Source organism: Amycolatopsis sp. NPDC058340, assembly GCF_042723975.1.
GTDB lineage: Bacteria > Actinomycetota > Actinomycetes > Mycobacteriales > Pseudonocardiaceae > Amycolatopsis.
This window is the reverse complement of record NZ_JBHXIB010000024.1, coordinates 57,224-114,894: the sequence shown is the minus strand read 5'-3', so window position 1 is coordinate 114,894 and position 57,671 is coordinate 57,224. Positions and strand designations below refer to the sequence as shown.

At 69.5% G+C, this 57,671-nt stretch carries 46 protein-coding genes (2 of these 46 running past the window's edge); 20 read left to right on the top strand and 26 right to left on the bottom strand.

The features are described 5' to 3' along the window. The 6 genes in view from ACFWIW_RS25205 to ACFWIW_RS25180 are tightly spaced (at most 4 nt apart) and all read right to left on the bottom strand, a layout consistent with a single transcriptional unit that may run on beyond the window. Nucleotides 1-140: the start of an MCE family protein gene (locus ACFWIW_RS25205; protein ID WP_378370695.1), read on the bottom strand. 865 nt of this gene lie to the left of the window's left edge; the window shows 140 of its 1,005 coding nt (coding positions 1-140); its start codon is at nucleotides 138-140; the stop codon falls past the left edge of the window. Further along, a complete protein-coding gene (locus ACFWIW_RS25200; protein ID WP_378370694.1) occupies nucleotides 140-1,150 on the bottom strand; it encodes an MCE family protein in 1,011 nt (336 codons plus the stop codon). Before ACFWIW_RS25200 ends, ACFWIW_RS25205 begins: the two co-directional genes overlap by 1 nt. Then, nucleotides 1,147-2,160, bottom strand: coding sequence for an MCE family protein (locus tag ACFWIW_RS25195; protein WP_378370693.1), 1,014 nt, complete (start codon nucleotides 2,158-2,160; stop codon nucleotides 1,147-1,149). Before ACFWIW_RS25195 ends, ACFWIW_RS25200 begins: the two co-directional genes overlap by 4 nt. After that, entirely contained in the window at nucleotides 2,157-3,398 is a 1,242-nt protein-coding gene (locus ACFWIW_RS25190; protein ID WP_378370692.1) for an MCE family protein, read from the bottom strand. Before ACFWIW_RS25190 ends, ACFWIW_RS25195 begins: the two co-directional genes overlap by 4 nt. Next, nucleotides 3,395-4,234 carry an MlaE family ABC transporter permease gene (locus ACFWIW_RS25185; RefSeq protein ID WP_378370691.1) on the bottom strand — a complete coding sequence of 280 codons (840 nt, stop codon included), beginning with the start codon at nucleotides 4,232-4,234 and terminating at the stop codon, nucleotides 3,395-3,397. Before ACFWIW_RS25185 ends, ACFWIW_RS25190 begins: the two co-directional genes overlap by 4 nt. Nucleotides 4,235-4,238: 4 nt before the next feature. After that, nucleotides 4,239-5,042, bottom strand: coding sequence for an MlaE family ABC transporter permease (locus ACFWIW_RS25180; RefSeq protein ID WP_378370690.1), 804 nt, complete (start codon nucleotides 5,040-5,042; stop codon nucleotides 4,239-4,241). 426 nt (nucleotides 5,043-5,468) lie between these two features. On the opposite strand from ACFWIW_RS25180, the gene ACFWIW_RS25175 reads away from it, so the two are divergent. Together ACFWIW_RS25175 and ACFWIW_RS25170 are read left to right on the top strand one after the other, a co-directional pair. Beyond that, the gene (locus ACFWIW_RS25175) at nucleotides 5,469-6,413 is read left to right on the top strand and encodes an ATP-binding cassette domain-containing protein (RefSeq protein ID WP_378370689.1); all 945 of its coding nucleotides are present in this window, start codon (nucleotides 5,469-5,471) and stop codon (nucleotides 6,411-6,413) included. After that, entirely contained in the window at nucleotides 6,410-7,264 is an 855-nt protein-coding gene (locus ACFWIW_RS25170) for an ABC transporter permease (RefSeq protein ID WP_378370688.1), read from the top strand. Before ACFWIW_RS25175 ends, ACFWIW_RS25170 begins: the two co-directional genes overlap by 4 nt. Before the next feature lie 98 nt (nucleotides 7,265-7,362). Here ACFWIW_RS25170 and ACFWIW_RS25165 read toward each other — a convergent pair whose 3' ends face one another. The 5 genes from ACFWIW_RS25165 to ACFWIW_RS25145 are packed head-to-tail and all read right to left on the bottom strand — an operon-like array spanning nucleotide 7,363 to nucleotide 19,937. Next, nucleotides 7,363-8,493, bottom strand: coding sequence for a glycosyltransferase (locus ACFWIW_RS25165; protein WP_378370706.1), 1,131 nt, complete (start codon nucleotides 8,491-8,493; stop codon nucleotides 7,363-7,365). Then, a complete protein-coding gene (locus tag ACFWIW_RS25160; RefSeq protein WP_240592960.1) occupies nucleotides 8,490-9,275 on the bottom strand; it encodes an alpha/beta fold hydrolase in 786 nt (261 codons plus the stop codon). Before ACFWIW_RS25160 ends, ACFWIW_RS25165 begins: the two co-directional genes overlap by 4 nt. Before the next feature lie 4 nt (nucleotides 9,276-9,279). Beyond that, nucleotides 9,280-9,579 (bottom strand): phosphopantetheine-binding protein, encoded by a 300-nt coding sequence (locus tag ACFWIW_RS25155; protein WP_378370687.1) that lies wholly within the window; start codon nucleotides 9,577-9,579, stop codon nucleotides 9,280-9,282. 15 nt (nucleotides 9,580-9,594) lie between these two features. Next, nucleotides 9,595-13,623, bottom strand: coding sequence for a beta-ketoacyl synthase N-terminal-like domain-containing protein (locus ACFWIW_RS25150; RefSeq protein ID WP_378370686.1), 4,029 nt, complete (start codon nucleotides 13,621-13,623; stop codon nucleotides 9,595-9,597). Further along, nucleotides 13,617-19,937: an SDR family NAD(P)-dependent oxidoreductase gene (locus ACFWIW_RS25145; protein WP_378370685.1), complete on the bottom strand. Its 6,321-nt coding sequence runs from the start codon at nucleotides 19,935-19,937 to the stop codon at nucleotides 13,617-13,619. The genes ACFWIW_RS25150 and ACFWIW_RS25145 overlap by 7 nt, the downstream gene beginning before the upstream one ends. 303 nt (nucleotides 19,938-20,240) lie before the next feature. On the opposite strand from ACFWIW_RS25145, the gene ACFWIW_RS25140 reads away from it, so the two are divergent. Both ACFWIW_RS25140 and ACFWIW_RS25135 read left to right on the top strand, forming a co-directional pair. Continuing rightward, on the top strand, nucleotides 20,241-21,041 hold the full coding sequence (locus tag ACFWIW_RS25140) for an SDR family oxidoreductase (protein ID WP_378370684.1): 801 nt from the start codon (nucleotides 20,241-20,243) through the stop codon (nucleotides 21,039-21,041). Nucleotides 21,042-21,043: 2 nt separating this feature from the next. Next, the gene (locus tag ACFWIW_RS25135) at nucleotides 21,044-22,009 is read left to right on the top strand and encodes an aldo/keto reductase (protein ID WP_378370683.1); all 966 of its coding nucleotides are present in this window, start codon (nucleotides 21,044-21,046) and stop codon (nucleotides 22,007-22,009) included. Between the two features lie 265 nt (nucleotides 22,010-22,274). Here the strand turns inward: ACFWIW_RS25135 and ACFWIW_RS25130 are convergent, their stop codons facing one another. Both ACFWIW_RS25130 and ACFWIW_RS25125 read right to left on the bottom strand, forming a co-directional pair. Continuing rightward, the gene (locus ACFWIW_RS25130) at nucleotides 22,275-24,851 is read right to left on the bottom strand and encodes an exo 1,3/1,4-beta-D-glucan glucohydrolase (protein ID WP_378370705.1); all 2,577 of its coding nucleotides are present in this window, start codon (nucleotides 24,849-24,851) and stop codon (nucleotides 22,275-22,277) included. A 159-nt stretch (nucleotides 24,852-25,010) separates the two neighbouring features. Further along, on the bottom strand, nucleotides 25,011-25,226 hold the full coding sequence (locus ACFWIW_RS25125; protein ID WP_378370682.1) for a hypothetical protein: 216 nt from the start codon (nucleotides 25,224-25,226) through the stop codon (nucleotides 25,011-25,013). Between the two features lie 142 nt (nucleotides 25,227-25,368). Between ACFWIW_RS25125 and ACFWIW_RS25120 the strand changes: the two genes are divergently transcribed. Next, nucleotides 25,369-26,175, top strand: coding sequence for an NmrA family NAD(P)-binding protein (locus ACFWIW_RS25120; protein WP_378370681.1), 807 nt, complete (start codon nucleotides 25,369-25,371; stop codon nucleotides 26,173-26,175). Here ACFWIW_RS25120 and ACFWIW_RS25115 read toward each other — a convergent pair. Further along, nucleotides 26,165-27,115 carry an Lrp/AsnC family transcriptional regulator gene (locus ACFWIW_RS25115; protein WP_378370680.1) on the bottom strand — a complete coding sequence of 317 codons (951 nt, stop codon included), beginning with the start codon at nucleotides 27,113-27,115 and terminating at the stop codon, nucleotides 26,165-26,167. The genes ACFWIW_RS25120 and ACFWIW_RS25115 overlap by 11 nt on opposite strands. A 67-nt stretch (nucleotides 27,116-27,182) precedes the next feature. Between ACFWIW_RS25115 and ACFWIW_RS25110 the strand changes: the two genes are divergently transcribed. After that, the gene (locus tag ACFWIW_RS25110) at nucleotides 27,183-28,469 is read left to right on the top strand and encodes an MFS transporter (RefSeq protein WP_378370679.1); all 1,287 of its coding nucleotides are present in this window, start codon (nucleotides 27,183-27,185) and stop codon (nucleotides 28,467-28,469) included. 350 nt (nucleotides 28,470-28,819) lie between these two features. Here the strand turns inward: ACFWIW_RS25110 and ACFWIW_RS25105 are convergent, their stop codons facing one another. Further along, nucleotides 28,820-29,296 carry an RrF2 family transcriptional regulator gene (locus ACFWIW_RS25105; RefSeq protein WP_378370704.1) on the bottom strand — a complete coding sequence of 159 codons (477 nt, stop codon included), beginning with the start codon at nucleotides 29,294-29,296 and terminating at the stop codon, nucleotides 28,820-28,822. Between the two features lie 113 nt (nucleotides 29,297-29,409). On the opposite strand from ACFWIW_RS25105, the gene ACFWIW_RS25100 reads away from it, so the two are divergent. Further along, nucleotides 29,410-30,141: an SDR family oxidoreductase gene (locus ACFWIW_RS25100; protein ID WP_378370678.1), complete on the top strand. Its 732-nt coding sequence runs from the start codon at nucleotides 29,410-29,412 to the stop codon at nucleotides 30,139-30,141. Between the two features lie 91 nt (nucleotides 30,142-30,232). Here ACFWIW_RS25100 and glpD read toward each other — a convergent pair whose 3' ends face one another. From glpD to ACFWIW_RS25085, 3 genes are read right to left on the bottom strand one after another with little or no spacing between them, the layout of a single operon-like run. Beyond that, on the bottom strand, nucleotides 30,233-31,945 hold the full coding sequence (glpD, locus tag ACFWIW_RS25095; RefSeq protein ID WP_219151115.1) for a glycerol-3-phosphate dehydrogenase: 1,713 nt from the start codon (nucleotides 31,943-31,945) through the stop codon (nucleotides 30,233-30,235). A 5-nt stretch (nucleotides 31,946-31,950) separates the two neighbouring features. Further along, nucleotides 31,951-33,468 (bottom strand): glycerol kinase GlpK, encoded by a 1,518-nt coding sequence (gene glpK / locus ACFWIW_RS25090; RefSeq protein ID WP_378370677.1) that lies wholly within the window; start codon nucleotides 33,466-33,468, stop codon nucleotides 31,951-31,953. Nucleotides 33,469-33,479: 11 nt separating this feature from the next. Continuing rightward, complete coding sequence (locus tag ACFWIW_RS25085; RefSeq protein WP_360091790.1) at nucleotides 33,480-34,301, bottom strand: MIP/aquaporin family protein; 822 nt, start codon at nucleotides 34,299-34,301, stop codon at nucleotides 33,480-33,482. A 151-nt stretch (nucleotides 34,302-34,452) separates the two neighbouring features. Between ACFWIW_RS25085 and ACFWIW_RS25080 the strand changes: the two genes are divergently transcribed. The 5 genes from ACFWIW_RS25080 (at nucleotide 34,453) to ACFWIW_RS25060 (ending at nucleotide 40,396) form a co-directional block, all read left to right on the top strand. Next, nucleotides 34,453-35,220, top strand: coding sequence for an IclR family transcriptional regulator (locus ACFWIW_RS25080; protein WP_016335197.1), 768 nt, complete (start codon nucleotides 34,453-34,455; stop codon nucleotides 35,218-35,220). Between the two features lie 13 nt (nucleotides 35,221-35,233). Continuing rightward, nucleotides 35,234-37,186 carry a glycerol kinase GlpK gene (gene glpK / locus ACFWIW_RS25075; protein WP_378370676.1) on the top strand — a complete coding sequence of 651 codons (1,953 nt, stop codon included), beginning with the start codon at nucleotides 35,234-35,236 and terminating at the stop codon, nucleotides 37,184-37,186. 175 nt (nucleotides 37,187-37,361) lie between these two features. Next, nucleotides 37,362-37,631, top strand: a complete 270-nt coding sequence (locus tag ACFWIW_RS25070; protein WP_378370675.1) for a hypothetical protein — start codon at nucleotides 37,362-37,364, stop codon at nucleotides 37,629-37,631. A gap of 231 nt (nucleotides 37,632-37,862) precedes the next feature. Beyond that, a complete protein-coding gene (locus ACFWIW_RS25065; RefSeq protein WP_378370674.1) occupies nucleotides 37,863-39,410 on the top strand; it encodes a purple acid phosphatase family protein in 1,548 nt (515 codons plus the stop codon). Nucleotides 39,411-39,589: 179 nt separating this feature from the next. Further along, nucleotides 39,590-40,396 carry a serine hydrolase gene (locus ACFWIW_RS25060; RefSeq protein WP_378370673.1) on the top strand — a complete coding sequence of 269 codons (807 nt, stop codon included), beginning with the start codon at nucleotides 39,590-39,592 and terminating at the stop codon, nucleotides 40,394-40,396. Here ACFWIW_RS25060 and ACFWIW_RS25055 read toward each other — a convergent pair. Continuing rightward, on the bottom strand, nucleotides 40,353-40,988 hold the full coding sequence (locus tag ACFWIW_RS25055; protein ID WP_378370672.1) for a MerR family transcriptional regulator: 636 nt from the start codon (nucleotides 40,986-40,988) through the stop codon (nucleotides 40,353-40,355). The two genes, ACFWIW_RS25060 and ACFWIW_RS25055, sit on opposite strands and share 44 nt — an antisense overlap. 344 nt (nucleotides 40,989-41,332) lie before the next feature. Here ACFWIW_RS25055 and ACFWIW_RS25050 point away from each other — a divergent pair, with 344 nt between their 5' ends. From ACFWIW_RS25050 to ACFWIW_RS25030, 5 genes are all read left to right on the top strand, one after another. Continuing rightward, nucleotides 41,333-42,196, top strand: coding sequence for an alkaline phosphatase family protein (locus tag ACFWIW_RS25050; RefSeq protein WP_378370671.1), 864 nt, complete (start codon nucleotides 41,333-41,335; stop codon nucleotides 42,194-42,196). A 67-nt stretch (nucleotides 42,197-42,263) separates the two neighbouring features. Next, nucleotides 42,264-43,523, top strand: a complete 1,260-nt coding sequence (locus tag ACFWIW_RS25045) for an MFS transporter (RefSeq protein ID WP_378370703.1) — start codon at nucleotides 42,264-42,266, stop codon at nucleotides 43,521-43,523. Continuing rightward, complete coding sequence (locus ACFWIW_RS25040) at nucleotides 43,520-44,509, top strand: TolB family protein (protein ID WP_378370670.1); 990 nt, start codon at nucleotides 43,520-43,522, stop codon at nucleotides 44,507-44,509. Before ACFWIW_RS25045 ends, ACFWIW_RS25040 begins: the two co-directional genes overlap by 4 nt. Before the next feature lie 94 nt (nucleotides 44,510-44,603). Continuing rightward, a complete protein-coding gene (locus ACFWIW_RS25035) occupies nucleotides 44,604-45,152 on the top strand; it encodes a cysteine hydrolase family protein (RefSeq protein ID WP_378370669.1) in 549 nt (182 codons plus the stop codon). A 12-nt stretch (nucleotides 45,153-45,164) separates the two neighbouring features. Next, a complete protein-coding gene (locus ACFWIW_RS25030) occupies nucleotides 45,165-45,665 on the top strand; it encodes a VanZ family protein (protein ID WP_378370668.1) in 501 nt (166 codons plus the stop codon). Here the strand turns inward: ACFWIW_RS25030 and ACFWIW_RS25025 are convergent. The 4 genes from ACFWIW_RS25025 to ACFWIW_RS25010 all read right to left on the bottom strand — a co-directional run bounded on the left by ACFWIW_RS25025 (nucleotide 45,629) and on the right by ACFWIW_RS25010 (nucleotide 50,924). Beyond that, nucleotides 45,629-47,320 (bottom strand): flavin monoamine oxidase family protein, encoded by a 1,692-nt coding sequence (locus tag ACFWIW_RS25025; protein WP_378370667.1) that lies wholly within the window; start codon nucleotides 47,318-47,320, stop codon nucleotides 45,629-45,631. The two genes, ACFWIW_RS25030 and ACFWIW_RS25025, sit on opposite strands and share 37 nt — an antisense overlap. After that, the gene (locus tag ACFWIW_RS25020; protein WP_378370666.1) at nucleotides 47,317-48,072 is read right to left on the bottom strand and encodes a carbon-nitrogen hydrolase family protein; all 756 of its coding nucleotides are present in this window, start codon (nucleotides 48,070-48,072) and stop codon (nucleotides 47,317-47,319) included. The genes ACFWIW_RS25025 and ACFWIW_RS25020 overlap by 4 nt, the downstream gene beginning before the upstream one ends. A 118-nt stretch (nucleotides 48,073-48,190) precedes the next feature. Further along, nucleotides 48,191-50,227, bottom strand: coding sequence for an acyltransferase family protein (locus ACFWIW_RS25015; protein WP_378370665.1), 2,037 nt, complete (start codon nucleotides 50,225-50,227; stop codon nucleotides 48,191-48,193). A 133-nt stretch (nucleotides 50,228-50,360) separates the two neighbouring features. Next, nucleotides 50,361-50,924 carry a DinB family protein gene (locus tag ACFWIW_RS25010; RefSeq protein WP_378370664.1) on the bottom strand — a complete coding sequence of 188 codons (564 nt, stop codon included), beginning with the start codon at nucleotides 50,922-50,924 and terminating at the stop codon, nucleotides 50,361-50,363. A gap of 92 nt (nucleotides 50,925-51,016) precedes the next feature. Here ACFWIW_RS25010 and ACFWIW_RS25005 point away from each other — a divergent pair, with 92 nt between their 5' ends. After that, nucleotides 51,017-51,964, top strand: coding sequence for a helix-turn-helix transcriptional regulator (locus ACFWIW_RS25005; RefSeq protein WP_378370663.1), 948 nt, complete (start codon nucleotides 51,017-51,019; stop codon nucleotides 51,962-51,964). A 129-nt stretch (nucleotides 51,965-52,093) separates the two neighbouring features. Here the strand turns inward: ACFWIW_RS25005 and ACFWIW_RS25000 are convergent, their stop codons facing one another. Beyond that, nucleotides 52,094-53,911 (bottom strand): flavin-containing monooxygenase, encoded by a 1,818-nt coding sequence (locus tag ACFWIW_RS25000; protein ID WP_378370662.1) that lies wholly within the window; start codon nucleotides 53,909-53,911, stop codon nucleotides 52,094-52,096. Between the two features lie 157 nt (nucleotides 53,912-54,068). Here ACFWIW_RS25000 and ACFWIW_RS24995 point away from each other — a divergent pair, with 157 nt between their 5' ends. Both ACFWIW_RS24995 and ACFWIW_RS24990 read left to right on the top strand, forming a co-directional pair. Then, on the top strand, nucleotides 54,069-55,271 hold the full coding sequence (locus ACFWIW_RS24995) for a transcriptional regulator (RefSeq protein ID WP_378370661.1): 1,203 nt from the start codon (nucleotides 54,069-54,071) through the stop codon (nucleotides 55,269-55,271). A 44-nt stretch (nucleotides 55,272-55,315) separates the two neighbouring features. After that, nucleotides 55,316-56,563 carry a cation:proton antiporter gene (locus ACFWIW_RS24990; RefSeq protein ID WP_378370660.1) on the top strand — a complete coding sequence of 416 codons (1,248 nt, stop codon included), beginning with the start codon at nucleotides 55,316-55,318 and terminating at the stop codon, nucleotides 56,561-56,563. A gap of 398 nt (nucleotides 56,564-56,961) precedes the next feature. On the opposite strand, the gene ACFWIW_RS24985 is transcribed toward ACFWIW_RS24990, so the two are convergent. Beyond that, nucleotides 56,962-57,471: an SRPBCC family protein gene (locus tag ACFWIW_RS24985; protein WP_378370659.1), complete on the bottom strand. Its 510-nt coding sequence runs from the start codon at nucleotides 57,469-57,471 to the stop codon at nucleotides 56,962-56,964. A gap of 85 nt (nucleotides 57,472-57,556) precedes the next feature. Then, on the bottom strand, nucleotides 57,557-57,671 hold the final stretch of the coding sequence (locus tag ACFWIW_RS24980) for a hypothetical protein (RefSeq protein WP_378370658.1). The gene runs 344 nt beyond the window's last position; the window shows 115 of its 459 coding nt (coding positions 345-459); its start codon lies off the right edge, out of view; the stop codon is at nucleotides 57,557-57,559.

Sequence of the window (57,671 nt, the reverse complement as noted above, 5' to 3'; positions counted from 1 at the left end):
ACGCGGTCGGCCTGCCTGGTCAGCAGCGGCCACGCGGCCGTCACCAGCAGACCCGCGACGACGGCGACCGCGAGCCGCCGCAGCCAGGCCCGCCGTCGCGCGTGGGCGCCGAGATCGGTCAGCGTGAAGTGGCGTCCCATCAGCGTCCCCCTTGCCTCGAAGGCATGCAGCTGCCCGGCGTGCCGCCGGTCGGGACGAGCCCGCAGATGTAGGTGTCGATCCACCGGCCGTTGCCGACCGCGTTGCCGAGCAGCCGGTAGAAGGGGCCGGCCAGCCGCAGGCTCTCGTTGAGCTTGTCCTGATTGCGCAGCAGCACGGTGGCGACGCGGTCGAGCTGGTCGAGCGCGGGACCGAGGGTCTTCTGGTTGTCCGCGACCAGTCCCTTGAGCTGGATCGACAGGTTCTTCACCCCGCTGAACAGTTTCGCGATGGCGTCCTTGCGCGCGTTCAGCTCCGTGAGCAGCGTGTTGCCGTCGCGGATCAGCGCCTCGATCTGCTGCGAGCGGTCACCGAGCGTCTTGGACACCTTGTTCGTGTTCGCGAACAGCTTCACCAGCTCCTGATCCCGGGAAGCGAGCGTCTTGGACAGCGCGGTGATGCCGTCGAAAGCGGTCCGGACGTCCTGCGGGGTGGAAGCACCGAGGGTTTCCGACAGCGTGCCGAACGCCTTCGCCAGCTGATCGGTGTCGATCGCGCCCACCGTGTTCGCGAGGTCGTTGAAGACGGTCGTGACGTCGTACGGGGAACTCGTGCGCTGCACCGGGATCGGCTCGTCCGGGTCCAGTTCCGCGTTGCCGACCGGATCGAGGACCAGATTCTTCTGCCCCAGCAGGGTTTTGATCTTGATCGCCGCGGTGGTGCGGTTCCCGACCCAGGTGTCCTTGACCCGGAACAGGACCTTGACCTTGGCGCCGTCCAGCAGGACGTCGGAGACCTCCCCGACCTTCACCCCGGCGACGCGGACCTCGTCGTTGCGTTTGAGCCCGGCCGCTTCGGTGAACTCCGCCGCGTACGTGGTGCCGCCGCCGATCAGCGGGAGATCGTCGGAGAAGAACACCGCCGACCCCGTGATCGTCATCAGCAGGGCCGTGATGGCGCCGACGACGATGGGGTTGCGGCTGCGGAAGGGTTTGATCCTCGGCGCTTTCATCGGCACCGTCCCTGGGTCAGCGGGATACCGACCGGCGGGCCGCCGGGCGCGGGCGGCGCGTCCGATTTCACCGAGCACAGGTAGAAGTTGAACCACGAACCGTACGAGACCATCGCGCCCATGCGGTCCAGCTTCTTGGGGAGATTCGCCAGGAACTGCTCGAACACCGGGGTGTTGTCGGCGAGGTTCTTCGACAGGTCCCCGAGCGTGTTGATGCTGTCCTTCAACGGCGCGCGGCCGTCCTGGAGCAGATCGGCGGTGGCCGTGGTGAGCTCGCCGAGCCCGCCGATCGCCTGCCCGATCGGTTTCGCGTCGCCGGCGAGTCCGGAGACCAGCTGCGCGGTGACGTCCACGAGCTTGTCGAACTGGTCGCCCTGCGAGTTGAGCGTGTCGAGCACCGTGTTGAGGTTCCCGATCACCTGGCCGATCACCTGGTCCTTGCCGGCCAGGGTGTTCGTGAGCGACGCGGTGTGCTCGATGAGGCTGTCGATGGTGCTCCCCTCGCCCTGCAGCACCTGGACGATCTCGAACGACAGCTGGTTGACGTCGCTCGGCGAAAGCGCCTGGAACAGCGGTTTGAACCCGTTGAACAACGCGGTGAGATCCAGCGCCGGATGGGTCCGCTCCGGCGGGATCAGCGCGCCTTCCTCCAGCACGGCAGGCCCGTCGGGGCCCGGGTCGATCGACAGGTAGCGCTGGCCGACGAGGTTGCGGTACCTGATGGTGACCGTGGCGCCGGAGGTGAGACGGCGCTTGTTCTCGATCGAGAACCGCACGTCCGCCAGCCGCCGCTCGACCACCCCGACCGAATCCACCTGGCCGATGCGGACACCGGACATCCGGACCTCGTCGCCGGGGTTGACCGAGGTGGCGTCGGTGAACCTCGCGGTGTAGCCGACCGTCGTGCCGACCCCGGAGTTGGCGATGGTGATCGCCAGGATCCCGGTCGCCACCGCGGTGATCACGAAGAAGATCAGGCCCTTGATCGCCGGGCCCGCGACACTCCTCATCGGACGGTCACCTCCGTACCGCGTAACGCCGGGCCCACGAGCACGCTGCTCCAGTCCGGGACCTCGGCCGGCTTCATCCCGAGCGACGGCGCCAGGATCTCGGCGACCAGCCCCCGCTCCCCCTTCGAATTGGCCGGACCGAGGTCCCCATCGGCGGCGAACGCGACCGCCGAGGCGATCTCGCCCCCTCCCCGGCCCCCTCCCCCGCCATAGCAGCGCGGCCCGCCCTTCTGGTCGAACCGCGGATCGTCCCGGCCCGGCACGTACTTGTCGCGCGGGTCGTGGACGGACAGCGTCACGTGCAGCCCGGGTTCACCGGTGCCCTTGCCCAAGGCCTTCTCCATCACCGGTTTGAGCCGGTTGACCGCGTCGAACAGGCAGGGGAATTGGGGTGAGTACCGGGACAGCAGTTCCAGGGTCGGCCTGCTCTTCACACTGACACCGATGATGTTGTCCTTGTTCTGCACCAGGAATTTGTTCAGATCGCCGCTCGCGGTGGTGACGCTCGTGTACAGCTTGTCGAGGTCCGCGCGAGTGTCCACAATGGTCTTCGCGGTCGTGGAGAGATCCGAGAGGGCCTTGAGAATGTCCGGCGCCGCGCCGGTGTACAGGTCCGCCACGTCGGCGAGACCGCTGACGTCGGCCTTGAACTGCGGCATCAACGGGTTCACCTGGTTGAGCAGGTCGTTGAGCTGGACGATGCTGTCCCCCAAGGACTTCCCTCGGTTGTCGAGCGCGAGTGAGATCGCGCCCAGTGAACTGTTCAGCTTCTGCGGCTGCACGGCCCGCAGCAGGGGCAGCAGGTCGCCGAGGACGCGTTCCAGTTCGATCGCGTTGGCCGACCTGTCCTGACCGATGACGTCGCCGTCCCGCAGCGATCCACCGGCGGGCCGCTCCGGGAGCACGAGGTTGACGTAACGCTCGCCGAACACGGTCTTCGGCAGCAGCCTCGCCGAGACGTTGCGCGGCAGCTGATCGATCTTCGCCGGGTCGATCGCCAGATCGATCTCCGCGCCGTCCGCGGTACCCCGGACGGCCCTGACCTCGCCGAACGGCACGCCACGGACCTTGACCTCGGCGGGCGGGGCCAGCTGGTTGCCGACCCGGTCGGTCTTGAGCGTGACCAGCTCCGCCCGCTCGAAGTCCTTGTTGAAGATGGCGACGGCGAGCCAGCCGAGCAGCACCAGGATGACGAGGAAGATCACCCCGGCCGCCTGTGTCCGTGCCCGCGCGCTCATCCGGACACCTTCACCGTCGTGGTCGCGCCCCAGATCGCCAGGCTGAGAAAGAGATCGAGGACGCTGATCAGCACGATCGACGTCCGCACGGCACGACCGACCGCGACCCCGACCCCGGCCGGGCCACCCGCGGCCCGATAACCGTAGAAGCAGTGCGTGAGGATGACGCCGACACTGAACACGAGCACCTTGCCGAACGACCACAACACGTCTTCAGGAGGCAAGAACAGGGAGAAGTAGTGGTCGTAGGTCCCGCCGGACTGTCCGAAGAAGACCACCGTCGTCACCCGCGAGCCAAGGTACGAGATCAGCAGGCCGATCACGTAGAGCGGGATGATCGCGATGAAACCGGCCACGATCCGGGTGGTGACGAGGTACGGCATGCTGCGCACGGCCATCACTTCGAGCGCGTCGATCTCCTCCGAGATCCGCATGGCGCCCAGTTGCGCGGTGAACCCGGCGCCGACCGTCGCGGACAACGCGAGCCCCGCCGAGAGCGGCGCGATCTCGCGGGTGTTGAAGTACGCGGTGAGGAAGCCGGTCATCGCGGAGATGTTGATCTGGTTCAGTGCGCTGAAACCCTGCAACCCCACCGTGATCCCGGTGAACACGCACAGGCCGACCATCACGCCGACGGTGCCGCCGATCACCGCGAGCGCCCCGCTGCCGAAGGTCACCTCGGCGAGCAGGCGCACCACTTCGCGGAAGTAGCGGGTGACGGCCATCGGGATCGCCGCGAGCGCGCGGATGTAGAACAGCAACTGGTCGCCCAGCTCGAAAAGACTGTTGCCGGGGCGTTTGAACGCCTCGCGGGCCCGGTCGGGGACGCTGGTCACGGGATCAGGTTCCCTTCGCCGGGACGAGCTGCAGGTACAGCGCGGTCAGGATCGTGTTGACGAAGAACAGGAGCAGGAACGTGATCACCACCGACTGGTTGACGACGTCACCGACGCCTTTGGGACCGCCACGGGGATTCAGCCCCCGGTAGGCCGCGACGACACCGGCGAGGAAACCGAAGATGAACGCCTTGATCGAGCTGATCACGAGGTCGGGCAGCTGGGCCAGCGCGTTGAAACTCGCGAGGTACGCGCCCGGGGTGCCGCCCTGCACGATGACGTTGAAGAAGTAGCCGCCGAGCACGCCGACGACGCTGACCAAACCGTTCAGCAGTACCGAAACGGCGATGGCGGCCTGCACACGGGGCACGATCAGCCGGTGGATCGGCGAGACGCCGAGTACCTCCATCGCGTCGATCTCCTCGCGGATGGAGCGGGCGCCCAGATCGGCGCAGATCGCCGACCCGCCCGCTCCCGCGATGATCAACGTGGTCACGATCGGGCTTGCCTGCTGCACCACCGCGAGGACGCTCGCCGCGCCGTTGAACTGCTGCGCGCCGATCTGGCTCGTGAGCGAACCCAGCTGCAGCGAGATGACCGCGCCGAACGGGATCGACACGAGGATCGCGGGGGTGATCGACACACTCGCGATGAACCAGAACTGCTGGATGAACTCGCGGACCTGCACCGGACGGCGGAACATCGCGAGGACGACGTCGATCCCCATGGCGCACATGCGGCCGAATTCGCGAAGCCCGGCGGCGGCCTTCTCCGGCGCGCGGGCGAGCAGGGCGACTGGATTGGCCATCGTCAGGCTCCGCATCCGTGGACGGAAGCCGGGGAAAGCGCCTCCGGTCCCGGCTCCGCCGAGAACAGGAAGGCGCGCGGAACGCGCCCGGTCATCACTGACATTCGGGCTTCCTCACTTCTACTTCTCCGGCCGAACGGCCAACTCGTGCAGCACGCTACTGGCGGAAGATCAGGGAGACAAGTAATTCGATAATGGAGTGCCAGGGAGGAGCCAAGGTTGTTATGGGCGTAACTGTTTTGCCTTGTGTCTCGTGAGTGGTAATGACGGTTCTAACCGTCCTTGCCACTCACGAGACCCAGCACTTTCCGCACCTGTTCGCTTTTGTCACCCCCGTCAGCCGCCGCGGCCGCGGAATTGTCACGCACACCCTGAGTCCTCTCGCTTTCATTGCGGCCGCACCGAAAACACCGCTACGTTCGGCGGATGGAGCAGGCTGCCATCGAGGTGACCGGCCTCGCCAAGCACTACGGTGAAGTGACGGCCCTCGCCGGCGTCAGTCTCCGGGTCGGCCGCGGCACCGTGCTCGCGGTGCTCGGCCACAACGGCGCGGGCAAGACGACACTGATCGACATTCTCAGCACCCGCGTCAAACCGACCGGCGGAAGCGCGAAGGTGTGCGGTTTCGACGTCGTGCGCGCCGGCCATCACGTCCGGCGGCGGATCGGCGTCACCGGCCAGTTCGCGGCGGTCGACGACGCGCTTTCCGGCCGCGGCAACCTCGAACTCGTCGCCAGGCTGCTGGGCGCGAACCGGCGACAGGCCAAGGCCCGCGCGGCCGAACTGCTCGCCATGTTCGGCCTCGACGACGCGGCGGACCGGCCCGCGCGGACGTACTCCGGCGGGATGCGACGACGGCTCGATCTGGCCGCGGGCCTGGTCGGCTCTCCCGACGTCCTCTTCCTCGACGAACCGACCACCGGGCTCGATCCGCTCAGCCGGGCGGGGCTCTGGGACGGCGTCGAACGGCTCGCCGCGCGCGGCACCACCGTCGTGCTCACCACGCAGTACCTCGAGGAGGCGGACAGACTGGCGGATCACGTCATCGTGCTGGGGCTCGGGCACGTCACGGTTTCCGGGCGGCCGTCGGAGCTGAAGGCACGGCTCGGGGAAAGGACCGCGACGCTGACCTTCGGCACCGACCTGGCCGCCCGCCGGGCGCTGGGCGCGCTGAACCGGCTCGGCATGGGCTGTACGACGTCGGCCTCCGGGCTGGTGATCGGTGTCGCGCTGTCCGGGCCCGCCGACATCACGGTGCTGGTCCGCGCACTCGACGCGGCGGGCGCACCGATGAAGGACCTCACCGTCGCCGAGCCGACCCTCGACGACGTCTACCTTTCACTGCACCGGAATCCGGCGGCCGCGCCATGACCGAGGCACGGCACCGCGCGCCGTCGCAACCGGTGCTGACCAATCCGGCGACCTGGCCGCCGAGCACTTTCGCCACCCAGGTCCGGGTGCTCGCGGTCCGCTCATTGAAGACGGCGTTCGGCGACCGTCGTCTGGTGTTCTTCGGTCTGCTCCAACCGATCGTGCTGCTCCTGCTGTTCAGCCAGGTCTTCAACGGGGTCAGCACGCTGCCCGGCGTCGCGGCGTATCAGGGATACGTGAACTTCCTCGTCCCGGCGACACTGGTGAACATCGCGATGACCACGGCGATGAGTTCGGGCGCCGGCCTGCTCGCGGAGATCTACAGCGGATTCACCGGACGTCTCCGGTGCATGCCCATCAGCCTTTCCGCCGTCCTGGTGGCACGCACCATCTCGGATTCCGCCCGGCTCGCCGTGCAACTGCTCGTGACCGCGCTCGCCAGCGTGGTACTGCTGGGTTTCCGGCCGACCGGCGGCGTTTTCGGCATCACCGCGGCGCTGCTGCTCACGCTCGTCGTCGGCTGGTGCCTGAGCTGGATCTTCGTCGCCATCACGACCTGGCTGCGCAAGGCCGAAACCCTGCAGATGGCGTCGTTCGTGGTCATGTTCCCGCTGATGTTCTCCTCCAGCGCGTACATGCCCCTGGAGACGATGCCGTCCTGGCTGCGGGTGGTCTCGGCGCTCAACCCGCTCACCTACGCGATCGACGCGACCAGGGCGCTCGCTCTCGGGCGTCCGTCGGGCTGGTCGATCCCGGTGTCGCTGGCGATCGCCGCCGTGGCCGCGGCGGCCGGCGGGTGGATCGCGGCCCGGACCTTCCGGACGCCACGGGACGTCACCCCGATGACCTGAAACTCCGCACTCGCGTGATCAGGGGCGTATCTCGCGTGATTGGAGGCGTAACTCGCGAGTTACGGCTCCAAACACGCGAGTTCGGAGTTTCAGGTCGGTCAACGCGGCAGGGACTCCAGGTGGTCCGCGGCGGCCACGACTCCCCCGGCCGCCGCGAACGAGGCCCGCACCCGTGCGGCCGCCGCGGCGTAGGCGGGCTCGGTCAGCACTTCGGTGACCGTGCGGCGGATGTCGGGCGCCTTCGCGCGGTCGAAACGCAGCCGCAGCCCGGCGCCCGCCGTCTCGACCTGTTGCGCCAGCATGGACTGGTCGTCCCGGATCGGCGCGATCACCAGCGGCAGCCCGGAAGCCAGGGTCTCGCTGACGGTGTTGTGCCCGCCGTGACAGATCACGGCCGCGGCTTTCCGCACCACTTCCGCCTGCGGGATCCGCTTGACGACCAGTACTTCGTCGCTGAGCAGTTCGCCGGTCGGGTCGACGACGAGACCCTGGACGTCCGGCATCCCGGCGAGGGCGTCGGCGCATTCGGACAGGAACCGGCGGCCGAGGGCGGCGTTGGCGGTGCCGAGGGTGGCGATGACGAGCGGGCGGCCGTCGAGCCGGTCCCACGAGAAACCCACCGGCGGCGCGGGAGCCAGCGCGGGGCCGACGAACCGGACCGCGCCGACGTCGGCGATCGGGCCCGTCAGGGACACGGTGGTGAACGCCAGGATGAGCTCCGGCGAGAACCGCAGGTCGCCGCACGAAACCCGGTGCCGAGCGCGGAGGCCCTCCTGCAGTCCGTCGACCCAGGCGGCGATCTTCGGCATGGCGCCCAGCGGATCGCCGAGTTCGGTGGACGTCGACGCCGACGTAACCCACGGCAACGAACGGCGGCTCGCCACGAGCGCGCCCGCGAAAGCCTGCTGATCGGCGAGCACGACGTCGGGCCGGAACGCCTCCACCGCCTTCTCGACCCCGGGGACCATCGCGTCCGCGAGCGGAACCAGGTACTGCTCCCACAGGTACTTCAGCGCCGCGAACCCGCGCAGGCCTTCGGGACGCCGCTCGACGGCGAACTCCAGCGCGTCCCCCGCCGCGTACACCCGGCCCGCCCGCGTCAGTTCGGACGTCGTGGGCTCCGGACCGCACCAGGCGACGTCGTGGCCGCGGCCCACCAGCTCGGCGGCCACCGCGCGCAACGGCGCGACATGACCGGTGAGCGGCGGGACGACCAGCAGGTACTTCATCCGCGCGGCCTCCCGTGCCGGTCGATCCACTTCAGCAGCAGCTCCCGGACCTCGCGGTGCTGCTCGACGAGCACCGAATGCCCTTGGCCCTCGAACACGTGCAGCTCGCCGCGGGGCAGCAACGAGGTCAGCGCGGTGAGATCGTCGGCCTGATAGCCGTGACTGCCCAAAATGGACAGTACGGGGCAGCCGATCCCGGCCACCTGGTCCAGGGTCAGCAAGGGTCCGAGCGGGACCTCCTCGGCCATCGACGTGGACATGATCCGCTCGGCCGCCATTCTCGCCAGCCGCCGGTGATGCGCGCTGTAGTTGGCCTCGATCCAATCGAAGCTCTCCTCCACCTTCAAGAACCGCACGGTGTGTTCGAGGATCTGCGACATCTTGCCCGCCCACAGTTCGGTGGCGGGCTCCGATTCGATGCACACGATGCTGCGCACCCGTTCCGGTTTCGCCACGGCGTAGCTGTAGGCGAGCGTGCCGCCGAAACTGTTCCCGACCAGGTGCACGGGCCGGTCGAGGTCGAGCTGGTCGAGCAGGTCGTCGAGGTCGGCGACGAAATCCGCGATCGTGTACCCGCGTTCGGGCCGTTCGGTCTTGCCGTGCCCGCGCAGGTCGTAGCTGATCACGTCCACCCCGGCGGCGGCGACCGGCGGGGCCAGCGTGAGGTAGAAGCTCGCCAGGCTGTCGGTGCCCATCCCGTGCAGGAACACGACGGTCTCCGTGCCCCCGCCGGGTACGAGCTGCACGTTGGTGCGCAGCCCGTTGACGGTCATGGTCGGCACCGGCTCAGCCCCGTTCGCCGAGGCGGGCGGCCACGTAGTCGGCGATGTCGCCGACGCGGAGCCCGATCACGTCGTCGAGGTCCTTCTCCGCCAGGAACTCCGCGAGGTTGACGTCCTCGCCGTAGAACTCGGCGAGGATGCTCGCGAAGGTCACCAGGTCGATGCTCTCCAGTCCGAGATCCTCGTGGAAGGTGGTCCGCGGGGTGATCTCGATGCCGAGGACGTCGGTGTCCCCGACCAGTTCCTTCAGCAACTCGGCCACGGTGCCGAAGACCGACGCCGGGCTCTGCTGTTCGATGGTCATGCTCTGCTCCTTTTGCTACCCGCGGTTCCAGGCCACCACGTGCCCGGGGATTCCGGCGAATTCCGCCCCGATACCGATCTCCTCGGCCAGCCCGGCCAGCTCGCCTTCGGCCCGGACCGCGATCCGGGGTGGCGTCGCGGTCTCTTCCCTGACCAGCGCGACCGCGACTTCGCCTGCCGACGCGACGGCCACGGCCAGCGGCGGCACGACCCGGCCGTGCAGCCCGGTGACCCTCGTCCCGTCGGCGCTCACGCGGAGTTCCGCCGGGTAGACGCCGTCCAGGCCGAGTTTCGCGCGGACCGCGTCCTTGATCGCGATCCGCTCCAGCAGCCAGCCGCGCTGCCGTCGCGGCGCGCAGGCGGCGAACTCGGCGCGTTCCTCCGCGCCGAGGTAGATGCCGGCGTAGATGTCCCTTGCGGCGGGGCTCGGCCACCGGTCGGTGACCACCGTCCAGCCGCCGTGGTGGTCCTCGGAAAGCCGGTGCCGGTCCGGGAAGGCGTAGACCCGGTGGGCGGGCCGGTCGCACGGGAACCGGATGTCCCGCCACTGTTCGATCCGGGCCAGCACGGCGCCGCCCCGCACCAGTTCCGCGTCCATCTCCAGTACGTCCGGCCGCGGCAGCCGGACCCGGACCACGCAGCGCAGCTTGGTACCCGGCGCCGGTTCCGGTCCGTACCAGGTGATCCGGCCCATCGAGGTCGGGAACGCCAGCAGCGCGTCCGCCTTGGTCGCCATCAGCCAGCAGCCCAGCAGCTGGCCGACGTTGTCCAGCAGCGCGCCGGGCGCGGACGGCACGACGAGGTCGCCGCGGATATGCCGCTCGCCCAGTCCGATGAGCTTGTCGAGCCCTTGGTACGCGGGGCCGTGGAACATCTCGCGGCGGGTGTAGATCTCGGCGGCGCTCAACGGCGGCGCCGTTTCCGGTCCCGGCGGCGGAGACGGCCGTGGAGCCGTGGGATAACGCTGCGCCAGGTGGACGTCCATACTGGCGTGCGGTCCGATTTGGACACTGATCCGGTCGCCTTCGCGGGTCATCGAAAGCGGCACCCGCACCGCCGGGGCGGCGATCAGCCACCGGGAGAACGCCGCGTTGCTCACGCCCGTCGCGACCGTGCCCGGCCAGGCCCGTTCCGCTTCCCGGCAGGCCAGGTCCACCAGCGTCGTCGCGGGCACGGTGGGCCGGAAGTCCGCCTCCTCCGGCCAGTTCTCGCGCTGGCGGAAGAACCGGTGATCGACCAGATACGGCATCGTCGCGACCGATACGTCCACAGTGGACTCGACGGTTCGCCGTGCCGCCGCGTTGACCACACTCGCCGCGGCCTGCCGGGTCTCCGCGAGCAGCGCGGTGAATTCCGCGACGATCGCGTCCGGGATGCCGCCGGCCAGTTCGGGCACGTCACCGGCACCCGCGAACATGCCCTTGGCGTCGCCTTCGACCGCGAGCAACGTGCCCGCCGTGTCGATCCGGGTCCGGTGCGGCTCCAGCGCGTCGAACGCGGGCCGTCCGCCCTCCACCCAGACCGCGGTGGCGACCCGGCGCAGCTGGGCCAGGCCCGCCCTCGTTCCGGAGGAGGCGGGAATGACCAGGTGCGGCCGCGAGCCCAGCGTGTCCGACACGAACGAACCGAGCTGCCCTGCGCCCGCCTGCACGAAGACCCGCGCGCCGTCGGCGTAGAGCGCGTCGACGAGTTCCCGGAACCGGACCTTGCGCACCAGATGGGCCAGGTACAGCTCGCGGACCTCCACCGGATCGGCGGGATACGGCCGGGCCGTGGTCGCCGACCAGACCGGAACCCGCGGCGGCTTCAGGTCCAGTTCGGCCGCGAGCCGGGTGAACGGGCCGAGCCTGGACCGCATCAGCGGGGTGTGGAACCCGGACCGGAACGGCAGGGTCCTGGCGACGACGCCGTGCTGGGTGCACAGTTTCGCCAGCCGGGCCGCCGCGGCCGGGTCACCACAGACGATCGTCTGCCGCGGCGCGTTCTCGTGGGAGATCATCAGCTCCGGTTCGGCCGCGAGCAGTGCCTCCGCCCGCTCCGCGGAACAGCCGAGCACGAGGAACTCGGCGTCCGGCAGCGTGAATCCCTGCGGCCAGTACCGGTTCAGCATGTCCTCTGTGGACTGCCCGGGGTACATCCCGGCGGCCTGCATCGCGGTCCATTCGCCGACACTGTGCCCGGCGAGCAGATCCGGTTTGATGGCGAGCCGCCGGAGCGCGGCGTCGAGCAGCAGCCCGACCTGGGACACACTCGACGCGCGCGCGAGCACACTCGCCGTCGACCATTCCGGCCGGTCCAGGCCGAAATGCCGGGCGACGTCGGCACAACGCGGTTCCGCGTCCGCTTCCAGTCCCGGGTAGACGAACGCGGTCTTCGCCCCGGCCTGGTCCAGCAAGGGCGCCGTCGTGCACCAGATGTCGTTGGGCCCGTGCCAGGAACCACCTTCGGCCGCCACCTTCGCCAGCACCCGCCGCGCGACTTCGAGCCGCTTTCCGGTCGGCCCGACGATCCCGATCCGGCACGGGCCATGCCCGCCGGACTCCGGATCCGGGCGATCGAGCAGGGCGCGTAGTTCGTCCGGGGTGGACGCCGCGAGCAGCAGGACCCGCTCGGGCTCCCCGGACACCTTAGCCCGCCTCGGCCGTGAAGGCGCCGGGTCGGCCTCCTCCAGCACCACGTGCGCGTTGACGCCGCCGAACCCGAAGGCGTTGACCGCCGCCCGGCGAGGAACGTCGCCCGAGCGCCACCGCTCGGCGTCGGCCAGGGTGCGGAAACGGGTCTTGTCCAGCAGCGGACTCGGGTCGGCGCAGTTCAGGGTCGGCGGCAGGATCGCGTGGTGCAGGGCGAGCGCCGCCTTGACCAGACCGGCGGCACCGGCGGTCGGCATGGTGTGCCCGATCATCGCCTTCACCGCGCCGATCGCCGCGCGGGGCCCGTCCGGCGGGCCGAACACCTCGGCGAGGGTGGCCAGTTCGGCGGCGTCCCCGGCCGGGGTCGCCGTCCCATGCGCCTCCAGCAGGCCGAGCGAGCCGGGCGCGGCGGGATCGAGCCCCGCCGACGCCCACGCGCGCCGCAGGGCCAGCGTCTGACCGGCGACGGCCGGGCTGAGCAGGCTCGCGCCCTTCCCGTCGCTCGACGTCCCCGAACCGCGCAGCACCGCGTACACCCGGTCGCCGTCGCGGCGCGCGTCGTAGAACCGTTTCAGTACGACCATCGCGGTGCCCTCGCCGATCAGGAGACCGTCCGCGTCGCGCGAGAACGGGCTGATCCGCTGGCTCGGCGACAGGGCGCCGAGCTGGGTGAACATCGACCAGAGCGTGTCGTCGTGGCAGTGGTGCACGCCGCCGGCCAGCACGACGTCACAGCGGCGGCGGGCGAGTTCGCCGATCGCCTGGTCCACGGCGAGCAGCGAGGAGGCGCAGGCCGCGTCCACCGTGTACGCGGGGCCGCCGAGGTCCAGCCGGTTGGCGACCCGCGACGCGGCGAGGTTCGGCACCAGCCCGATCGCGGTGTCCGGCCGGAACTCGCCCAGCGGCTCCAGCAGCGCGTCCCGGAGCCGGTCGAGCATCTCCGGACGCGCCGACGGCAGGAGATCCCGGACGGCGCCGGTGATCTGGCGGACCGACCGGACCCGCTGGTCGAACCGCTGGAGCCCGGGCGAGAGATAGCCGCCTCTGCCGAGGATCACGCCGACGCGTTCGAGGTCGCCCAGCCGTCGCAGGCCGCCGGCGTCCTCGACCGCGGCGGCTGCCACGGCGAGCGCGACCAGCTGGTCCGGTTCCATCCCGGCGACGGTGCTGGGCGCGATGCCGAGCGACGTCGCGTCGAAGTCCAGGCTGTCGGCGACGAACCCGCCGCGCCTGCCGTAGGTGCGGTCCGGCGTGCGGCCGTCACCGTCGTGGAAGCTCGGGTCCCAGCGGTGGGGCGGGATCTCGGTGATCGCGTCGGTACCCGAAACGATGTTCTGCCAATATTCGTCCACAGTGGACGAGCCGGGAAGGAAGACGCCCATCCCGACGATCGCGACCGGCTCCTGGTTCACCACAGCGACGCCGTGTACAGCACCGAGCGGACATCGGCCGGGCCGTAGGCAAGCTCGCGCAGGAGCGCGGCGGTGCCTTCGTCCGGATCGATCAGCGCCACCTCGCGGCGCTCGTATTCACGTGCGAGCTCCGGTGACACCATTCCCGCGTGATCGTCCGAGGGCGCCCATGGTCCCCAATGGACGGTCAGCGCCCGGCAGCCGGTGCGTTCCGCCCACTGCTCGCCGAGGGTTTCGAGCGCGTCGTTGGCGGCCGCGTAGTCGGTCTGACCCCGGTTTCCCAGCACCGCGGAGATACTGCCGAAGAACGTCACGAACCCGGGCCGCACACCGAAGTGCTCCAGCGCGTCGAGCAGTGCCCGCGCACCGTCCACTTTGGTCCCGTAGACCGTGCGGAACGACTGCTCGTCCTTGTCGGTCATCAGCTTGTCGTCGATCACCCCGGCCGCGTGGACGACGCCGTCGATGCGGCCGTATCGCGTGTGCAGATCCTTGACCACCTGCCGGACCGCGGCCGCGTCGCGCACGTCGAGCGACCGGTACGCCGCGGTACCGCCCGCCGCGCCGATCTGGTCGAGCGTCCGCGCGATCTCACGCTGGGCCAGCACGGTGCGCACCCGGCGTTCGATGTCCGCCAGCGAACCGCCACGCGCGGCCAGCGCCGAACGCATACCCGGCGCGTCACCGGGAAGGTCCTCGTCGCCCGGTTCGGCAGGCCATGGGGTGCGGCCCGCCAGTTCGATCCGGCATCCGCTCGCCGCCAGCGCGACCGCCGCCCGCGCGGTGATCCCGCGGGCGCCGCCGATCAGCAGCAGTACCGAATCCGTGTCGAGGCCGAGCGCCTTGACCTCTCCCCCGCCGGGGCCTGCGCCCGCATAGGCGACCGAACCGAGCGGACCCGCGGAAGGCTCGAACGCCGCACGCCCCGCGGTGTCGTAACGGACGGCGGACGGCCCGTCGGCGATCGCCTCTTCCAGCACGATCCGCGCGAGGTCCACTGTGGACTCCAGCTCGACCAGCCTGGTCGGCTCGCTCCGTTCCCGCGCCGCCGCGCGGACGAGACCGCGCAACCCGGCGGTGTGCCCGGCGCCCGTCCTCGCCACCACGACCACCGCGCCCTTAGCGCTCTTGACAAGACCGAACACCTGCGCCGCGACCGGCTCTTCGGCCTCCGACAAGGGATTCAGCACGACGAGGACGTCGGCCTCCCGCTCGGCGGGCAGGGCACCCGCCTCGGTGAACACCGCGCGGACCGACTCGGCCAGTTCCTCCTGGCCGGGCTCGAAACTCACCGAGACCGTTTTTCCGGTCACCTTGGCGAGGTCGGGTGTGCCGAGCGGCGCGGACACCCGGTCGAGCAGGTACCGGCCGGGCGCGGTGCCGGCCGGGGCCTCGTCGGGGGTCGCCGCCACGGCGACCGGAGCGGCCGGTTCGAGCCACTTCCGCAGCCGTGCGGCCAGCGCGCTCGCCGTCCGGTCGCGGCTGAGCTGGTCCTGGGCGTCGTCGTGCACCCGGCCGGAGAGGCCGAGTTTCGCGAGCAGCGAGCCCGCTATCTCGGTGCGTTTGATCGAGTCGATGGAAAGATCCGCTTCCAGATCGAGATCGGCGTCGATCATCTCGGCCGGATAGCCGGTGCGTTCGCTGATCGCGCCGATCACGGTGGCCAGGACATCCGTGACAGCGACCTCCGGGGCCTCCGCGACCGGTTCCGGCTCGGTGACCGGTGCGGCCACGGCGACCGTGGCTTCGACCGGCGGCAGCAAGGCAGGCACGACCGGCGGCTGAACCGGAGCGGGGGCGAGCGGCGCGGTGCCGAGGTATCCCAGCATCACGTCCCGTTGCGCCGCCAGCAGTTCGCGGCTGGTACGGAGGAATTCGACGACGGCCTGGTCACGACCGGGCGCGGGCTGGTTCATGGTCGTCCTCGGGATTCGTCGGGCGGGCACGAGCCCATGGGCGGGGACCTCGCCGCCGGGCGCGCGGACGGTCTGGCCGTCCACGGTCCAGGCGGGCCGGGGAAGCGGGCCGACACGGACCCGGCCGCGGAAGAGCCGTTCGGTGCGCACGTCGACGCCGGTGAGCGCCAGGCGCGCGAGCGCGGTGAGGAACCCGCGCAGCCCCGGGCCACCGGGGTCGCAAGCGATCACGGTATGCGGACGGTCGCCGAGGATCTCCTTGGCCAGCCGGGAAAGCACCTGCCCCGGGCCCGCCTCGACGAACGTGCGCGCGCCCGCCGCGTACATGTCCTCGATCAGATCCACGAAGCGCACCGGCGAGCCGATCTGCGCGGCGAGCTCGGCACGAACCGTGCCTGTTTCGTACGGCCGCGCGGTGCGGTTCGACCACACCGGCGGCGCCGGGTCACCGATCTCGGCGTTGTCGAGATCGACGGCGAACACATCGCTCGCCCCGGCCACCAGCGGGCTGTGGAAGGCGCAGGCGACCGGGATCCGTTTTGCGCCGATGCCCTGTGCCCGCAGTTCGCGGACCGCCTCCTCGATGGCGGCCGTCGGTCCGGAAAGGACGGTCTGGCCCGGCGCGTTGTGGTTGGCCAGTACGACGTCCGGATGGTCGAGGGCGGCGGCCAGTTCGTCACGGGACGCCTTCACCGCGGCCATCGCGCCCGGGTCGGCGCCCGCGACCTCGGCGATCGAGCGGGCCCTCGCCCGGCTGAGCGCCACCAAGGTCGCGGTGTCGAACGCGCCCGCGACCGACAGCGCGGTCAGCTCGCCGTAGCTGTGCCCCGCCAGCAGATCCGGCCGGACGCCGAGATCGGCGAGCAACCGGCAGACCGCCGATTCGACGAGCCCGAGCGCGGGCTGGGCGACCCGCGTGTCCTTGAGCGCCTCGTCCTGCGCGGTGCGGGCGTCCTCGGTGAAGGCGCGCGGCGGGAACGTGGTCGCGGCGACGTCGGGGGCGAGCCTCAGGACGTCGGCCAGTTCGGGGAAGTGCACGAACAGCTCCGCCAGCATTCCCGTCCGCTGGCTGCCCTGTCCGGGGAACAGGAACGCGACCTTGCCCGCCTCGTTGGCGCCCGCGGTGAACCCGCCCCTGCCTTCGGCTGCTTCGCGCAGTTCCGCGAGGTCGCTCGCGACGATCGCGAGCCGCACTGGGCCGGATCCGCCTCGCTCGGCGGCGAGGGCGGCGATCTCCCGCAGCGGACGTCCTTCGTTGGCCGCCAGCAGATCCCGCAGCGCCGCGCGAGCCGAGTCCACGTCGGGGGCGCGAAGCAGGATCAGCTCGGCGTCCCAGTCACGCGGGCCGTGCCGCCGTCCTGGCGGCACGCCCGGTGCGGCGAGCACCGCGTGGAAATTGGTCCCACCGAACCCGAACGCGCTCACTCCGGCGAACTCGCGTCCGCGCGGAACCGGCGTCGGCCGGGCGCCGGTGGAGAAGGTGAAGGGACTGCTCTCGGCGTCCCAGGCGGGGTTCGGCCTGCTCAGATGCAGCGTCGGCGGCACGACCTCGTGCCACAGCGCCAGCGCCGCCTTCATCAGGCCCGCCAGCCCCGCGGCGCATTTCGTGTGCCCGATCTGGCTCTTCACCGAACCCAGCGCGCAGCTGCCCGGCCCGGCGCCCGCGGCGAGGAAGAATTCGGTGAGCGTGGTCAGTTCGGTGGCGTCGCCGACGACCGTGCCGGTGCCGTGCGCCTCCACCAGCGAGACGTCCGCCGGCGACACCCCGGCATCGCGATAGGCCCGCGCGAGGGCTCGCCGCTGCCCCTCCGGACGCGGCGCGGTGAGACCGAGCGCCTTGCCGTCGCTGGCGGCGCCGACGCCCTTGACCACGGCGTAGACCCGGTCGCCGTCCCGTTCGGCGTCGGACCGCCGCTTGAGCACGAGGCACGCGACGCCCTCGCCGAGCGCGATCCCGTCCGCCGACGCGTCGAACGGACGGCACCGCCCGGTCGGCGACAGGGCACCGGCCGAGGTGAACATGAGGTAGTCGTTCACTCCGTTGTGCAGATCGACGGCGCCGCACAGGACCATCGAGCTCGTGCCCGCCCGCAGTTCCTTCACCGCGAGGTCCAGCGCGGCCAGGGAGGAACCGCACGCGGCGTCCACGGTGTAGTTGGTGCCACCGAGGTCGAGCCGGTTGGCGATCCGGCCGGAGATGACGTTGGCGAGCGTGCCGGGGAACGAGTCCTCGGTCAGCTCCGGCAACTGCGCGAGGAGTTCTTCCGGGACGTCTTCGAGATAGCTGGGAAGCAGCGCGCGCAGGACTCCGGCGTTCGCCAGGTCTCCCCCGGCTTCGGCGCCGAAGATGACGCTGGTGCGCTCACGGTCGAAGCCTCCGTCGCCGTAGCCCGCGTCTTCGAGGGCACGGCGCGCCGTCTGCAGGGACACCAGCTGGGCGGGGTCGATACTGCCCATCGACTTGGGCGGGATGCCGTACGCGAGCGGGTCGAAGTCGACCTTCGGCAGGAAACCGCCCCATTTGGACGTCGACTGGTCCGCGTAGATCTCCGTGTCCCAGCGCTGATCCGGCACCTCGGTGACGGCGTCCGCGCCGTGCAGGACGTTCGACCAGAAGGCCGGGAGGTCGGGCGCTCCGGGGAAAACGCAGGCCATCCCGACGATCGCGATGTCACCGTCCACAGCGGACTCTTCGAGGGGCACGCGGGCGGCGAGCAGTTCCGCCGCGCCTTCGGTGACTTCCCGGTGCAGGGCGGCGATGTCGGTGCGGTCCTCGCGCAGGACGGTGACCTGTCCCGCCATGTACATCCCCTCGGCGAGCTGACCGAGCGTGTCGACCTCGACGAGCGCGTCGCCTTCCCGCCGGATGCCCTTGCTCGCGATCCGCAGCCGCCCGGTGTTCAGCTCCTCCAGCCGCTGCCAGGCCTCCTGCGGCGGGACGCCGTCCGCGCGGAGCCCGGCCTTCAGCGCGGCGAACTCGTCGGTGTACGGGCTGGGCAGGCAGCGGGTGAGGTGGCCGGGCGCGGTCTCCAGGGTGACCGTCGACCCGGCGTCGAGCACGCGGTCCTGGAAGGTCTCGGTGATGGCGCCGTGGGTCACGGCTTCCTCGGTGAACAGGTACGCGGTGCCCATCAGGACGCCGACACCGCCGCGCAGGGGCTCCGCCATCGCCGAGACCATGGCGGCGGAGCGGGCGTCGTGGATCCCGCCCGCGAACAGGACCTCGACGCTATCGGCGCCGTGTTCGCGCAGGACGTCCAGCTGCTGCTCCCACAGCACGAAACTCGACCGAGGGCCGATGTGCCCGCCGCATTCGGCGCCCTCGAAGACGAACCGGCGGATCCCGGCGTCGAGGAACTGGCGCAGCAGGATCGGCGACGGCACGTGGAGGAACGTCGCGATACCCTCGGCCTCCAGCGCTTTGGCCTGCGCGGGTTTGCCGCCCGCGATCAGCACGCAGCGCGGGCGGGCCGCCCGGATCGCCGCGAGCTGTTCGGCGCGCAGTGCCTCCGGGACGAAGCCGAGGATGCCCGCTCCCCAAGGCCGGTCACCGAGCGCTTCGGCGGTGCGGCCGAGCAGTTCGGTGGTCTTGGCGCCGTTCGCGGTGGCCACCGCGACGAACGGGAAGCCGTCGTGCGCGGCGACCGCGGCGGCGAAACCGGGCTGATCGCTCACCCGCGTCATCGGTCCCTGCACGACCGGCAGCCGGGTCCCCAGCGTGCGGCACAGCCGTACGCCTTGGTCCGAGGGGATCGCCGGCGGCGCCGCGAGCGACCGCACGACCGAACGGACAGCGCTTTCCGCGTCCTCGAAGCGGTTCGCGAACAACGCGCTGAGCCCGTCGTCCGCCCTGACGAGTTCGTTCCGGACCGCCTCGGGCACGTCTGCCTCCGGGAACAGGCCGAGCCCGTCGAGCACCACACCCGCCGCGCCGCCCGCGATCGCGGCCACCGCGGTGCGCGGCCCGATGGCCCCGTACGCCCACACCGGGACGTCCCCGCCGAACCTCGCCAGCAACCGCTGCAGCAGGACGAACGTGGTGAGATCGGAGCCTCCCGCTTCGGCTCCCTTCGCGACCAGACCGGAGGCGCCGGCGTCGAGCATCCGGACGGCCTGCTCGACGCCGGTCACCTCGGCCAGCACGGGGAGGCCGGCCCTGCCCCGCCAGACCGCCCCCTCGGCCAGCAGCACGAGCCCCGCGCCGCTTTCCCGCACTTCTTCGTCCCGCACGGTGCGGCCGGCCGGGATCCGGACGCCGAACGGGAAGGCTCCGTCCACTATGGACCCGATCTCGACGATCCCGAGACCGCCACCCCTGGCGACGGCGGCCGCCAGCCCCGGATCCGGACGTCCGAGCGGGTTGACGCCGAGTACCCGCGTGCGCGCCGTCGCATGACTCACCGGCGGACCTCCTGTTCGGCTGGGGCTGGTCGAACCTCGCCGGGTTCGGCGATCTTTCAGCGGGATTCCCAAGAAATAACCTACTTGCCGCAGAGAGCGCAATACTCTCGTGTGAAAACTCGGAAAACAAGGGAACGCATGCTAAAGTCCGGCGCCGGAAACAAATATGTCGACACGGTCAGAACAAGCCTCTGACCTGCACTTTTATCACCTTCGTCGGCGATTTGAACAAATCGTTGCTCACCGGCATGACAAAACAGAAGAATTGTCATCGAACGCAGAATCGATAACCATGGAGCGCATGTGGAAGTGACAGGACGGGTCGTCGTGCTGACCGGCGCGGCACACGGTATCGGCGCCGCCATGGCCAGGCGGTTCGCCGCCGAGGGCGCCGCCGGGGTGGTGGTCTCGGATCTCGATCTCGAGGGCGCGGAGAAGGTGGCAGCCGAGATCAGCGCCGCGGGCGGCACCGCGATCGCGCGCCACGCCGACGCGTCGTCCAAAGAGGACTTGAAGATGCTGGTGACCGAGGCCCGGGCGGCGTTCGGCCCGGTGGACCTCTTCTGCTCCAACGCCGGTGCCGCGTTCGGGACGGGCGTGCACGCCGCGGACGAACAGTGGACGCGGTCGTGGGCGATCAACGTCATGCAGCATGTGCACGCCGCGCAGGTCGCGCTCCCCGCGATGCTGAGCCGGGGCCACGGATATCTGCTGATCACGGCCTCGGGCGCGGGTCTGCTCGGCACTCCCGGCGACGCGCCGTACTCGGTGACCAAACACGCGGCCGTCGGGCTCGCCGAATGGCTGGCCATCACCTACCGTCCGCGCGGGGTGCGGGTCAGCGCGCTGTGCCCGCTCGGCGTGCGGACCGCGCTGCTGGAGCCGGGTATCGCCGCCGGTCACCCCGCCGCGCTCGCGATCGCCGCCGCCGCGCCGCTGCTGGAGCCGGAGGACGTGGCGGAGTCCGTCGTGCACGGGCTGGCGTCGGAGGAGTTCCTGATCCTGCCGCACGAATCGGTGCGGGAGACCTACGCCCGCAAGGCGGCCGGGCTCGACGAATGGATCGACCGCACCATCCTCGAAACCGGCGCACGGAAGAGGTGACCATGGAGTACCGCAGGCTCGGCGCGAGCGGGCTGTCCGTCAGCGAGATCTCGTACGGCAACTGGCTCACCCATCCCGACGGCGCGGAATGCGTGCAGGCCGCGCTCGACGCGGGCGTCACGACCTTCCACACCGCGGCCGCCTGGGACGGCGGCGCCGCCGAAGAGAACCTCGCCGCGGCGCTGAGCCACGCGCGCCGCGACGATCTCGTCCTGTGTACCGGTGTCTTCTGGCCGGAAGGCCCGGGGGTCAACGACGCCGGCCTTAGCCGCAAACACCTGACGAAGTCCCTGCACGGCTCGCTGCGGCGCCTGCGCACCGACTACGTCGACGTCTACCAGCTGCTGCGGTTCGACTACCGCACACCGTTGGAGGAGACGTTCCTCGCACTGTCGGATCTGGTGCGGCAGGGGAAGATCCTCTACGCGGGCACCGCGGAGTGGACGGCGGAACAGCTGCTGGAGGCGCGGCCGATCGCCGAACGGCACGGCGTCCCGCTGGTGGCGAACCAGCCGCACTACTCGATGCTCTGGCGGGTCGCCGAGGCACAGGTCATGCCGGTGTGCGAGCGGTCCGGGATCGGCCAGTTCGCGTCGGTCCCTCTCGCGCAGGGCGTGCTGACCGGCAAGTACCGGCCGGGCGAGATCCCGCCGGACTCACGCGGCGCGAAGGCGTTCGAGACGCGGCCGTTGCTCCTGCCGGACCTCCTCGAACGCGTCGGCATGCTGCGCGGCGTCGCCGACGAGGCCGGGCTGACCATGGCCCAGCTGGCGCTCGCGTGGACGTTGCAGCACAACACCGTCGCTTCGGTGGTGATGGGCGCGAGCACCGCCGCCCAGGTGACCGAGAACGCGAAGGCGGCCGGGGTGGTGCTGGACCTCGACGCGCTGACCCGCATCGATCACCTGCTGGGCAGCTTCGTGCAGACGGATCCGCGCCTGACCTGGTCACCTCCCGCGACCACCTGACGCCCGCCTCCCCTCGCCTCGTGAGTGGTAAGGACGGTTAGAACCGTCCTTACCACTCACGAGGCCAAAGCGGTTCACGGGCTATGCGATCGCCATCCGCAGCCCAGCACGCCCCCCCAGCAGCCGCAGCGAGGGCGCGTGAAGGCCCCCTTCACTGCGCTAGACGCAGTGAAGGGGGCCTTCACGTACTGCCAGCGGTGACGTCGTGGGGCACGTCTCGTGAGTGTTGAGGACGGTTAGAACCGTCCTCGCCACTCACGAGGCGTCAGCTCAGGCTTGAGCAAGGCCTCGCATCGGGATCCTGCGCGCCCTTGGGCACCCACCGCACGTTCGCGAACGAGGCGGAGAACTTGCCGTCGGTGTACACCAGGAACGGTGTGTTGACGTTCTCCAGGTCGAGCCCGTTCGCGAAGCACGACACCGGGATCTTCACCGTCGACTTCGGCGCTCCCGCCAGATCGGTGAACAGCTTGGTCGCGTTCACCTCGGAGAAGCACGGGTAGACGCAGTGCATGCTGATCACCGTCCGGTTGGACGGCGCCTCGTGCACGACCGTGTCGAACTCCAGCGCCGCGTCGGCGTTGAGATAACCCCGCAGATCGTCGGTACCGGCCGGGTTCTGGAAGTAGAGCTGCGCCGGGCCGGTGCCGGTCCAGGTCGACTTGAGCCCGTCCTGCTGCACGTTCACGTCCGACTGCACGACACTGATCTCGGCGTGTGACGCGGTGCCGTCGGGGCCGATCTCGGTGCCGCCCCAGTTCTCCGCGGAACCGATGAATCCCTTGTACGGCGCGACATCGGTACGGTTGAACACCTCGAGATCCTCGGTCGCGGTACCGCCGCCACCGGTCGAGCCGCAGGTCACCGGCCCGGCCGTCTCGTCCAGCTGCCCGACCGTGACGCGCTGCCCGGTCTTGAGGCCGTAGCCGAGTTTGAACAGCGGGTCGTAGTCGGCCGAACCCGCGTTCAGCGGCGTCTGGCAGGCGCTCTTCGGCCACGAGTACGGCAGCGTGCCCTTGAAGCCACCCTTGACCAGGACGTCGGCGACGCCACCGCCTTCGGTACCCGGCAGCCAGGCCGCGACGAACGCGTCGGAGCGGTTGATCTCCTTGTTCATGTACAGCGGGCGGCCGCCGACGTAGACCGTGACGACCGGAGCGCCCTTCCCGTGGACCTTGTCCAGCACGGCCAGGTCTTCGGGGTAGAGCCTCGACGCCTCCAGCGTCTTGCGCGTCAGGTCGCCGACGCCTTCCGCGTACGGGGTCTCACCGATGACGGCGATGACCGCGTCGTAGCCCTTCGGGTCGGTGTCGCCCTTCTCGTCGAAGGTGACGTTGACGTCGCCGAGCTGCTGTTTGAGCCCGGCGAGGATCGAAGTGGCGTTCGGGAAATCGGCGTTGGTGTTGCCGGTCCCCTGCCAGCTCAGCGTCCAGCCGCCGGTCTGGTTCTGGATGCTGTCCGCGCTCTTGCCGACCACGAGGACCTTCGACTTCGGCTTGAGCGGCAGCACGTTGCCGTTGTTCTTCAGCAGCGTCTGCGACGAGCGCACCGCGTCGCGCGCCAGCCAGGTCTCCTTCAGCGCCTCGTCAGAGTTCGCGTAGGACCGATCCGACGGCTTCTGCGACTCGTACAGCCCGGAGCGCAGCTTGACGCGCAGGATGCGGGTCACCGCGTCGTCGATCCGCGAGAGCGGGATCTGGCCGGCGTTGACCTGCGCGACGGTGTTGGTGATGAACGCCTTCCAGTCGTTCGGCACCATCACGATGTCGATACCGGCGTTGATCGCCTGCGGGCAGGAGGCGTTGGTGCAGCCGGGAACCTGGCCGATGCCGTTCCAGTCGGAGACGACGAGGCCGTCGAAGCCCATCTTGCCCTTGAGGATCTGGTTCAGCGCCTTGTCGCTGCCGTGCAGCTTGCCCTCGTCGATGCCGAGTTCGGCGTTGGTCCAGCTGTTGAACGACACCATCACCGTCTGGGAGCCCGCGGCGAGCGCGCCGTAGTAGCCCTGGCCGTGGACGTTGATCATCTCGGCCTCGGAGGACGGGTTGACGCCCTGGTCCTGTCCCTTGAGGGTGCCGCCGTCACCGATGAAATGCTTGGCGGTGCCGATCACGCCGTTGTAGCCGATGCGTTTGGTCGAGCCGTCCTGTAGACCGTTGATCGCCTCGTAGCCGTAGGCCCTGGTGATCCGCGGGTCCTCGGAGAACCCTTCGTAGGTGCGTCCCCAGCGGTCGTCCTTCACGACGGCCAGCGTCGGCGCGAAGGCCCAATCCTGGCCGGTGGCGCGGATCTGCCGGGCCGTCGCCGCGGAGATGTCGCGTACCAGGCACGGGTCGTGCGCCGCGCCGAGCCCGATGTTGTGCGGGAAGACGGTGGCCCCGTACACGTTGTTGTTGCCGTGCACGGCGTCGATACCCCAGATCACCGGGATCTTCGTCCGGCTGCTCTTCGCGGCGTCCCAATAGGAATCGGCGAGTTTCAGCCAGTCCTGCTGTGAGGCGTGCTTGTCCTTGTTCGGCCACGAGCCGCCGCCGTTGAGGACCGAGCCGATCGAGTACTGGCGGACCTCGTCCGGGGTGATCGCAGCGATCTCGGGCTGCGTCATCTGCCCGACCTTCTCTTCGAGGGTCATCCCCTCGAGGATCCGGGCGATCCGCTGTTCGTCACCGGCCTTGCCCTTGAACCGGCTCTCGACCTTCGGCCAGTCGGCGAGCGTCGGCAGGCTCTTCTCGATGCGGGCACAACCGTCCCGGTCGAGCGCGGGTTTCCCGATCACCGGCTGCTCGGCGGCGACGGCCGCGGGCGTGGCCGCCACGGCCCCGCCGAGCAGGGTGAGACTCATCAAGGCGATCAGCGGACTTCGGCGCGCACGAGCACGTCTTGCCATGGTCTGGTCCATTCTGCGGGAGGCGGGGACCGGCCGATCCTCACCGGACCCGGCGGCGGCGTCAAGAGTTTCCGGCCGATACGCCGCCTGTTAATTTTTGCCGTGAACTAAGACTCATCCGGCCACCCGCCGCCGATTGCGCCGCTTGGCGGTGTACGGCAGCGCGAACAGGTACAGCCCGCTGAACATCAGCAGGAAGAGCGGCGGCAGTGGCGTGTAGAGCACCCACTCGGCCGGGTCGCCTTGCGCGACGACCACGAAGCACACGATGACGGTGGCGACGAAGACGAGCGACGTCCACCGGTGGAACGTCCGGATCCGCTTGCTCACGAGAACCTCCTGGAGTCGTCTTGCCTGATGGCGAAGACGCTAGGGATCCCGCGGGCACCGGCGCTTCTCGATTCCTGATCGGTCCGCTTGACCTCCACATTACTTGAGCTTTTACCTTCACGGGAAACGAAGGGAATCACTCATGACCGTCTTGGTAACCGGGGCCACCGGGAACACCGGCCGCCACGTCGTGGCCGAACTCGTCCGTCACGGGGAGCCCGTCCGGGCACTCACCCGGAACCCCGCCGAAGCCCGGCTTCCGGCGGGTGTCGAGCTCGTGGCAGGCACCCACACCGCGCCCGAGACCCTGACCGAGGCCCTGGAAGGCGTCACCAAGCTGCACATCACCGTCACCTCGGGGCTCGCCGACGTCGGTGCCGATCTGGTCAAACGCGCCGTGGACGCGGGCGTGCGCCGGATGACCGTCGTCTGGGGCGGCTACGTCGGGCCGACGGAACAGGCCATGGCCGAATCCGGGGTGGAATGGACGCGCCTGGAGCCCCAGGAGTTCATGTCCAACACGCTGACCTGGGCCGACGCGATCCGCGACGGTGGTGTGGTCCGCGAGCCGTACGACCTTCCCAGCGCGCTCGTGCACGAGGCCGACATCGCCGCCGTCGCCGTCACCGCGTTGCTGGAGGACGGGCATTCCGGGAAGGCCTACAACCTGACCGGCCCGGAGGTGCTGACCCCGCGCGAACGGGTCGCGATGCTCGGCGCCGCCCTCGGCCGGGACATCGAGTTCGCGGAACTGCCGCACGAGCAGGCGATCGAACGGCTGATGTCGACCGGCGTGTCCCGTGAGGACGCCGAGTACGTCATCGGCTGGTATGCCTCGCCGCCGGTGGAAGCGCACACCGTCGTCGACACGATCGAGAAGGTGACCGGGCGGCCTGCGCGCACGTTCGCGCAGTGGGTCGCCGAGCACGCCGACCGGTTCAGGTCGTGAGCGGTCCGACCGCCTTCACGATCTCCAGCACCGGAGCGGTGTGCACCGCGTGGATCGCCCGCAACGCGCCCAGCCGGCGCGTGAGGTAGTGGTGTAGCGCGGCGGGATCCGGGCACAACGCCTGCGCGGCCAGGTTGGTGGGCCCGGTCGTGGCGACGACGACGGCCAGCTCCTCGTGAGTGGCCAGCGTCGTCGCCACCTCGTCGAGATCGGCCGGCGCGACGGCCATCCACAGGAACGCCTGGGTGGTCACACCGTAGAGGGCCGCGCTGATCTCGACGTCGAAGAAGAGCGCGCCTCGCGCGCGCAGATCCGCCAGGCGGCGGGCCGCCGTCGCCGGGGCGAGGCCCGCCGCCGCGGCGAGATCGGCGATACTCGCCCGGCCGTCCTGCCGGAGGGCGGCGATGAGCGCGTGGTCCGCCGCCGTCGGCGGGCTGTCGCCGGCGACGGATTCCGGTGGCCGCAACGCTTCCTGCTGATCCTCGGTCAGCGCGGCGAGCCTGCCGCGCCACGCCGTCGGGCCGCCGAGGTAGGTGTGCAGGATGAAATGCGCGGACACCGCCGTGACGCTCGCGGCGCGTGGGATGTCGTGCAGCAGCATGGCGCTCCGTGCGTGCCTCGGTGTGTGCGCGATCGTCACGATCTCGGTGCCGCCGGAGGTGAGCTTGACCCAGGACGTGTCCGGCCGCCGGGCCAGCGAACGGGCGAGCGTCCGCGCGGCGGCGGGCTGCGCGCTCAGCCGGACGAGCCACTGCGTCAGCCCCGTCCGGTCGGGATCGGGCAGACCGACCACGCGTAACCCGGATTCGGCCCGGAGCCGCTGATAGCGCCGGGCGACGGTCTGGGTCGAGACACCGAGCACCGCCCCGATCCGGCTGAACGGCGCACGGGCGTCGATCTGCAACGCGTGGATCAAAGCACGATCGATGTCGTCGAGCATGGAATATTTCGTCCATCCGATCCGGGTTTCATGGAACAGAAATCATCTTCGTCGCACGATCCTGTTCATGCAACTGACGAAGACCAGATCGGTTCCGCTCGCCACGCTGCTCGCGGCGGAGGCGATGAACGTGCTGGACACGACGATCACCCAGGTCGCCGGTCCGGCGATCCGCGCCGGCCTCGGCGGCCCCGCTTCCGCCATCCAATGGTTCGGCGCCGCGTACACACTCCCGTTCGCGGTGCTCCTCATCACCGGTGGCAGGCTCGGCGACCTGCTGGGCCGCCGCCGCGTTTTCCTGTCCGGAGTCGCGGTGTTCGCGCTGGCTTCCCTGTGTTGCGCGCTCGCGCCCGGCACCGGCGTGCTCATCGGCGCGCGAGCGGTGCAGGGGTCGGCGGCGGCACTGGTGATCCCGCAGACCTTCGGGTTGATCAAGGTCATGTTCTCCGGTCCGGCGCTGGCGGCGGCCTTGGGCTGGAACGGGCCGGTGGTCGGCCTGTCCGCCGTGAGCGGGCCGTTGCTCGGCGCCTTGCTGACGGATCTCGTGTCGTGGCGGGCGGCGTTCCTGGTGAACGTGCCGATCTCGATCGCGGTGCTCGTGGCGGGGCGACTGCTGCCGGAAGACCGCGCCGGGTACCCGGTCCGGCTGGATGTGCCGGGCACCTTGCTCGCCTCGCTCGGCACCGGGCTGCTCGTGTACCCGCTGATCGACAGGTGGAACTGGGGCCTGTTCGCCGCCGGTGCCGCCGTACTGGTGCTGTTCGGGTTCCATCAGCGGAACCGGCGTCATCCGCTGGTCGAGCCGAGCCTGTTCGGACACCGCGGTTTCCCCGCGGCTCTGGCGGCGGCGACCCTGTTCTTCGCCGTGATGAACGGGGTGATGCTCGTCGTGGTCCTGCACCAGCAACTCGACGAGGGTCTCGGCGTGCTGGCGTCCGGGCTGACGCTGTTGCCGTGGTCGGGCGGGCTGGCGATTTCCTCGTGGATGGCTGGCAAATGGCTCGTTCCCCGATACGGATCGCGTGTCGCCTTCGCCGGTCTGACGCTGCTGCTCGCGGGAATCCTGCCGGCTCTCGGTGGCACGCTGCCGATCGCGCTCGGGATCGGCGGGCTCGGCCTGGGCCTGTTCACGGTGCCGTTCTTCACCGCGGCACTGTCCGTCGTCCGTCCACAGGAGACCGGATCCGCGGCGGGGCTGCTGAACGCGGTGCAGCAAGTCGGTGCGACGCTGGGTACCGCCGTTTTCGGCAGCGTCTTCCTGCACGGCCATTCGGTGGTGCGGGCGTTCTCGCTCGCGGCGGGGCTGGTGGTGGCGACCATGATCGCGACCGCTTTGATGCCCCGGACTCCTTGAGGGACTCTGGTTCCCGGCAAAGTCGAGATAGCGCAGGACGGGTTCCGGCGTTTCCAGGGCGCGCACTGGCGCGAATGTCCACAAAGGACAATTTCAGGCGACTGGATCTCCCGTTTGTGCACGTATGCGCGGTTACCCATGGGGTCGTGAGTGGCAAAGAGGGTTAGAACGACCAAAAACACTCACGCCCCCCTCACCAAGGTGCGCAAAACGCCCGATCGGGCACTTTGGTCTAGATTTGCGTCCCTTATGGACAGTCAAGATCGAGGTCTCTTGGCTCAGCCTGCTCCCGCGAACGCCTCTGCACCCCATGCCAGTGGGACTTCAGGCTGCCGCCGGACCGGCGCCCGCTACCCCTCGGCAGCCTTGAACCACGCGCCGATCCCCGCGAGCGCGCCCGGACCGTAGTCACCCCGGACGTCGTCGGCCAGATCCGCGATGGAGACGGCGCGCAACGCCGCCCGCCACTGGACCTCGGCGTTGGCCATCGCGCGACTGATGGCGCACGGCGTCGTGCACGCCTCGGCCGGCGTCGCCATCGGGCCGCGCTGCCGGATCTCGGTGCAGACGAAGGCCGGGCCGGGTCCGTCGATGGCCTCGACGACGTCGAGCACCGTGATCTCCGAAGGCGGCCGGGTGAGCACGTATCCCCCGGCCTTCCCCTGCACCGACCGGATGAGATCGGCCCGGGAAAGCGCCTGGAGCTGCTTCGCGAGATAACTCGGCGAGACGTCGTGCAGCTGCGCCAGGCGCGCGGCGGGCGCGGGTTCGTCGACGGAGGTCAACACGACACAGCAGTGCAGGGCCCACTCGACCCCACCGGACATCTTCACCCGGATGACTCTAACCCGCCTCTTGACTCGGACACAATGTATCCGAGTAATATCTCGGACATGAGGTGTCCGAGTTAACGGGCGCCACCGACGAAGGGCACTGGGTCATGAAATTCGCGATCATCGGCGGGACCGGGCTGATCGGCTCGCAGGTCGTGCGCAACCTGAACGAGGCGGGGCACGAGGCGGTGCCGCATTCGCCGTCCACCGGCGTCGACCTGCTCACCGGACAGGGTCTGGACAGCGCGCTCGACGGCGCCGACGTGGTCGTCAACCTCACGAACTCGCCGACCTTCGACGACGCCTCCCCCGCGTTCTTCCGGACGTCGATGGACAACCTCGTCGCGGCCGCGAAGAAGGCGGGCACCGGGCACTTCGTGATCCTGTCGATCGTCGGCGTCGACCAGGTGCCCGACCTCGACTACTACCGCGCGAAGACCCTGCAGGAGGACATCCTCAAGGAGAGCGGTGTCCCCTACTCGATCGTCCGCGCCACCCAGTTCATGGAATTCGTGGACGCGGTGCTGTCCTGGACCTCCGACGAGACCGCCGTCCGCCTGCCGAGCACGCCGATCCAGCCGATCGCCGCGGCCGACGTCGCCGCCGCGGTTTCCGAGGTCTCGGCGGGAAAGCCGTTGAACGGCACCCTCGACGTGGGCGGCCCGGACGTCTACCCGCTGGCCGAACTGGGCCGGATCACCTTGTCCGCCAAGGGAGACACGCGTCCGGTGACCGTCGACGAGACCGCGGGCATGTTCGCCGCGGTCAAGGGTGACGTGCTCACCACGAAGGACGGTGCCCGTATCGCCGCGACCCGCTACCTCGACTGGCTCAAGTAGGCATGCGCTGAAGGGAACCATGCCCGCATGTGACGCGACGAAAGGGCCCTTCGCCGCGTCGCATGCGGCGAAGGGCCCTTTCAGCCCACGATCAGCTCGGCAGCAGCGCCGGAGCGGCGAGACGGCTGGCGTTCGCCGCCTCGTCGTCCGGCTGGGCCTGCGCGGAGCGTTCCGCCTCGACCCGTGCGAGGTAGTTGGCGACCTCGCGTTCCTGCTTGTGCGAGTCCCAGCCCAGCAGCGGCGCCATCAGCTCCGCCACCACCGGCGCCGCCGTCACGCCGCGATCCCGTTCCTCGATGGAGATCCGGGTGCGCCGCGTCAGCACGTCCTCCAGGTGCAGCGCGCCCTCGTGGGAGACCGCGTAGACGACCTCCGCCTTCAAGTATTCCGCGGTTCCCGGGATCGCTTCGCCGAGTTCGGGGCGTTCCGAGATCGACTCCAGGATGTCCTCGATCGCGGTGCCGTAGCGCTGGAGCAGGTGCTCGATACGAGCGATGGGCAACCCCGTGCGCTGCACGAGCGAATGCCGCGCGCCCCACAGTTCGTGATAGCCCGTCGCGCCGACGATCGGCAGCCGCTCGGTCCACGACGACGGCGCCGGACGGCCGAGGTCCTCCACCGCGACGTCGACCGCGTCGGCGGCCATCACCCGGTACGTCGTGTACTTGCCGCCTGCCACGATCACCAGACCAGGCACCGGATGCGCCACGGCGTGCTCCCGCGACAGCTTCGTCGTCGAGGTCGCCTTCGCGGCCAGCAACGGCCGAAGCCCGGCGTACACACCTTCGATGTCGTCGGCGGTGATCGGCGTGCGAAGGACGGCGTTGAGGTGGTCGAGCACGTAATCGACATCCGCCTGGCTGGCCGCCGGGTGCTCGCGGTCGAGGTCCCATTCGGTGTCGGTGGTGCCGACGATCCAGTGCCGTCCCCACGGGATGACGAACAGCACGCTCTTCTCGGTGCGCAGGATCAGCCCGGTGTCCAGGTCGATCTTCTCGCGCGGCACCACCAGGTGGATGCCCTTCGAAGCACGCACGGTGAACGGCGCGGGGATGCCCGCCGCTTCGGCCATGTCGTCGCTCCACACGCCGGTGGCCGCGACGACCGTCTTCGCCCGGACCTCGATCTCCGCACCGCTCTCGCGGTCGACGACCTTGGCTCCGACGACGCGTTCGCCGTCACGGATCAGCGACGTGACCCGGGCGCGGGTGAGGACGGAAGCGCCCTGCTCGGCCGCCGTCCGCGCGATAGTCATCGTGTGACGGGCGTCGTCGACCTGGGCGTCGTAGTACTGGATGGCGCCGATCAGGGCGTCGTCCGCGAGACCGGGAGCCACCTTGCCCGCGCCGCGCTTCGACAGATGCCGGTGCCGCGGCAGGGCCCGCGCTCCGCCGAGGGTGTCGTAAAGCGTGACACCCGCGCCGATGTAGCCGCGTTCCCAGACGCGGTGCTTGAGCGGCACCAGGAACTTCACCGGCCGGACCAGATGCGGCGCGAGGGTCTGCAGCAGCAGGCTGCGTTCCTTCAGCGCCTCCCGGACCAGCTTGAAGTCCAGGTTCTCCAGATAACGCAGCCCACCGTGGATCAGCTTCGAAGACCGGCTCGACGTCCCCGCGGCGAAGTCACGGGCTTCGACGAGCGCGACGGAGAGCCCGCGCGACGCCGCGTCGAGTGCGACGCCGGCACCGGTCACTCCCCCGCCGACGACCAGCACGTCGATCTCCTCGCGAGCGAGCTTGCGCAGCGTCTCGGCACGGTAGACCGGGGAAAGCGGTACGGGTGTCACTCTGTTCCTCCTGTTCATCGGGCTCACTCGACCTCGACCCAGTCCAGCGTGCGGCCGACGGCCTTCTGCCAGCCCGCGTAGCCCTCGGCGCGCTGTTCGTCCGTCCACGACGGCTCCCAGCGCTTGTCCTCGTTCCAGTTCTGTTCCAGCTCGTCGGTGCTCTTCCAGAACCCGACGGCGAGCCCTGCCGCGTAGGCGGCGCCGAGCGCGGTCGTCTCCGCGACGACCGGCTTCGACACCGGCACGCCGAGGATGTCGGCCTGCAGCTGCATGCACAGTTCGTTCGCGGTCACGCCACCGTCCACCCGCAACACGTCGAGCGTGACGCCGGAGTCGTTCTGCATGGCCTCGACGACGTCGCGGGTCTGGTAGCAGATCGCTTCGAGGGTCGCCCGCGCCAGATGTGCGTTGGTGGTGGCGCGGGTGAGCCCGACGATCGCTCCGCGCGCGTCGGAACGCCAGTACGGCGCGAAAAGCCCGGAGAACGCGGGGACGAAGTAGACGCCGCCGTTGTCCTCGACCTGACGCGCGAGGCTCTCGCTCTGCGACGCGCCGCTGATGATGCCCAGCTGGTCGCGCAGCCACTGCACGGCGGAACCCGTGACGGCGATGGAGCCCTCCAGCGCGTACACCGGCTTCTCGTCGCCGAACTGGTAGGCCAGCGTCGTGAGCAGTCCGTGCTTCGACCGCACGACCTCGTGCCCGGTGTTGAGGAGCAGGAAGTTGCCGGTGCCGTAGGTGTTCTTGGCCTCGCCGGGGCGGAAGCACACCTGGCCGACGGTCGCCGCCTGCTGGTCGCCGAGCACGCCGGTGATGGCGACCTCGCCGCCGAGCGGGCCGTCCGCGCGGGTCACACCGAAGCGGCCGTTGTTCGACGACGGCGCGATCGACGGCAGCATCTGCCTGGGGACACCGAAGAACGACAGCAGTTCGTCGTCCCACTCCAGCGTTTCCAGGTCCATGAGCATGGTGCGGGACGCGTTGGTCGGATCCGTCACGTGCACGCCGCCGTCGGGCCCGCCGGTGAGGTTCCAGATGAGCCAGGTGTCAGTGGTGCCGAAGAGCGCGTCACCCTTTTCGGCGTCTTCGCGGACGCCGTCGACGTTCTCCAGGATCCACTGCAGCTTGCCGCCGGAGAAGTAGGTGGCGGGCGGGAGACCGGCCTTGCGGCGGATGACGTCACCCTTGCCCTCGCGTTCGAGTGCCGAGGCGATCCGGTCGGTGCGGGTGTCCTGCCACACGATGGCGTTGCAGTACGGGCGCCCGGTGCGGCGGTTCCACACGACGGTGGTCTCACGCTGGTTGGTGATGCCGAGCGACGCGAGGTCGGCGGCGGTCAGTTTCGCCTTGTTGAGCGCGGTGGCGATGACCGAACGGGTCCGCTCCCAGATCTCGGTCGCGTCGTGTTCGACCCAGCCCGGCTTCGGGAGGATCTGCTCGTGTTCGAGCTGGTGGCGGGCGATCTCGTTGCCGCCGTGGTCGAAGATCATGAAACGCGTGCTGGTGGTGCCCTGGTCGACGGCGCCGATGTAGTCAGGCATGGTTTCTCTCCTTAGGAAACGCGCTCGATGTCTTTGGCGGGCAAGGCTTCCGGCGCCGGTTCGGCGGGCAGGTAACGCTCGATGAAGAACTTGTAGATCGCCCCGCCGATGACCGCGCCGATCACCGGCGCCACGATCGGGATCCACCAGTAGGGATAGCCGTATTGGTCGGTGAACGCGGTGTCGTAGCCGGTGAGCCAGGACATCAGGCGGGGGCCGAAGTCGCGGGCGGGGTTGATCGCGTAACCGGCGTTGGTACCCCAGGCCATGCCGATCGCGACCACCAGGAAGCCGACGACGACCGGGGCGAGGTTCGCGGCGGGCGCGGTGTTACGCAGGTCGGTGATGGCGAAGATCACCAAGGCGAGGATGGCCGTTCCGATGATCTGGTCCCGGAATGCGCCCCAGTCACCCACCGGCAGGGTTCCGTTACCCGGAAGAGTGGAGAACACACCCTGGGTCTTGATCGTCAGGCCGGGGTCCGCGGCGTTCAGCACCTCGGTGTAGTTCCAGCGCACCAGCAGCGCGGCGAGGAACGCACCGGCGGTCTGCGCCAAGGCGTACGGGGCGACCTTGCGCCACGAGAAGCCCTTGAACACCGCGAGCGCCACGGTGACGGCGGGGTTCAGATGCGCGCCGCTGATCCGTGAAGCCACGTAGATACCCAGCGTGACGCCGATTCCCCACGCCCACGCGATGCTGTCGTGGTCCCCGATGCCCGCGGCGACGACTTGAGCCACCACCCCGCAGCCGAACAGGATGAGGATCATCGTCCCGACGAACTCCGCCGCCAGTTCGCCCGCCAGTCCGCGAGCCTTGAGGTTTCGCACCATTGCTTCCTCCACAAAGGACACCGTTGCCCTGTTGAGGCCGAAGTTAAGTTCGCGGAAACCCGGGGTCAACGGACACCGGTCGGCATTGTCGAACGCCGGAAGACGATGTTCGACATTGTCGAATCAGGGCCGGTCGGGCTACGGTTGGGCCGTGCCCGGTCCGATCCAGTCCATCGAGCGCGCCGCCGCGATCCTGCGGTTGCTGGCGCGCGGTTCCGGCCGTCTCGGGGTCGGTGAGATCGCCGATTCCCTCGAGCTCGCCAAGGGAACGGCGCACGGGATCCTCCGCACCCTGCAAGGGGTCGGCTTTGTCGAACAAGACCGTGACACCGGGAAATACCAACTGGGCGCGGCACTCCTGCACCTCGGCACGAGCTACCTCGACGTCAACGAACTCCGCTCCCGCGCGATCAACTGGGCCGACGCGCTGGCCGCGCGCAGCGGCGAGGCCGTCCGCATCGGCGCCCCGCTGGAGGGCCGGGTCCTGGTGGTGCACCACGTTTTCCGCCCCGACGACAGCCTGCAGACACTCGACGTCGGCACCCTTCTGCCGTTGCACGCGACGGCGCTCGGAAAAGTACTTCTGGCCTATGACACCGGTCTCGTGGCATCGTTGCGCACCGGCGGGCCGGAGGCCTACACCCGCCGGACCCTGGTCACCCAGACCGCGATCAAACGCGCCTGTGGCAAGGTGCGCGAGGCGGGCTGGGCGAGCGAGAACGGCGAGATGATCACCGGCGAGGCCGGGATAGCCGCGCCGATCCGCGGCCACGGCGGCATCGTGGTCGGCGCGATCGGGGTCTCCGGCGCGGCGGAACGGATCTGTGAAGCCGACGGCAGCCCGATCCCGCGGCTGCTCGGCCACGTGCGCGACGCGGCACGGGCGGTCTCCCGCGATCTCGGCGCGTCCCGATGGTGATGGAGGTGCTCGCGTGGTCCAGCGCTACGTGATGTCGATCGACCAGGGCACCACCTCGACGCGGTGCATCCTGTTCGACGCGCGCGGCAGGCTGGTGTCGGTCGCGCAGCGCGAACACCAGCAGCATTTCCCGCGGCCGGGCTGGGTCGAACACGACGCGACGGAGATCTGGCGCAACGTCGGCCGGATCGTGCCGCAGGCGCTGGCCGACGCCGGCGTCGAAGCCGCGCAGGTGGTCGGCCTCGGCATCGCGAACCAGCGCGAGACGACGGTGCTGTGGGACCGGCACACCGGCAACCCGGTCGGGCGAGCGATCGTCTGGCAGGACACCCGCACCGACGCGATGCTCGAACACCTCGCCCGCGAGCCGGGCGCGGACCGCGTCCGGCGGCTGTGCGGGCTGCCGCTGGCGACGTACTTCTCCGCTCCCCGTATCCGCTGGATGTTGGAAAGGACGCCTGGCCTGCGGGAACGCGCCGAACGCGGCGACGTCCTGTTCGGGACCGTGGAGAGCTGGCTGATCTGGAACCTGACCGGCGGCCCCGAAGGCGGTGTCCACGTCACCGACGTCACCAACGCCTCGCGCACCATGCTGATGAACCTGCGGACGCTGTCGTGGGACGACGAACTGCTGGAGTTCTTCGACGTCCCGCGCGCGATGCTGCCGGAGATCCGCCCGTCGACCGAGGTGTACGGGACGACATCGCGGGTGGTGCCGGGGATCCGGATCGCGGCGGCGCTCGGCGACCAGCAGGCGGCGCTGTTCGGCCAGACCTGCTTCGCGCCCGGCGAAGCGAAATGCACGTACGGAACCGGAAGCTTCCTCCTGCTCAACACCGGCCCGACGCCGGTGCTCTCGGCACACGGCATGCTGACCACCGTCGGGTTCAAGATCGGTGACGAGCCCGCCGTGTACGCGCTCGAAGGGTCGATCGCGGTCACCGGATCGCTGGTGCAGTGGTTCCGCGACGGACTCGAACTGATCGGCAGCGCGCCCGAGATCGAGACGCTCGCGAGGACGGTCGAGGACAACGGCGGCTGCTACATCGTGCCCGCCTTTTCCGGCCTGTTCGCGCCGCATTGGCACAGCGAGGCGCGGGGCGTGATCGCGGGGCTGACCTCGTACATCACCAAGGGACACCTGGCCCGCGCTGTGCTGGAGGCGACGGGCTGGCAGACCCGCGAGGTCGTCGACGCGATGAACGCCGACTCCGGGCTCGCGCTGTCGACGCTGAAGGTGGACGGCGGGATGACCGCGGACAACCTGCTGATGCAGTTCGTCGCCGACGTCCTCGACGTGCCGGTGGTACGCCCGATGGTCGCCGAGACGGTGTCGCTGGGCGCCGCGTACGCGGCCGGATTGTCGGTCGGATACTGGCCGGATCTGGAGGGTCTGCGCCGGAACTGGCATCGCGCCGGGCAGTGGCTGCCGACGATGGATCCCGCCCGCCGCGACAGTGAGTACTCGCATTGGCGCCAGGCCGTGGAGCTGACGTTCGGCTGGATGCGCCCCGGTCCGACGGCCGCTCCCCCGGGCTCCGACCTGGTCGAGGTCGTGCTGGCCGATCACCGCCGGATCGAACAGCTGTTCCGGGACCTCCGCAACGACGAAGCCGACCGTCCGGCGCTGATCGCGGAACTCTCGGCGTCCTTGGTCGCCCATGCGACCGCGACGGAGCGGATCGTCCGTCCCGATGCGACGGAGAGCGGGCTCGCGGACGAGCTGCTGGCCGTCCTGGAGTCCACGGATGCCGAGAAGGCGTTGGCAGTGCTGGAGAATTCGGTGGACGCGCATATCCGCGCGGAGGAACGCGGGTTGCTGAACGAGCTGCGCCGGACACTGTCCACTTCGGATCGCACCGGACTCGGCCGGGCGTTCGTGGCCGAGCGGCAGCGGCAACTGGACCTCGACTGCGGCTCCGCGGCGCACGTCCGCGAGCAGGGTTCTCGCCTACGTCTCTCGTGACGTGTTAGCCTGTCGCCGTGCGCCGCTTGGACCGACTCCGCTTTAACCGACTCGTAGTCGAGCGCGCCGGCTGAACCAGGTCGCCGGCGCGCAGTCCGGCGACCCCTCGATACGGGGCATCTCCCGGGACCTGGCCCTCCATGGCCTGTCGGTTTTCCCGCCTTTGGAGACCACGATGTCGATCACCGCTTTCCAGGTTCCCGCCCCTCGCTCGTCCATGCTGGTCCGCCGCCGGATCGCCACGTACTTCGTCGGCGGCGTCGAACAGATCCCCGGCCTGCTCGAAGCGCTCGGCTGCCTGGTCCACGACCTGTCCGTCGACGTCCGCGACGGCGTCCGGGAAAGCACCATGACCTGCGCCGTCCTGATCGACACGGCCGAGATCGAGCCACTGCTGGACAGGCTGCGGGGCCTGACCTCGGTCGTCTCGTCGGAACTGGTCTGACCGGGTGCGCCGCCGCTCGGCCTCGTGAGTATTGAGGACGGTTAGAACCGTCCTCAACACTCACGAGGTCAGGCACAAAGTCCCCTATGCCCGAAGTGACTTGCACGGTTCCATGCAGCCGGTCATCCAACGACCATCGACCCCTTGACTTAGTTAAGAAGCCTTCTTAACTTCGATTTCATGGCCGAAACTCCCCGAAACAGCAGGTCCCAAGCCTATCGTCGGCTCAGTTTGGCCGAGAAACACGACAAGTTCGTCAAGCAGTACTCGCGGCGGACCCTGTTCCGGGTGGGTGCGGTGGGCGGCGCGGCACTCGCCGCCGGCGGCGTCCTGCTCCCGGGCGGGGCCGCGGCCTCCCCCGGGCCGATGGTGCTGCTCAACGCCGACAAGGTCGCCGGTTCGGCGCTGCGGCCGTTCGGACGGCACATCGCCTACGGGGCCGACCCGTCGCAGCAGGTCGTCGTCTCCTGGCAGGTGCCCGCGGCGGTGACCGCGCCGTTCGTCCGGATCGGCACCGTACCCGGCGACTTCAGCCCGCCGATCCCGGCCGAGGTCCGGGCGCTGACCAGCCAGATGTCCTGGCAGCATCCGGTCGAGGAGGTCCCGCCGAACAGCCCGAAGTCGATCACCCAGTACTACCTGCACGCCCGGATCGACCGCCTCCTGCCGAACACCACGTACTACTACGTCGTCGGCCACGAGGGCTACGACCCCGCCGCCCGGCTCGGCGAGATGGCGAGTTTCCGCACCGCTCCCGCCCCGGGCGGCGACGGCACGTTCTCCTTCACCGCTTTCGGCGACCAGGGCGTCGGCTACAACGCCGTCGCGACCAGCAGCCTGATCGCCGGCCTCGACCCGGCCTTCCACCTCGCCATGGGCGACCTGAGCTACGCCCTCGAAGGCGAGGGCGGGCACCCGGAGGAAGACCAGTACGACGCGCGGCTCTGGGATTCCTTCTTCGTGCAGAACGAACCGGTCACCGCCGGGATCCCGTGGATGATGGCGCTCGGCAACCACGAAATGGAGGGCTGGTACTCCGAGGACGGTTACGGCGGCGTACGGGCGCGCTTCACCATGCCGGACAACGCCTGGGACGGTTCCACCTGCATCTACTCGTGGCGCTATCAGAACGTCGGGCTGATCAGCCTGGACGGCAACGACGTCTGCTACAACAGTCCGTCCAATCTGGACTACACCAAGGGCAAGCAGCTCAAGTGGCTCGGCAGGACGCTCGCCGCCTTCCGCGCCGATCCCACGATCGACTTCATCGTCGTCTACTGCCACCAGTGCACGTACTCCACCTGTCATTCCAACGGTGCCGAACTCGGCGCGCAGAAGGACTGGGCGCCGCTGTTCGACAAGTACCAGGTCGACCTGGTGCTCAACGGCCACAACCACATCTACGAACGCACCGACCCCATCCGGGCGGGCAAGGCCGTCAAGAAGGTGCCTTCACGCGGGACCACGAACCCGGTCAAGGACGGGACGACCTACATCACCGCGGGCGGCGGCGGGGGCAGCGTCTCGGAATTCCCCGCGCCCGACACGTACCTCGGCCATGAGACCAGCAACGACTCCCCGGTCCCGATGAAGTATTCGGAACGCGACGGCCAGGACCGCACCAAGAAGGTGACCTGGTCCCGTGTCCGGTTCCGCGGCTACAGCCTGGTCGCGGTCGACGTCGTCGCGGGCACGGGCACCACACCGCCCAAAATGGACGTTCGCGCGATCAGCGCCGACGGCACCCTCGTCGACCAGATCATCGTGCAGCGTTCCTGACCCCTGTTCGCACATCGTCCGGACGGCCATTCCGCCTCGGCCGATCGACCGAGGCGGGATGCCGCTTTCCCGGCGGATTTCCCGAAGCGCGAAAACGCTTTCCGTGCGGTCCACCGCCGTTACAGAGTCATGACATGAACGAGACGGGGCCACGATGATCGTCTCCGAGCATCGGCACCATGTTCGACCAACGAACCAGGCCCATCGCAGTGCCCGGCGCGAACCGGCGACCACGACTTCGCCTGACGATCCTGATCGCCATCCTGGTGGTCGTCGCGATCCTCGGCTACGTGATCTTCCAGTCCGTCGCGGAAAGCCGGCCGGCTCCGGAAAGACGCGACGCCACCGTGGTCTTCGACCGCACATCGGGCGAGCAGGTGATCGAGGACCGGGGCTCGGAGAGATTCCGCACGGCGTCGGTGGTGAAACTGTTCATCGCGCTCGACGCCGTCATCCGCAAAGCGAGCAAGGCCGACGAAGCCCAGCTCCACCGGATGCTCGCGAAAAGCGACGACGCCGTCGCCAACACGCTCTGGACCAGGAACGGCGGCCCCGCGATCGTCACCAGGACGGTGGCGGCCGCGGGTCTGAAGAACACCACCCCGCCCGCCGACCCGGGCCGCTGGGGCGACACACTGTCCACCGCGGACGACATCGCCGCGGTGTACCGCCGTGTCCTCAAGCTGCCGAAGGCCAAGCGGGACGTCATCCTCGAGCCCCTGCGCCAGGCGAGCCGCACCGCCGCCGACGGGTTCGACCAGTACTTCGGCATCCCTTCGGCCTTCGGCGACCGGCCGTGGGCCGTGAAACAGGGCTGGGCGGCCGGGCGCGGCTCGGTGGACGCGCATACGACGGGGCTCGTCGGTGAAGGCGACCGCTACATCGTCGTCATCCTGTCCGGTTCCGCGGAGGGCACCGGCCTCGACGTGGCGACGGCCGCGGTCACCTCGGTGGCGAGATCCCTGGCTCCCCGGCTGGGAAAGTGACTTCGGCCGCGTTTTCCACCGCGATCTTGAAAGCGCTTACAAGAAGGTCGGCGAAACAGGCCCGAGGAGCCGCCGAGGCCCCTCCCGCTTGAGCTTTCAGCGCGCCCAGCTGCTCACCGGCCAGCGGCGCGACCCGATCCATGAACTGCCCCAGGAACCGCAGGGCGGCGACGGGCGGGATCCCGGCCACGGCGAGATCGGCCACCGCGCGCGAAACGGACGGGCGCACGACCGCCAGGGCTCCCGTGCCGTCCCTGCCGAGCACGCCGTGGCGTTCCAGGCAGCGGGCGACCGCGGGCTGGTCACGGGCGATATCCGCGGTCGCCGCGTCCAGCTGCTCTGCGCGGTCCACTGTGGTCGTTCCGAGCATCGCGGCGATGGACACCAGGTTGAAGCCCTGTTTCTGCAGCATCGTGATACGCCGCAGGCGCCGCAGATGGGCCGGGCCATAATAGGCGGACCTGCCGTGCCGGACCGGCGGGGCGAGCAGGCCGCGCGTCTGATGTGCCCGGATATTACGCGCCGACATGCCGACGATCGCGGAAAGTTCTTCGATCGTGTATCCGGCCGGCCTCGGCGAAAAGGGCTTCACGCCGACAGCTTAACCAATGGTCGGATGAGTACACCACAGAGCCGGAGCAATGGCGGCGCCACTGTCAACCGGCTGAATCAGCGAGTTGCCATAAGTCCATCGGTTCGAGGCGACGAACGCAAGGTCGATGGCCGGTTTACATGGTTTCATGTCAGGCAATGCCGGTTTTGGGGTGTTCCGCGTCCCCTGGTTACTCCAGTCAGGCGATCTTGATGGGCCGACGACTTCTTTGCCGTTTAAATGCACCAGAGACATCCGATGTCTCGACTCTGTCGACGCCCGCGGAGCGCCGCTGAACCCGATGGTCAGTCGTCAAAGTTTCAACCTTTTCCCAGGAGGTTTCCATGTTCTGGAAACGGATCGCGGTCGCGGCCGTGGCCGCGACCGGTTTGGCCGCGGCGCTGCTGGTGTCCCATCAGGACACTCCCGCCGCCGCGATAGAACCCGCCGCGGCGAAAGTGCCCGCGTTCGACCACATCGTCCTCGTGATGTTCGAAAACAAGGACTACAAGGAGATCAGCGGCAGCTCCAAGGCGCCGTACTTCAACGAACTCGCCGCACAGGGCGCGAAGTTCACCAAGGCGTACGGGACGACGCACCCGAGCCAGCCGAACTACATCGCCCAGTTCGCGGGTTCGACGCACGGTGTCGACAGCAACAAATGCCAGGATCTCGGGAACAAGGAGAACCTCGCCTCCCAGCTGGCGGGGATCGGCAAGAAGTTCGTCGGTTACGCGGAAAGCATGCCTTCCGACGGCTACACCGGCTGCACGAAGGGCAAATACGCCCGCAAGCACAACAGCTGGGTCAGCTTCAGCAATGTGCCGTCGTCGGCGAACAAAAGGTTCTCGTCGTTCCCGAGTGACTTCACCAAGCTGCCCCACGTCGCTTTCGTCACCCCGGACCTGTGCAGCGACATGCACGACTGTTCGGTCGGCACAGGCGACAAATGGCTGAAGAAGAACCTCGACGCGTACGCGCAGTGGGCCAAGACGCACAACAGCCTGCTGATCGTCAATTTCGACGAGGACAGCGGGACGTCGGTGAACCAGATCTTCACGACGTTCGTCGGCGCCCACGTGAAGCCGGGCAGCTACAGCGAATCCATCAACCACTACTCGATCCTCCGCACGATGGAGGCGGCGTTCGGCCTGCCCGGGATCGGCAACGCGGCCAACAAGTCGCCGATCACGAGCGTGTGGCAGTAGTCGGGTGAACCCCGCGGGCGTGTCCACTGTGGACGCGCCCGCGGGGCGGAGAAGGGTGGTTCGTCGCGTGTACCTGTCCACGATCGGCCGCCGGGAACATCCCGGTGGCGTCTCGAAGAAGTCCTTCGCCCTGCTGGGCGGGAACGTCTTCGCCCTGGGCACCGTCAGCCTCGTCACGGACGTCTCCTCGGAGATGGTGACGGCCGTGCTGCCGGTGTACCTGGTGCTCGGGCTGCACCTCGGCCCGGCGGCGTACGGCGTGGTGGACGGCCTCTACACCGGCGCGACCGCGCTGCTGCGCCTGGTCGGCGGCTACGTCGCGGACCGCGTGCGACGGCGCAAGGCGGTCGCCGGGCTGGGCTACGCGATGTCGGCCGTGGCGAAACTGGGGCTTGTGGCGGCAGGGTCGTCGGCGGCCGCGATCGGCGTGGTGCTGACCGCCGACCGCACGGGCAAGGGACTGCGGACCGCGCCGCGTGACGCGCTGATCACCCTGTCGGCCCCCGAACACATGCTGGGCCGCGCGTTCGGGGTGCACCGCGCGATGGACAGCGTCGGCGCCTTCCTCGGCCCGCTCGCCGCGGTCGCGGTGCTGGCCGTGGCGGGTTCGGCGACCGGGGTCGAAGGGTTCGACGCGGTCTTCGTGAGCAGCTTCTGCATCGCCACCGCCGGAGTGCTGCTGCTGGTGTTGTTCGTCCGCGACCACCGTGCGCCCAAACCGCCGTCGGGCACCGTGTCCTTGCGCGCGGCGGGAGGACTCCTGCGAGGCGCCGGCGTGCGGCGGCTGCTGATCGCCGCCTGCGTCCTCGGCCTGGCCACCATCGGGGACGGGTTCGTCTATCTTCTGTTGCAGGACAAGGAGGACATCGCCACCGGCTGGTTCCCGCTGCTGGCCGTCGGGACGAATCTGGGCTATCTGCTGCTGGCCGCGCCGCTCGGCGCGCTGGCCGACCGCGTCGGCAGGCTGCCGGTGATGCTTGGCGGTTACGGCGCCCTGGTCACCGTCTACCTGTTGCTGCTCAGCCCGCTCACCGGCTGGGCGTTGTTCGTGCTCACCCTCGGCCTGTACGGCGTGTTCTACGCGGCGACCGACGGCGTGCTGATGGCGCTGGCCGGACCGTTGCTGCCCGAGGCGTTGCGCACCACCGGTATCGCGATCGTGCAGAGCGGGCAGGCGCTCGCGTACTTCGTCTCGTCCGTCCTTTTCGGACTCTCGTGGCAGTTCTGGGGCGCGGCGACGGCGCTCGCGATCGCCGCCGGGACGGTGCTCGCCGCCGTCGCCGCCACCTTCGTTCTCTTGGTTCCCCGCAGGAAGGCACGACCGTGAACACCCGCACCCGCGTCCTGATCGCCGTCACCGGAGTACTCACGCTGGCCGCGGCCGCCGTGATCTACGTCGGGGTGGCGGGCGCGCGCAACCAGGACACCGCGTCGGCCGGCACCAGCGGCGCCGTCACCCTCGACGGCGGGCGGCTGCTCTTCCGCAGCACCGCCGACGCCGACCGCGGGCACGTGTCCAGCGTCAGCGCCGCCGACCCCGGCGGGGCACGGGCGGTGTCGACCGTGTCCTGCAGCCGGGTCTACGCGGCGGGCGGCACTGGGATCTGCCTGCGCCCGGAAACCGGGCTCACCACGTATCAGCTGGCCGTGCTCGACAGCCGCCTCGCGGTCAAGCAGGAGATCCCGCTGGTCGGCCTGCCCAACCGGGCGCGGGTCTCGCCCGACGGGAAGCGGCTGGCGTGGACGGTGTTCGTCACCGGTGACTCCTACAACGGCGGCCGGTTCTCCACCCGCGCCGGCACCCTCGACCTCACCACCGACAACGTCGAGGGCACGCTGGAGGACTTCGCCGTGACCGTGGACGGAAAGCCGTACAAGGCGGCCGACTTCAACTTCTGGGGCGTCACCTTCACCCGTCAGCCGGGCCGGTTCTACGCCACCATGTCGACCGGCTCCCACCGCTACCTCGTCGAAGGCGACTCGACCGCCCGGACCGTGAAGACCTTGCGGGACAACGTCGAATGCCCGTCCCTCTCCCCCGACGAGACCCGCGTCGCCTACAAGGCCGCCATCGACGGCGATCCCGCGAAGGGCTGGCGGGTGTCGGTGCTCGACCTCGCGAGCGGCACCGTGACGCCGCTGGCCGAGACCAGGAACGTCGACGACCAGCCCGCGTGGCTCGACGACCGCACCGTCGCCTACGCCCTCCCCCGCGCTCAAGGACATTCCGATGTCTGGGCCGTGCCCGCCGATGGCTCGGGCGCGCCGCGGCTGCTGATCCCGGAGGCCGAGTCGCCCGCCGCGCTGCCCTAGGCGCGCGTGATCAGACGGACGGCACGCGTGATCAGACGGACGGCACGCGTGATCAGCGGGACGACACGCGTGATCACCCGGCTAGGCTGCGGACATGAGGGCCGCGCTGCTGATCGTCGACATGCAGGAAATGCTCGTTCCCCTGGTCTGGCGTGGCGAGGAACTGGCGGTCCGGATCGCCGCGCTCGCCAGGAAGGCCCGCGAGAACGGTGTCCCGGTGATCGCGCTGCGCCAGATCGGCGCACCCGGCACCGACTTCGACCCCGCGTCGCCGGGCACCCGGGTCAGCGCGCTGCTCGGCCTGGAACCGGTCGACGTCGTGATCGACAAGACGGCGACGGATTCCTTCTACCGCACCGGGCTGGCGGGGCTGCTCGTCGACAGAGGCGTCGACACCGTGGTGCTGACCGGGCTGGCCACCGACTACTGCGTCGACGCGACCGCCCGGTCCGCGCAGAGCCACGGCCTGGACGTCGTGCTGGTCGGCGACGGCCATGCTCCGTCAGCCGACGGCGACCCCACCACCGGACTGACCGCCGAACAGGTCGTCGCCCGGCACAACCTGCTGCTGAGCACGGCGATCCATCCCGGCGGACGGCTGCGCGTGGTGCCGTCGGCGGAGGTCGAGTTCACCGGCCCGTAGGATCGGCCCGCCATGATCACGAACTTCCTGCTCGACCACTCCGCCCTGGTGCCGGTGGCGATCCTCCTGGTCGCGCTCGTCTGCGCCGTCCTGGGCCACCTGTTCGCGGACAAGCCCCGGGTCCTCTGGTCGCTCGCGGGAGTGGCGCTGGTACCGGTCTTCGCGCTGACGCTGGTGCCCACCGGGCGCACGATCGACGAGATCGTGTGCACGGTCCAGTTCTCCCTGCCCACACTCGGCTCGGTGGAGCTCCTGGCCAACGTCGCGCTGTTCCTGCCGCCGGTCTGCTTCGCCGCGCTGGCGTCCCGGCGCCCGGTGACGATGCTCGCGGCCGGCTCGGCGCTGTCCGCGGTGATCGAGACCCTGCAGGCGTTCGTGCCCGCGATCGGCCGTGCGTGCGACACCAACGACTGGTTGATGAACACCCTCGGTGCCCTCGTCGCGGCGGGCATGGCGTGGCTGGTGGGCCGCCGTGCTCAGTCGGGCAGTTCCACGGGCGCGATGTCGTCGTAAACGTCGCCCGGCCCCGGGTTCGCCGGATCCGTCTCGCCACCGAAGTGGTGCAGCACGCCCCACACCGCGTTGAGCGCAGTCTGGACGGCGCCTTCGGCCCAGCCCGCCGTCCACGAGATGTCGTCGCCCGCTAGGAAGAGACCTCGGTATCGCTCCTCCAGCCGGTCCTGTTTGAAGTGGGTGAACAGCCGGTGCTGGTAGCGGTAGTGGCCGGGCAGGTTGGCCTTGAACGCGCCCATGAAATGCGGTTCGGCCTCCCACGACACGGTCACCGGGTCGCCGATGATGTGGCGCCGGACGTCGACGCCGGGGTAGATCTCCTTCAGCGACTGCAGCATCACCTCGACGCGCTCGGACACCGAAAGCGGCAGCCACTTCAGCGAATCGTCGGCCCAGGTGTAGGACAGGCAGATCACCGCGGGCGCGTCCGGATCGTCGCCGAGCAGGTAGGTGCCGCGCGGCATGCGGTCGGTCAGCGTCATGCTCATCGTGTCGCGCCCGGTCCTCGGGTCCTTGTCCAGCCAGAACGGCCGGTCCACCGGGACGAAGACCTTCGAGGACTCCATGTAGTGCGTGCGCTCGATCGCCGTCCAGTGGTCGATCGGGAACAGCGCCTCGTCGCATTCGATCTTCGACAGCAGCATCCAGCTCTGCGCGGTGAACACCGCCGCCGGATAGGTCCGGATACGGCCTTCGGTGTCGGTCACGGTGATGTTGTTCGGCGCGGTCCGGTGCAGCCGGGCGACGCCGGGGTTCGGGCTCCCGCCGTGCAGCGAGCTCAGGCTCGTTCCGGCCGGCCAGAAAGCGATGTCCTCGGGCGCGTGTTCCCACAGCCGCGACGGAAGCCGCCTGCTGCCGCCGACGATGCTGCGGTGCTCGTCGTCGGCGCCGGTGTAGACCACCCGCAGGATCTCCAGGATGGAGTTCGGGAAGTCGGTGTCCCATCCCCCGGTGCCGAAGCCGACCTGTCCGAAGATCTCGCGGTCGCGGAAGGAGGCGAACGCGGGCGAATCGCAGAGGAAACCGTAGAAGGTCTGGTTGTCCAGCTTCGGGACGAGTTCGTTCCACAGCCGCTTGATCGTCTTCACGTCGCGGTCGCGGATCGCCTTCTGCATCTCGGTGAACGCGGCCTGCTCGGACAGCGTGCTGTCCCACGCGGCCGCGACCTTGCCGAAGACGGCGGGGAGTTCGTCGGCCGTGCGCGCGTAGTGGCTCTCCCCTTTGAGATCGACGACGGTGCTCGGCGTGCCCGGCGCCAGCGGGTTCGGGAACGGCGTGGTCTCCAGGCCGACCTTGTCGATGTAGTGGAACAGCGCGGTCGACGCCGGCGGGAAGCGCATCGCGCCCATCTCCGCGACGACGTCGTCCGGACAGCCGGGGAAGTTCACCGTGCGCAGGCGGCCGCCGATCTCGGCGATCTCGTACACGACCGGGCGCAGGCCGAGTTTCATCAGTTCGTACGCGGTGACGATGCCCGAGAGGCCGCCGCCGATCACCGCCACCTCGGTGCCGTGCCGTTCGGCCGGCAGGGTGCCGAGCCCGGCGGGGTGGGCGAGGAAATCGTCGTAGGCGAACGGGAAATCGGGGCCGAACATGGTGATCGGGCGGTCCGCCGGTTCGTCGTGGTGGATCGCGGTCGGGAGGGCGGAGGTCATGCGGAAAGTCCTCGGTACAGATCGGGCCGTCGGTCGGCCAGGTGGGTGTTCTCCAGTCGTGACGCGACGAGCGCGTCACGAGTGACTTCGGCGCTGATCAGCTCCGGGCCACCGCCCGCTCGGGCGAGCACTTCGCCGGTCGGGGCGACGACGCAGGAGCGGCCGCAGTAGATCAGTTCCTGTTCGGTGTCGCACCGGTTCGCGTACGCGACGAACAGCTGGCTTTCGTAGGCGCGGGCGGGCACCAGCGTGTCCGCGACCAGTTCGTACGGGCTCATCAGCGCGGTCGGCACCACGAGCAGTTCGGTCCCGGCCAGCGCGTGCGCCCGCACCAGCTCGGGGAACTCGACGTCGTAGCAGATCAGCAGGCCGATCCGGAGACCTTCGAGCTCGGCCTGCACGACCGCCTCGGCGCCCGGCTCGAACCAGTCGCGGTCGATGTCGCCGAACAGATGCGTCTTGCGGTAGTTCGCCAGGCGTTGTCCGTCGCGGCCGATCAGCTGGACGCTGTTGTACACACGGCCGCCGTCGGATTCGGGGTATCCGTAGACCAGCGCGACGCCGGATTCCCTTGCCAGCGCGGACATCCGGGCCGCTGTCGGACCGTCGGCGGGCTCGGCGAGCTCGTGCGACCGGGCGCCGATGTGGTAGCCGGTGGTGATCATCTCGGCGGCGATCACGAGATCGGCGCCCGACGCCTCGACGGCGGACGGCAGCTCGGCATACGAGCCCTGGTGGACGGCGACCCTCATGCCGACGACGATATCCGCTGTTTCGATGCGCCGATAAGGGCGAATCGTTGCGCAGGATGTTGGCAGACCGGCGCATCAGTGCACCATCACACAATCCAGCGGCGATCTGTTGTCTGGATCACCCGCCCGGCGGCGGCTCCTCCGCGTGATCGTCCGCCCAGCCGAGAGCCTCGGTGATCGCCTTCTCCGCGACAGCGGACATCGTCGACATGTAGGTACCGCTGACATGGTTGTCGTCGAGGTAGACGAGTACGTTGCCGATCACCGGCGGGCAGACCTCGGCGGTGCAGAAGTAGTCGCTGAAGTCGACGAAACGCACGTTCGGCGGCAGATCCGGCAGCGTCTCGTACGGCGGCTCCGCCGCATAGAGGTCGTAGCGCGGCGTGGCGCACTCGGGCGACTCCGCGCCGCGGCTCTCGACGCACGCGGACGGCGACTGGCCGAAGCGCGGGTTGTCCCGCACCGCCAGCACCGGGATCCCCACCTCGTCGACCTTGCGCCACTGCGCGATGTAGCCGGCGGGAACCCGTTCCTCGACGCCGACCTTCACGTCCCTGGTGCCGATCGTCATCACCGCGTCGGGCCGGGTGGTGACGATCTCGTCCACCACGGCGGTGTTCCAGTCGATGCAGGACTGGTCGCCCGGTACGGCGTCGGAGTCGGTGGAGAACGGGCAGCCGCCACGGAGGATCGACGTGACCTCCCAGTTCTTCTTCTCGGCGATCGGGAGGAGGGCGCCGAGGAACTGCCCGGCGTGTGAGTCACCGGCGACAACGATCCTCCGGGTGGGATGCCCCGTGGTCTGCGACGTGCAGATTTCGAGATCGGCGTTACGCGGCGAGGGGCCGCACCGGGCCGGGTCGATCCCCGCCCAGTCTTCGGACACCGCGACGAACGACGGGACGAGCGCGGCGTCGGCGGCGCCCCAGTAGGTGAACCCTTCGGTGTGCGCGAGCGCGCCGGGATGGTCCGGATCATCGACCGCGATCGAGTAGTTCTCCGCCTGGCTCACGCTCACCCACTGCCAGGCGCCGGTCGCGGCGAGCACGGCCGCGAGCGTCGCGGCACCGAACCGGTATGCGCCCCACCGGTTCCCTGCCCCGATCGCGGACACCCGGACCGGCTTCTCGACCAGATGATGGGTCAGCACGGCGAGGACGAGCGCCAGCGCGATGATCACCGCGCCGCCGCGCAAGCCGACCTCTTCCCGGTCACGCGCGACGAGGTAGAAGACCAGGACCGGCCAGTGCCACAGGTAGAGCGCGTAGCTGAGGTCGCCCACGTATTTCAGTGGGCGGCTGCTGAGGAAACGGTCGGCTCCGCCGTTGAACGCGGTGTCCCCCGCGAGGATCACCAGCGCGGCCGAAAGCGTCGGCCACAGCGCGAGATACCCGGGGAAGACCGTCCCGACCTGGAGCACCAAACCGCAGGAAACGAGCCCGGCGACCCCGGCCCAGCCGAACACGACACGTGCCGGCCGGGGCACCTGGATCCGGTCGACGAGCAAAGCGAGCAGGCCACCGAGCGCGAACTCCCAAATCCGCGTCAGCGAATCGAAGTACGCCAGCGGCTGATCGACCGCGGTCAGCCATACCGAGTACGCGAGCGACGCCGCGAACACCACGCCGAGGGTTGTGGACAGCAACGGAAGCACGTTGCGCTTCGCCCGCTTGGCGATCAAGAGCACCAGGCCGACCAGCAACGGCCAGACCACGTAGAACTGCCCCTGGATCGACAACGACCAGAAATGCTGGACGACGCTCGCCGAGTTGTGCTGCGCGAAGTAGTCGGCGGAATCCGCCGCCAGCTGCCAGTTCTCCAGGTACAGCGCGGAGGCGACGACCTCCTTGATCGTCTGGAACCAGCGGTTCTGCGGCAGCAGCACCATGCTCACCGCGACGACCAGCAGCAGCACGGTGAGCGCGGCCGGGAACAGCCGCTTGATCATCCGGCCCCACATCGGCCGGTACTCGATCTTCCCGCGCGACGCCGCGCGATAGAGCTGTCCGGTGACGAGGAACCCGGAGATCAGGAAGAACGCGTCGACGCCGCCGGAGATCCGGCCGAGCCACACGTGGTAGACGACCACCAGCACACACGCGAGCGCCCGCAGTCCCTGGATTTCCGGGCGGAACCGCCGCTCCGTCTCCCGCACACAACCACCACCATGATCACCGTCCGCCGACGGGCCGGGACCCTACGGGAGGAAGCTGTGAGCAAGCTATGCCCCCTCGTGAGTGGCAAGGACGGTTCTAGCCGTCCTTGCCACTCACGAGGGCACGAGCGGGTCAGGTCGACTTCTGGCCGTCGATGCTCTCCCGCAGGATGTCGGCGTGCCCGGCGTGCTGCGCGGTCTCGGCGATGACGTGCGCGAGCACCCGGCGCACGCTGCGCACCGCGCCCGGCGGGTTCCAGGGCGCCTCCGGCAGCGGATGCGTCGCGGAAAGGTCCGGGATCGACGAGACGATCTCCGTCGTCCGCGCGGCGACCTCCTCGTAGCGCGCGAGGATCCCCGCGAGGGTGTCGCCGGGCAGCATCCTGAAGTTGTTCTGGTGGTCGATCGCCCACTGCGGGAACTCACGGGCGGTCCCGGCGCCGATGTCCGCCCAGGTGACGCCGTCCGGCAGGTCGTAGGTCATCGCGGACGGACCCTCGACCACGAAACGCAGCCACATCTCCTCGATCGAGGCGACGTGTTTGATCAGCCCGCCGAGGCTCAGCTCGCTGACCGTCGGATGCGCGTCGAGCTGCTCGTCCGTGAGTCCCTGGACGGTGGTGGTCAGCGCGGCGCGGATGGTGTCGAGGGCTTCGAGCAGGTCGGCGCGTTCGGCGTCGAGGATGGTGGCGGTCATCGGGCCCTCCGTGTTGTCGTTTTCTGGCACAAGACGACTCTCGCAGGGGTAGAGGACAGGTTGTGGCCGCTACTGAAGGCATTATGGGAAACATGCCGAAGACCTCCGCGCGACTGCTGTCGATGCTCTCGTTGCTGCAGGCCCGCCGCGACTGGCCGGGAGCGCTGCTGGCCGAGCGGCTGGACATCAGCCCGCGCACCGTGCGGCGTGACGTCGACAGGCTTCGCGAGCTCGGCTACCCAATCGCCACCATCAAGGGTCCGGACGGCGGGTACCGGCTCGACGCCGGCTCCGAGCTGCCGCCGCTGCTGTTCGACGACGATCAGGCGGTCGCGCTGGCCGTCGCGCTCCAGATCGCCACCACCAGCGGCGCGGGGATCGAGGAGGCGGCCATGCGGGCGCTGCACACCGTCCGGCAGGTGATGCCGTCACGGCTGCGGCGCCGGATCGACACACTCAGGGTCACCGCCGTCGAATCGCCCGCGAGCCGCTCGGAGCCCCGCGTCGACGGCGACGTCCTGCTCGCGCTCGGCGCGGCCGTGCACGCCCGCGAGATCCTGCGGTTCGACTACGCGGACGCGCGGCGCCGGGCCGAACCGCATCACCTCGTCACCTGGCACGGCCGCTGGTATCTCGTCGCCTGGGATCTGGATCGCGCGGATTGGCGCACCTTCCGGGCCGACCGGATCACGCCGCGCACCCCGACCGGCCCCCGGTTCACGCCGCGTGAACTGCCGGTGCCCGACGTCGCCACCTTCGTCGCGAGCCGGTTCCGCGGCTCGTCCGAGTCCGGCGAGTGGCCGTGCCGCGGCGAAGTCGTCCTCGATCTCCCGGCGGCCACGGTGTCCCACTACGTCCGCGACGGTGTCGTGGAAGAACTCGGGCCGGAACGGTGCCGTCTGGTGCTGGGGTCGTGGTCGTGGGCCGGGCTCGCGGCGAGCATCGGCCGGTTCGACACCGACATCGAGGTCGTCGGGCCGCCCGAACTGCGGGAGGCGTTCGCCGTCCTGGCCCGCCGTTACGCGAAGGCCGCCCGCTGAACACGGGTACGACGCCGGGCCCGCCCAGGGTCTGGGGGCGGTGCCCGACGCCGTCGACCGCCCGAGGTCCAGAGGCGGCGCCCTCCGGTACCGGTCCGCCCGGGATCCGGTCCCGAAGTCTCTGAGCCGTCACGACTTGTGGTGGACCTCCTGGAGCCCGAACACCGGCGTCGGGATGCCCTCGTAGCGCGCTTTCAGTTGCAGCGCGAGGTAAAGGGAGTAGTGCCGCGACTGGTGCAGGTTCCCGCCGTGGAACCACAGGCCTTCCTGCTGGGTGGGCTTCCACATGTTCCGCTGCTCCCCCTCCCACGGCCCTGGGTCCTTCGTCGTGCCGGAGCCGAGGCCCCAGCATTTGCCGACGCGGTCCGCGGTCTCCTGCCCGACGAGGTCGGCGACCCAGCCGTTCATCGAGCCGTAGCCGGTGGCGTAGACGACGAGATCCGCCTCCAGCTCCGTGCCGTCGGACAGCACCACCGCGTCACGGGTCAGATGATCGACCTGGCCGTGGGCCAGCTTGATCTTCCCGTCGGCGACGAGTTCCGACGCGCCGACGTCGATGTAGTAGCCGGAACCGCGGCGCAGGTACTTCAGGAACAGGCCGGATCCGTCGTCGCCCCAGTCGTGCTGGAACCCGGCCGCTTCCAGTCGCGCGTAGAAATCCTTGTCCCGCTCGCGGATCGCGTCGTACACCGGGATCTGGAACTGCGGCATGATCCGGTACGGGATCGACGCGAAGATCATGTCCGCCTTGTCGGTGGTGATCCCCGAGCGCACCGCGCGTTCCGAATACAGGTCGCCGAGTCCAAGGTCCATCAGCGAATCCGACTTCACCACATGCGTCGACGACCGTTGCACCATGGTGACGTCGGCGCCGTGCTCCCACAGCGCCGCGCAGATGTCGTGCGCGGAGTTGTTGGAGCCGACCACGACCGCCTTCTTGCCGGCGTAGGAATCCGGGCCGGGGTGCTGGGACGAATGGTGCTGATCGCCCTCGAACTCGTCCATTCCGGGGAACGACGGGAGATTCGGCTTGCCGGACATCCCGGTCGCGAACACGACGTGCCGCGGGGTGAGCACCAGTTCCTCGCCCTCACGGACGACGGTCACCAGCCACTGCTGCTGTTCCTCGTCCCAGGAGGCCGAGGTGACCTCGGTGCTCGTCCAGTACGGCACCTCCATGAGCCGCGTGTACATCTCGAGCCAGTCGGCGATCTTGTCCTTGGGCGCGAACACCGGCCAGTTGTCCGGGAACGGCAGATACGGCAGGTGGTCGTACCAGACCGGGTCGTGCAGGCAGAGGTTCTTGTACCGCTTGCGCCACGAGTCACCCGGCCGCTGGTTGCGTTCCAGGACGAGCGTGGGCACGTCGAGCTGCCGCAGCCTGGCGCCGAGCGCGATCCCGCCCTGCCCGCCGCCGATGACGACGACGTACGGCTGCTGCTCGTAGCCGAGCCGGGTCTGTTCCTCCTCGCGCTTCTCCGCCCACGACTTCCGGCCGCGGACGACGCCGTGCTCGACGCCCTTCGGCCGCTGCTCGTTGCGACGTTCCTCGAAACCTTTGAGCTCGCGCAGACTGGTCAGCAGGGTCCAGGCGCCTTCGTCCTTCAGCCGCAAGTGGCCCTTCGCGCGACCGGTCGCGGTTTCGAATTCGAGCCACGCTTCGGTCACGCCGTCGGCTTCGGTCGGCGTCTCGGTCGTACGGAACCCGGAGGGATCGATCCGGTCGAGGCACGCGCCGAGCATGCCAGCCACCTCGTCGCGGCCTTCGACCGTCTTGATCGTCCAGGTGAAGGAGACCAGGTCACGCCAATAACTGTCGACGGCGAAAAGCGCGGCGGCGGCTTCGGCGTCGCGAGCGGCGAGGGCCGATTCGAATCGGCTCAGCCAAGCGTCCACCCGAGCCTGCGGCGAGCCCGTCGCCTCGATCCGGTCCACCGTCTGTGTCATGGCCACTCCTGAACTTCGGCGTTCGGCTGTTACCCCGATCACACGCCGCGGCCGGGTGCGGCGGCAAGGGTTGCAGCGAGTTGCAGCGAGGCTCCATGGCGCGTCTCGTCCGCCGGTCCTATGCTGGTCAGTCGACGCGATGGTGCGGAGGTGGCCTGTGGTCGTGCACAGCTCGGTCCCACCAGGCGCCGACCTGCCGATGCACGCCCGCGACCTGATCCGCATGCACGAAGCCGTGATCGCTGGCGGCCGTCCCCGGGTCCGGCCGCGGCCGCTGGTGTCGCGTTCGTGGTCGCGGATGCTGAGCCTGGGGCTCGCCGCCGACGGGGTGAACACCCGGGATTCGGTGCCGCTCGACGAGGTCGCCCGCCGTCGGCGCGCCTCCTCGCTGCGGTTGGTGGTGGACGACCTCGGGCAGGTGGTCGGCGCGACCGCCGACACGGCGAACATGCTGCTCGTGGTGACCGACGCCGAGGGCATCATCCTCTGGCGGGTGGGTTCGCCGTCCGTGCGGCGCCGGGCCGACACCCTCGGCTTCACCGAAGGCGCCGTCTGGACCGAGACCAGGGTCGGCACCAACGCGATCGGCACCGCGCTCGCCGAGGCCGCGCCGGTGGAACTGCTCGCCGGGGAACATTTCGAACAGGGCCAGCATCCCTGGTACTGCACCGCGTCGCCGGTACACGATCCGCGCACCGGCGAACTGCTCGGCGTGATCGACGTCAGCGGTCCCGCGCTGACCCTGCACCCGGCGATCGGCGCGCTGGTGGAGACCGGGCGGCGCCTGGTCGAATCCGAACTCTGGCGGCATCACCAGCAAGGTCTCGACCGGTTGCGCCGGACCGCCGAACCGGTGGTGACCGGCGTGGGCGGCCCGGTTCTGCTGGTGGACGACGACGGCTGGGTCGCCCACTCCGCCGGCGTCGCCTCCGGCGCGCGGATCGCCGCGCCGTCCGAAGGACAGATCCTCGCCGTGCCCGGTCTCGGCGCCTGCCTGCCCGAGCGGCTGGCCGAAGGCTGGCTCGTCCGTCCCGCCGACACCGCGCGGCAGGTCCGGCTGGATCTCGAACTCGGCCACGCGCCGATGCTGCGGATGGCGTCGGGTGATGTCGGCTGGGTCCGCACCGTGACGCCGCGTCACGCGGAGATCCTGGTGCACCTCAACACCGCGGGCCTGTCCGGGCTTTCGGCCGAGGCGCTCAGCAGGGCGCTCTACGGCGACGCCGAACACCTCGTCACCGTCCGCGCCGAGGTCTCCAGACTGCGACGGCTGCTGGGGGCCATTGTGGACACCCGGCCGTACCGGCTCGCCGCGGGTGTCACCCTGACGGTCCACAAAGGACTCGAAGTCGGCGGCTGAACCTCGCCCGGTTGCCGGACGATCGGCATGGGTACTCCGCGCGCATGGAGATCTTGCTCGCCGGAGCGGGCGTTCTGGCGCTGTGTGCCGCCGTGCTGCCGAACCTGCTGCACGAACGCGCGTTGTCGATGCCGCTGGTCCTGTTGGTGGGCGGGCTGATCTTCGGGCTGCTTCCCTTCGCGCACCCCTACGGCCAGGGTGTCCTCGACCCGCGGTCGCAGGTGGGCACCGTCGAAGTGATCACCGAACTGGGCGTGCTGGTGTCGCTGGTCGGCGCGGGGCTGAAATCGGACCGGTTGATCGGCTGGCGATCGTGGAGCTCGACGTGGCGGCTGCTGGCGATCACGTTGCCGCTGTCGGTCTGCGCGGTCGCCCTGCTCGGCTGGTGGGCGCTCGCCCTGTCCCCCGCCGCCGCGCTGCTGCTGGGCGCCGCGCTGTCCCCGACCGACCCGGTTCTGGCGAGCGACGTCCAGGTGCCCGCGCCGCATACCGGCGACGGACGGGGGTCGGACAACGAGATCAGGTTCACGCTGACCTCGGAGGCCGGGCTCAACGACGGCCTGGCGATGCCCTTCGTGCTGCTGGCCCTCGTCTGGGCGGGGACGGCGAGCACGTCGCCGGTGCCCTGGCTGCTGACCGAGGTCGTTGTCCCGCTCGCGATCGCCGTCCTGGTCGGTTTCGTCTGTGGCCGGTTGCTTTCGTGGCTGATGTTCCGGGTGCGGCACGAACGGCTGCGCCTTGGCGAATACTCCGACGGCCTGGTGGTACTGGCCATCGCGTTCCTCCCCTTCGCGCTCTGCGAGTGGCTGGGCGGCATCGGGTTCGTCGCGGTGTTCACGGCGGCGGCGACCATCCGCGCCAGTGAACGGTCGCACGAGTACCACGGGGTGCTGCACGAATTCGGCGATCAACTGGAACGGCTCTTCGTCGCGCTGGCCCTGCTCGGTCTCGGTGTCGCGCTGGGCGACGGGCTGCTGGCGGGCCTGACGCTCGCCGAAGTGCTGGTGGCGGTCGCGGCGGTGGTCGTCGTCCGCCCGCTGTTCGGCGGGCTGGCACTGCTCGGCGGCTCCACCACCCGTCCGGCGGCGACGGCGATCGCGTTCTTCGGCATCCGCGGGATCGGCAGTCTCTACTACCTCTCCTACGCGCTGGGGCACGGCGATTTCCCGATGGCCGACTCGCTGTGGCGCGTCACGGCGCTGACGATCGCGGTGTCGGTACTCGTGCACGGGCTGCTGTCCGGCCCGGTCATGCGCAGGCTGGAGGATCGGGGAATGCAGAACCTCGGGTGAGCCGAGCGCGGCGGATTCGTCGTCGTGCAGCCACCAGCGGGGGCGCCGAATGAGCACAACCGCCCGAGCAAATACCAAAAGTCACAACGGCTGCGCGTGAAGGCCCCCTTCCCTCGGCTGAGCCGAGATAGCGCAGGCATGGTTCCGAACGTCCACAAGGGACGCTTCCGGAAGGTCCCATTTGTGCACGTATGTGCGGTTTCTCGTGGGGGTCGTGAGTGGCAAAGAGGGTTAGAACGACCAAAAACACTCACGACCCCCTCGCCAAGACACGCAAAACGCCCCAATCGGGAACCAGGTCTCGATTCGTGTCCCTTATGGACAGTCAAGATCCCAGGTCTCTTGGCTGAGCCTGCTCCCGCGGACGCCTCTGTGCCTCATGACAGTGACACCAGACGCTAGCGATGCCACTCCCGGCCTTCGAGCCGGGCCTTCACCCGCTGCAACGTGGTCGCGATATTGGCCTGATTCGTCCCCGCGCGATCCGGCTCGCCGGTGATGAGGATGGCGATCGGGACGAACCACGGCGGCACCCGCAGCCAGTTCGTCACGGTGAGACGGCTGCCGTCGCCTTCGGGGACGATGTCGTACTCCCACCGCGAAATCGGCACGAAGAACGGCGTGCGCACCCGGTAGGCGAACCTCCGCCCCGGTTCGGCCTCGATGATCTCGGCGTGGGTCACCCAGCGCCGCCGTCCGTTGCGGTTGCTGCCGGCGAACCAGTTCCCGACACGCGCTTCGGTCGCGCCGCGGATCCAGCGGGCCTTGCGCAGCTCCTCGGTGCATTCCGACATCGCGACCGGATCGCTGACGAGCCGGTACACCTGCTCGGGGGTGGTGCCGATCGTGACCCCTCCGGTCGCGATCGGTTCGCTGTAGGTCAGGCTGTCCCTCGGCTTCGTCGCCATCGCGCCTCCCAGTCGACTTCGCCAGCCCACCAGCAGGAGCCCCGCCGGTCAAGCCCGGCGCGGCCAGCACCGCACGGACGCGGAATCATCGTGCGGCGATGAGTGCCTGGGGAGCGGCTTGCTTCATCCGCGTACGAAGCCAGGTCAGTTGCCGCGCGGTCTCCTGTTCGTGATTCCCGACCAGCTCCAGCAGTTCCCGG

Coding starts and splice junctions, on each gene's coding strand:
- ACFWIW_RS25105 (WP_378370704.1), bottom strand. CDS start 29,296: ATGTCCGGTGGGGTCGAGTGGGCCCTGCACTGCTGTGTCGTGTTGACC.
- glpK (WP_378370677.1), bottom strand. CDS start 33,468: ATGCCTGACTACATCGGCGCCGTCGACCAGGGCACCACCAGCACGCGT.
- ACFWIW_RS25030 (WP_378370668.1), top strand. CDS start 45,165: ATGATCACGAACTTCCTGCTCGACCACTCCGCCCTGGTGCCGGTGGCG.
- ACFWIW_RS25170 (WP_378370688.1), top strand. CDS start 6,410: ATGACCGAGGCACGGCACCGCGCGCCGTCGCAACCGGTGCTGACCAAT.
- ACFWIW_RS25010 (WP_378370664.1), bottom strand. CDS start 50,924: ATGACCGCCACCATCCTCGACGCCGAACGCGCCGACCTGCTCGAAGCC.
- ACFWIW_RS25100 (WP_378370678.1), top strand. CDS start 29,410: ATGAAATTCGCGATCATCGGCGGGACCGGGCTGATCGGCTCGCAGGTC.
- ACFWIW_RS25120 (WP_378370681.1), top strand. CDS start 25,369: ATGACCGTCTTGGTAACCGGGGCCACCGGGAACACCGGCCGCCACGTC.
- ACFWIW_RS25085 (WP_360091790.1), bottom strand. CDS start 34,301: ATGGTGCGAAACCTCAAGGCTCGCGGACTGGCGGGCGAACTGGCGGCG.
- ACFWIW_RS25000 (WP_378370662.1), bottom strand. CDS start 53,911: ATGACACAGACGGTGGACCGGATCGAGGCGACGGGCTCGCCGCAGGCT.
- ACFWIW_RS25190 (WP_378370692.1), bottom strand. CDS start 3,398: ATGAGCGCGCGGGCACGGACACAGGCGGCCGGGGTGATCTTCCTCGTC.
- ACFWIW_RS25110 (WP_378370679.1), top strand. CDS start 27,183: ATGCAACTGACGAAGACCAGATCGGTTCCGCTCGCCACGCTGCTCGCG.
- ACFWIW_RS25135 (WP_378370683.1), top strand. CDS start 21,044: ATGGAGTACCGCAGGCTCGGCGCGAGCGGGCTGTCCGTCAGCGAGATC.
- ACFWIW_RS25035 (WP_378370669.1), top strand. CDS start 44,604: ATGAGGGCCGCGCTGCTGATCGTCGACATGCAGGAAATGCTCGTTCCC.
- ACFWIW_RS25195 (WP_378370693.1), bottom strand. CDS start 2,160: ATGAGGAGTGTCGCGGGCCCGGCGATCAAGGGCCTGATCTTCTTCGTG.
- ACFWIW_RS25200 (WP_378370694.1), bottom strand. CDS start 1,150: ATGAAAGCGCCGAGGATCAAACCCTTCCGCAGCCGCAACCCCATCGTC.
- ACFWIW_RS25050 (WP_378370671.1), top strand. CDS start 41,333: ATGTTCTGGAAACGGATCGCGGTCGCGGCCGTGGCCGCGACCGGTTTG.
- glpD (WP_219151115.1), bottom strand. CDS start 31,945: ATGAACAGGAGGAACAGAGTGACACCCGTACCGCTTTCCCCGGTCTAC.
- ACFWIW_RS25165 (WP_378370706.1), bottom strand. CDS start 8,493: ATGAAGTACCTGCTGGTCGTCCCGCCGCTCACCGGTCATGTCGCGCCG.
- ACFWIW_RS24990 (WP_378370660.1), top strand. CDS start 55,316: ATGGAGATCTTGCTCGCCGGAGCGGGCGTTCTGGCGCTGTGTGCCGCC.
- ACFWIW_RS25005 (WP_378370663.1), top strand. CDS start 51,017: ATGCCGAAGACCTCCGCGCGACTGCTGTCGATGCTCTCGTTGCTGCAG.
- ACFWIW_RS25025 (WP_378370667.1), bottom strand. CDS start 47,320: ATGACCTCCGCCCTCCCGACCGCGATCCACCACGACGAACCGGCGGAC.
- ACFWIW_RS25130 (WP_378370705.1), bottom strand. CDS start 24,851: ATGAGTCTCACCCTGCTCGGCGGGGCCGTGGCGGCCACGCCCGCGGCC.
- ACFWIW_RS25155 (WP_378370687.1), bottom strand. CDS start 9,579: ATGACCATCGAACAGCAGAGCCCGGCGTCGGTCTTCGGCACCGTGGCC.
- ACFWIW_RS25115 (WP_378370680.1), bottom strand. CDS start 27,115: ATGCTCGACGACATCGATCGTGCTTTGATCCACGCGTTGCAGATCGAC.
- ACFWIW_RS25020 (WP_378370666.1), bottom strand. CDS start 48,072: ATGAGGGTCGCCGTCCACCAGGGCTCGTATGCCGAGCTGCCGTCCGCC.
- ACFWIW_RS25175 (WP_378370689.1), top strand. CDS start 5,469: ATGGAGCAGGCTGCCATCGAGGTGACCGGCCTCGCCAAGCACTACGGT.
- ACFWIW_RS25070 (WP_378370675.1), top strand. CDS start 37,362: ATGTCGATCACCGCTTTCCAGGTTCCCGCCCCTCGCTCGTCCATGCTG.
- ACFWIW_RS25060 (WP_378370673.1), top strand. CDS start 39,590: ATGTTCGACCAACGAACCAGGCCCATCGCAGTGCCCGGCGCGAACCGG.
- ACFWIW_RS24985 (WP_378370659.1), bottom strand. CDS start 57,471: ATGGCGACGAAGCCGAGGGACAGCCTGACCTACAGCGAACCGATCGCG.
- ACFWIW_RS25180 (WP_378370690.1), bottom strand. CDS start 5,042: ATGGCCAATCCAGTCGCCCTGCTCGCCCGCGCGCCGGAGAAGGCCGCC.